Source organism: Helicobacter bilis, from assembly GCF_001999985.1.
In the GTDB taxonomy this organism is placed as follows: Bacteria; Campylobacterota; Campylobacteria; order Campylobacterales; family Helicobacteraceae; genus Helicobacter_A; species Helicobacter_A rappini.
This window is the reverse complement of sequence record NZ_CP019645.1, coordinates 2,535,805-2,593,475: the sequence shown is the minus strand read 5'-3', so window position 1 is coordinate 2,593,475 and position 57,671 is coordinate 2,535,805. Positions and strand designations below refer to the sequence as shown.

Genomic DNA, 57,671 nt, shown 5'->3' with positions numbered 1-57,671 from the left:
CTTGTTAGCTTCTATATCTGTCGGGCGTGTAGAAGTGTTGAAGCGAGGGGTTAATTCTAACTCTACACTATATATTCTATTTTTATTTTTATCTAGGCTTTCTTTTGTCGTTATCAGTGCATTAGATTCTTTAAAAGGTGCGTTTAATCTGTGAATGATTACGCCCGGGTTATTCTCTCTGTGGCTGTGTGCGATTGCTTCTTTAGAGATGCTAAAAAGCCTTTCTATATCCGCCACCGCTTCTAAGTGTTCTTGCTTACTAAATCCGTTTTCTACGCTTTTTGTTATGGCTTTATCGCTTATCATTTTATCGATTGAAGCGTTATTTAAATAGGCTTGTAAGCCCTGCGTATTTCTCAAAGGTTTGTCTAAAATCGGCTTTAAAATTTGCGACAAGTATTCTTTTATCTCGCCTCTTTTTGCTGTATTTAAGTTGATTTTAGGTAACACTTTTATTTTTTCATCTACGCCTTTTTCTATTGTTTCACTAGCTTTCGCAACTTCTGGCTTATACTCTAACAACAATTGCTTCTGTGCTTGTGCTTCTTTTATCTCTGCTATATCTGCATATTGGTCTCTGTATGATTCTAGTGTTGCGTTTTCGTTTTTGTCTCTTTGCATTAACTCATCATAAGTTTTTGGCTGTGCTAGCTGCAATTCTTGTTTTTCTATGGCTGTGATGTTGTTTTTATCTGTTGTTATGAAATAGGTTTCATTATTTGCCTCTGCTTTTATTATGCTTTTATTTGGCGTGTGGATTGGGTTATTGTGTGTGAGTTGTTGGGCTAGTTGTTTTAATAACTCTGTGTTTTGCTTTATCTCTTGTGTGGCAACAACTAGATTATTTAATATATCTTGTTGAATGTTTTCTTTATTTGCTTCAAATTGGCTTATTTTTTGTGTGAGTTCTTCATTATACTTTGCTTGTCTCTCCATGTTTTGAATGAGTGGATTACTTGCAATGGCTTCTATCTCGCTTGTATCTTTTGGGGTTAATATCTGTGTATTACCTCTTATTTGGCTCTGTAATTCTTTATCACTTAAAGGTGTGTTTGCCTTGTATTCAAATCTTGGTTTATTCTCTTTATCTTTTATGGGTTTAAAGCCTTTGTCTAAATCTGCTTTATTTAGCACTTTAAGCGTTTCTAGTGTGATTTCACTTGGGTATTTTAAATCTTTTATAGCACTTTGCAAGGCTTTTGTTATGGCTGCATTATCGCCTATGTAAGGGATAAAGGCAAAAAGCTTTTTAAATAATCTATTGGTTAAAAAGACTTTTATTCTGCCCTCTAGTGTTGTGGCTAATGCACCGCTGCCTACTTGGTTTTCTAATGCTTTTGCTTTGCTTATTTCTTGGGCGAATTGATAGCTTTTAGCATAGCTTTTAAAAGTATCGAGTATAGGATAGATTTCAGGGTGCAGTGTAAGCTTTTCTAGATTCTCAATATCGCTTAAAATCTTAGTAAAATCAATTGGGAATGTATCATCATTTAGCTTTACATTTCTGTCTAATGCCCTAAGTATTGTTAGCATTTGTGTGTGTTTTTGCATTCTTGGATTAAAGTTTTTAAATATTGTGTTCTCTAGCCCTTTTATGCTATCACCCCATTGTGTGTCTAGCACTCTTTGTTTCCATTGCTCTATGGTAAGTCTTGAATCTAAGTCTTTTTTATTCATGCCTTTGGTTAGGGCTTTGGCAAATTTGTCATTTAAAGACTCTTTTATTTGTGCGTAGTTTTTATTTGCTTGTTGAAAGTTTGAAAAAAGTTCGTCTGCTTCTTGACGCGTTAATGTTTTTTGGGTAGGATTGTTTGCTGGAGTTGGCGTATTATCAATAGGACTTTGTGCGGACGAAACCACGCCTGAATCTCGTGCTTCTATAGCTTCCGCATTGTTTATTCTTTTTCTTACTTCTCTTAATTTAGTTGTTGGCATTCCTGTTAAAAGAAAGTTTTCATTATCTCTAGCTGTTATTAATACATAAAATTTATTTCTCTTTTCGGCTTGAAAAACTTTTATAAACTCTTTTGTGGGCTGCCCATCTTTATTGATTGTATCTAGCGTAAAATCTGGTCTTTTTTGTGTTGGTTCGACTAGATTTAGGGCTTCTATTCTTTGTTTTGAATCTGTTGCTTTTTGCAAGTGAGTTACAAAGTTTTCTTTATTTACTATATGACTAAATCCGTTTAAAAACTCATCTGTGCTTAAATGTGCTGGGATTGGTTCGCCTTGAATTTCATCAAGTAGTTTAATGGCTGTTTCTTTATCTAATGCGTTTGCATTGGGTGTATTTTGCTTTAGATATGTTTTTACTTCACTCAACGAGACATCTTTACTTTCAATATTACGCCCTAAATGTACTTCATTCTGTGCGACTTTAGAATCTAAGGCATTTTTAATAGCATTATCGATATTATCTTTTATGTTATCTAGGTGTTTATTTGCCCTAAATTTCTTTAAATCACTGCTGCTTTTTTCATAATTTCGCATGATTTCATTTATATTTTTGCGTAATTCTATCGCTTCGCTTAGACTTATATTTGGTTTAGATTCTAGCTTTTGTGTTTCTCGTATTAAAGTATTTGTGAGTTGATTATCAAGTCCTAAGCTTTCAATTGCGTCATCTGTTACTTGTTTGTAACCTTGCAGTAATGTGGCTTTAAAGTCTGTATCATTTAGGGCGTTTTGCAAGTTATCAATGCTTGTTTTATAATCTTGTTTTGCTTGTTTGTCGATTTCATCTAACATGTGTTTATAGACTTCTGGCAGGTTTTGTGGTATAATGTGGTTATTTGTTAAAGGAGTTTGCATGGATTCTAAAGATTTGTTTCCACTTCCGCCAGAGAGATTATCTTTTTGGCTTAATGTAGAATCTAATCGGTTGTATGCTTTATCGGGTTCTGATAATAGGGGCTTTGAGTTTAAAAAGGATTCTTGGCTTGAGTATGATTCTACTTCTTTTAGTCGTAATACTGATTTTTCAGAATATGAAGATGTTGTTGAGATTGGCTCAAACGAAGCAAAATCATTTATAGAAAACTCGTGAGATTCGCCTAGTCTCTTGCTTTTACGCATTAGATTTTGTCTTTCCTCAAAACTCAGCGTTCCTTTAACTTCCTCTTCCCTCAAAACTTGATAAATCTCATCTTGCTTCTTTTTAATTTCCCAGCCTTGTTTTGTGTGGAGTTGTATCTCGCTTTTAATGCCATTAAATTCAAATTGTAAATGCAAACCTTTATAACCGCTTGTTCTGTGCTTTAGCTCGATATTTGGGCGTATGCCTTGCTTTTCTAGTGCATTGACTAGATTTAATAATTGTGTATCTAAGTCTTTGTTTGTATCCACTAAAATACTAGCCCTTAAGAAGTCTGCCATGTCATCTGTATTTCCATTTTTACGCCTTATTTTACTTTCTATTGATTCTATTGATTTTGTTATATGTGTGTCTATTATGGCGTTATTTTCGGTTTTTAAACCTTGTAAAAAGCCTTTGAAATTACTCTCTTGTTCTTTTGCTTGTGTATGTAAGTGATTTGAAAAATCTTTTACACTATGTGTATTTCCTTGCTTATCTGTGAAAGTTTCGGTAGTTTTGTTTTTGTCTATTAATTCTTGTCTCTCTCTTACACTCTTGCCACTTTGTTTTACTTGTTTAACTATCTCTTGTGTGCTTTTAGATTCTATATTTTTATGCTTTTGTGATTTTGTTGTATCTCTTTTTTGATTGAATGGATAGTCATCAAGCAATTTAGTTTGTATTTTTTCTATTGCTTCAAGTGCTTCATCACAAGCTTTAAAATCATCAATAATGTCTAAAGCAGCACGATTGAGAGAGTTTTTGACTTGTTCTGTTGCAGCTACATAATCATCATATTTGATTGATACATTATCTCTAACTTCATTAAGGTGTTTAAGTGCTGCATAAACTTCTTCTCCATTATCGCTGTATTCAAGTTTTGCATGTTTCATAAACCACAAATCATCATCAGGGTCGTATTTTTTTCGAAAATCAATCATTATGTCATCGTAATAGACACTATAAACACCCCTGTGCATTCTTTCTTTTTTTTCTTTTTCTTGTGTGCTTTTAGATTCTATCTCTTTACTTATTTCTTGTTTTGTGGTAGGATTAGTCTCATTGTTTGGTAGCCCATTCAACGATTTGTCGTTTTTGCTACCTTGTTGGGTGAAAGTTTGGATAATACCAACGCTATCCGCAAATTTATCACTTACCTTTTTTAATCTTATTAAATCTTTCTCTCTTACTTTTGTAGCATGTATAACTTCGCCATCATCTTTTTTAACTCCCATTTTGCCGATTTTATTATCACTTAATCTTTTTACAATTAAAGCGGCATCTAGCCTATTGTTGTTATAAAAGAATTCAGGGTTTTTCTTAATCTCTTTTATAAGCTTAAAAACATCGCTTGGCTTGTCAAACATTTCTCTATGTTTATTCACTAGGTTTTGTAAATCCGCATATATTTCATTGCCTTTAAGCTTTGCTAAGTCTCTTACATAAGGCTCTACTTCCATTGTTACTTGATAATCTGTGATAGGTTTATCATTGTTTGGCTTTGTAGTGAAATTATCCCCCAACACATTCCTAAACCTATCCACTGCTACTACTTCATTTTCACTAGGTTTATTATATGGCAATAGCTTTATCTCTTTTGTAGTGTTTTTAAACTCCTGCATAGAATCTAAAAAGTCATTAGTCTTAGCATTAATATCTCTTAAATGTGCTTTTAGGTTAGCATTAGCTTTATATGGCAGTGCTTTTATCTCATTACTTAAAGGTTTAAAGTCTAGCTGTGCTAAAGGCTTATTTAATGCTTTTGTAGCACTCATAAACTCTTTATAAAGATTATGAAATATAAAATTCTTTATAGCTTGAGAAGTTAAAGGCAGGGCATTACCTTTAGAATCTACAATAATGCTAAAAGGCATACTCATAAAGTCTTTAAAGCTTTTGTCTAGCTTTTGCAGGGCGTGTAGTGTCTCTTTATACTCTAGTAGCTTTGTTTCATTATATGCTAGTAGTTTAGTGTCTTGTGGTGTGTTATAAGGGATTAAGCCTTGTGTATCTTGTTTCATTAAGTTTGTAGCAAAGCTTGGTTTCGTTTGTGTTTGTGTTGGGACTAAAAGATTACTAAAAGCATGGATTTCTTTTTTAGTCTCTGCATGAGTATTTAAAGGTATTAAAGCTTTATTACTTGTGCTTAATTCACTCTCTATATCTTTTATAGCTTCTTTGGTAAAGCTAATATCATCTTGTATTTGATGTAATACCCTTTGTGTTTGTGCTATAAGAGTGCTATTTGTCTTTAAGATATTGTTATCATCAAAGGCTTTAAAGCTTTGCAAGTCTTTCTCTAGCAGTTCTCTTTTTTGTAATAAATGATTATATTGTGAATAGGCATTCTCTAGTGTCTTTTGAGTAGGTTTATCTAGCTGTATTTCCCCACTCTCTATTTTTCTTTGAAACTCTTGCATACCGAGTTTATCAAACTCTACTTCCATTTTATAAGTTGCTTCATTGTCAAAGTCATCTATTTGTCTAGTAGGCATGAAGTTAGGATTAGATTCTATAACTTCTCTTTGTATAGTCTCTATATCTTTTCTAGCTTCACTCAAAGCATTATCTATAACTTCTTTTCTCTCTTGTAATTCTTGTTTATTGGCTGTGATTGCAATTTGAGTTTCTTGTGCGTCTTTTATGGTGTAGAAACTTGCTATATCATCTTTGTCAAATTGTGTTTTCCAGTATTCTAACTCTTTTAATACCTTGCTTGTTTCTTTATCCTCTTTTGGCAAGTTCTTAGAGATAGAATCTATGCTGACATATATAAAGTCTTTTGTATCTCTTTAAATTAAATGCGTTGTCTTGCGGACACTTTTAAGGGAATCTTCGCTCAAGGCTTGGTCATGTATGCTTAATACACTCCCTTCGCCTTTCACTCGATAACCCTTAAAATTGCCTTGCAATACTTCCGCATAGAATCTTTACCTTTCTATAAAGGCTTAGTTGGTCTTCTAAGCTTTGATGTGCTAGATTTTCACTTAAAGCCCCTGCAAATCTAGCCATTATCTTATGCACGAAGTTATAGAATAATAAAAGCGTTCTACCAAATAATCCATTAGCACTGCTTATTAATACATTTGCAGGTTTGCTTCCTACACTTCGCTGTATTGCTTGTAAAAACTCATTATCGCCATTATATAGCCTTTGTGCTTGTTTGAGATTTGAGACTAGATTCTTTAAGCCTTCATCTGTAATGCTATGTTCTATCTTCTCTAAATCTTGTATTAATTCCTGCCATTTAACCGCCCTAAATTGTCCATTCCCATTGGCTATATTTCTTTGTATGAGTTCTTTTATAGCTTGGGCTTGTAAGTTTGTATCAGTATTATTTGCAATGCGATTAAAGACTTTGTTATTAAAGCCTTCTTCTCTTTGTGCTTGTTTGAGTATAGCTTTATTAAAGTTATCTTCGCTTAAGTCTTTTTCTCTCTTTTTAGTCTTTACACTATCTTTATAGAAATCACTCTCTTTAAACTTCGCATAGTCTGCATACTCTTTGTTTATATCTTTATAATTCTTTAAAAGCTTTGCTGTATTAATGCCACTTTGCTGTGCTATATCTTGCAAGGCATTCTCTACTGCTGAATCTATCTCTTTATTAATGGCTTGTAAATGTTTGAAACTTGCATTTTTAAAATCTTTACTTCTTAATATATCATTGTAGTATTTGCGGATATTGAGTAAATCATCAATATTTAGATTTGGCTCTATGAACTCAAGCATATCATCATCAAAGCTTTTAATACCCCTTGCTTGTAGCTTTTGTAGCATTGCATTAATAGTCTGCCCTGCGTTTGTTACATGTGGGATACTCTCTTTTAAATCCATTAAAATATCAGCTATTTTTGTGCCAGTGCTACTAAAATTGATATTATCAAGTGTCCTTTTAATATCATATTCTACCTTACCATATCTATCCTTTAAGCCTTTTGCATAGCTAGAATCCATATCTTTAAACATTCTTTGCGTAAGGGCTTCACTCTCTATGCTTTTTGCTACTTGTGCTGCCCTTTTATCTATAAACTGCCCAAAGTTTAGTGCAAGTGTAGGATTCTTAGCTAATACACCACTTAAAGCAGATTGCAAAGCTTCATTTTGACTTACAAAGCGTAAAAACTTCTCTCTTTCATGTCTTGTAGCCTTGCCCTCAAACATATCTTGCATTAAACTCATAATAGGACGATTAGATTCCATACTTGTAGTTTGAAAGCTTTCAAACTCTTTACTTAAGGCTTCTAGCTTGTCTTTACCTTTTGTCATACTCTCTTTATTGATAAACTTTTCATACTGCCAAGCGTTTTTAAGCCTCTCTAGCTTAGGAATGCTTGAATCACTCTTATAATCAGCAAGACTTTTTCCATTTAAAAACTCTTTTTGTGCGGCTTCTTTTATAGCCTCTCTCTCGTTATTATCAAGTGCATTTTTAGCTAGGAAGTTTGTAACTGCATTTACATTGCCATTTGCTAACTTTTGAGTTTCATTTACAATCTTATTGCCAATTCCACTTAAGCCATCAAGGTTAGCATTTTTAATAGCCTTGTAGCCTTGCTTTATACCAGCTCCAGCACCTACTATAATAATATCCCCTGCTATGCTTAATGTAGCTGCTTCTGCTGCCCTTTTTAATCCGCCATCTTTATTTTTATAACCTGTCGTCCATGAGTTTATTTCTTCATCTGCAATAGCACCAGCCGCAGCACCCACAGCAGCTCCAGCACTAGAATATACTCCAGCCTTTGCAGCAGTCTGCCAATAATTTTTGCTCGGTTTTTTAAGGGCTTTTTTAAGTCCCCACCAAGCCCCACCTAAAGATGAAGTAATTTCTGCGGCACTATCATGTATTCCGTGCAGTATGCTTTCTAAAAAGCCTTGTTCTAACGCTTGATACTGGTCGCCCTTTCTTATAACTACCTGTCCGCTTCTTGTTAGTGCTACTTCATCTACATCTTTAAAGTTATCATCTGTTTTTAAAATATATTCTAAATCATTGATATAGCTTTGTGCTAATTCCATATTTTTTTCAGGCTCTTTAAGAAGATTGAATACAAATCTGCCATAATCATGCTGATTTTTCATCGTCATAGCTTTAGCGATTAAATCACTATCTGCTAAGACTTTAGCAGGGGAGTTATCCCATTCTTGTTTTAGCTTAGTGATTGATTTATCCAAGTTTTCCCATGCTTTTGCTTCTTTAGGGCTGCCTTGTGCTTCTACATATTCTATTAATTTATCTCTTGTTTCCTTATCCCATATCTCTTCTGCCTTTTTACTTGCTACTAGTGAGTTTTGAAGGCTTCCTACAAAGGTTAAAAAATCATCATAATCACTGCCTTCTTTTCTGCTTTTAGCTATATACTCCCCCATACTAGTATCACTCCAATTTGGCAGATTATATTCATCTAAGACTAATTCAGCCTTATTTTTAAAGGCATCTCTTGTCATTCCATGAAAAATAGTATCAGCCGCACCTTCAAGTGTCATAGCTGCCCCATCTAATGCTAATTTAGTCAAACCACCTGCAGCATTTCCTGCCGCAGCGGCATAATTTCCTTTATTGAAATTATCAACTACATTTATATCTTGCCATGTTTCTTGCAAGTAGTTAGGCTTTAAACGCTTTGCTATCTCTTTGTTATATTCTTGTTGTGTAGCGTCTTTTTCATCTTTATGCCTACCTTGTGTTTTATTAACCTTATCTAAGCCTTGCTTTAAGGCTTTATCTATTTCTTCTTTTTTTAATATGCCAAGTTGCCTATCAACACTTAATCCAGCTTTATTTTGTTCTATTGAGTTTTCAACTGAATCACTACTAAACTCGTCTAGCACTTTATCTTTCAATAAATGATTAAACCAACCATTAGCATAGCTTTTATCTTGCTCTCCTTTCATAAAATCTCTTTTTTGTTCTGCAAAGGCTTTAATGCTATCATTGCCTATTGTATTTTTACTCTCTTTATCATCAACAGAATCTAGCCCACTTGCATTGCCCTCACTTCCTTTAAACTCTGTCTTAATCCCTACATTACCGCCCTTATTATAAAACTCTGCCAAACTTGCATAATCTTTAATGCCATTATCTTTTAATATGCCATATTGCATATATTGGTCTAAAATATCTTTATATGCTTTAGAGTTTTCCCCATGTATCTTTTTAGCAGTCTCTAGGGCTGCTACTGCATTATCTATTATGTTATATCTTTGAAAGACTTCATCATCTATATTTGCATTACTATCGAAATTTTCTAATAGCCTTAATTTTGCTGCCATAGCTAGTTTATGATTGCTAAACTCATGCGGTTTGCCTAAGAATGCAGTTGTATTTCTTGTATATGCTGATTGATTAAAGTTTGTTGCATACTTTGTAGATTCTATCTCTCTTTGTAGTCTGCTTTTTTTAGGTGGTGTTTGTATTTGTGGAATCTGTGTTTGTTGTGGCATTTCACTTTGTGGTTTGAAATCTTTATCACTACTTAGGGCTATTTGAGTATTAAAGGGCTTTTGTGTAGTCTGTGTGTTATTTGCGTTAGTCTTTGCTTGTGTAGGTGTGGTGTTTGTATGTGTTTGTGGTGTTGTATTGTTAGCTTGTGGGAGTGTATTTTGGTTTGTTTGCATAGATAAGACATTGCTACCCATACTGATAGCATTACCGATATTTTTTTGTGTGTTGCTATGTTGTGGATTTTGTGTATTTTTTGTGGAATCTGTGTTAATTTGTGGGATTTTTCCTTGTGGCAATTTTGGTGGTAATTGCAATGATTGTGTTGTTTGTGTATTCTGTGTGCTTAGATTAGGATTAATGGTAGTATCTTGTGATTGTTTTAAAAGGTTTGTAGTCTTTAAGCTTTCAAGTGTATTGTTAATGAGTTTATTATCATTTTCTGCTTGTGTTGGTGTGAGTATGTATCCCATGCAATGCCTTTTTTAAGTATTTGCATGAGAATAGCAGATGTTAAGAATTAAATATATGTCGGTTATTATCCACATCAAGTAATACTATGTGTGGCAATATTGCGAGACAATTTTAAGGGTTATTAAGCTTTTTGTGAGGGAGTGTATATATAATACATGACCGAAACAAAAAGTGAAAATTCCCTTAAAAGTGTCCGCCAAGATTGCCACACTAAGTTTTACTTATCGCATACACCTTTTGACATGCCCTAGTAAATAACTCTAGCAAGTCTTCTTTACTTAATTGATAGATACTCTCTTTTAATCTCATCTTATAAGGTGCTACATCATAAGCTTCAAATAGCTCATCTTTCATATCAGTAAAGTAGGCTTTTCTAAATATCTGCCCTATTGCCCCTACTTGAATATTATTTCCTACATTGATAAAATTTTGTCTTTTTTCAGGCGTATTAGATACATTCTTATCCCCAGCATGATTTTTTTGTGTTATCCATGTTTCTTTTACCTTTTGCATATCAAAACCTACTTTAGCTTCATCATATACAATAAACCAAAACAATTCATGTATATAATCAGTCTCTAGTGGGTCTTCCCAAACACAATTAAATCTATCTATCTTTAACTCATCGCTTGTTTCATTCCTTGCAATATAGCTATTTGGATTCTTAGAGAAAACTACATTTAAAGAGTCTAGCCCTTGTGGTGTTTGATTTATAGGGTCTTCAAGCCTTGTCCTTGTTATAACCCCTTGTGCTTCTTTAATCCATACTTCTAAATTATCTGTAAAAGTTTCATTACTCATATTTTTTACTGCTTCGCTAAAAGCATGTGTAAAGGTCATGCCTTGTTCTACACTCTCTTTTTCGATAATAAGGCTTTCTAGTGTTTGCAAATGTGCTTCATCTTTGCTTTGTAAGAATGGATAAGCACTTATATGTGTAGAGAGTATTTGATAGCCAACAGGGGCATAACCTATTAGCGTCTGCTTTTGTGTGTAGTTTATTCTTTGTGTATCATATAAATCTTGCAATTCTTTCTTTCTCTTTTCAGTGATAGTTGTATGCAGCAAAGTCATATTATTATCATTTTGTGCGATTTTAAATAATTCCTGCCATACAAAGCCTATAACATACATAAAGCTTAATTGTTCTGTATTCATTGTTTGCAAGTTAGGTAAAAGACTTGTGAAATTTATGCTTTTAGGTGTGTTTTGTGGTGTGGTAGTTGGTGGTGTAGGATTGATTATTGTTTGTTTTTCAATAACCTTTATTGCTACCGCCCTTCTTATACTCTCATTATCTCTTATGCCCTCAATAGTTAGCATAGTATCACCTTGAAGATTTGCAGTGATTTCTTTTGTAGCTTCATTGAAACTTGCAATAGTATCATCTTGCATATTACTTGTATAACTTGTAGCATTTGTGATAATCTCTATTGTTTGTGTAGTCCCTACTTCTAATTCTAGCTTTTCAGGTTTTATCCCCAAAGTTAAAGGCAAAGGCGGCGGCGGTGTTGGTGTTACTTGTGGTGGAGTAGGTGCAGGTAAAGGAATACCAGCAGTTACATCATTAGGCTGACTTGGTTTAGTAATAGCTTCATCATTGCCATTTCTTAATTCAAAATACACTATATCTACATGCCCTTTTACAAAGCCTTCTCCAACAGATATATTGACTACTTCATTAGGATTAAGTTTAAATACGCCAAACTTTACCTCGCCACTTGTGCCTAACAAATCCCCATCATACGCCCCACTAGAGAGTTTTACATTTTGTGTTTCATTCGCCCAATATGACCTTTTATATCTATCCCCTATTGCCCACCAGCCGTCCCAACCAGTGCAGAGCCATTGTCTATAAATCTGCTTATTTGTTATTGTATTTGCTTCTATACTCAATCCAGCATTAGAGCTAAGATAGCTTCCAAAGATTAAAGTGAAATATCTCTATTGCTGTATTTATATATCATTGTTTGCGTTGTGATTGCATTCGCAAGCCTTATTGTGCTATACTAACTATAGAGCCCCTACATTTATTTTCATGCATTACACTTTAACCACAATACAGCATTTAAAAAGTTTAGTTATAATCCAAAGAAGCTTTAAGCTGTATTTTTTGTGTCATTGTGTGCCATGTGTATGTTATTTGCCAAAAAGTGCATAAAGCTACAACGGACTCAAAGGACATAGAATAATGCTTGTAGATTCCAAAACAAATTTAAATAAAGATAGTCTGCCTTTTTCAAAAGATCAACACAACAAGTCCTTAGAATCTAAACAGGATGTACTTCTATGCCCTGCATATACCCAAATGATTGAGAGGCTAGATTTTAGAAATGGTGTAGATAAAACACAGCAAGAAAAAGATTCTAAAACAACTTGTCATGTTGGACATCGCGAAGCATCTAACATGGAATTTAAACGAGGTTTTGTTTCAAAGACTCAAAATAACAATGAGTTGGAATCTACAAAAAACACAGATAAGACACCACAAGAAGAAAACTCCAAAGAAAGAGATTCTCAAAACGCAGATTCTAAAGATGGTAAGATAAAGACTCTAACTCGCAGTGCCAATGACCTATCACTTGGAATCTCAATGATTGTAGCAGTGCTTTTAGGGCTTGGGATAGGCTATCTATTATATAAATGGCTTGGGTATTATTGGCTTATATGGGTGGGGCTTGGCTATGGTGTGGCAGCAGCTATCCTTAATGTAGTAAAAGCATATAAAAGGCTTTATAAAGACTTAGATTCACTCAAACATGAAGAAAAGTATAAATACATGCAGGATAGAATCCTAGAAAAAAGAGAGAGAGAAGCTATGCAGAGAAAAGAAAAGAAGGATACATAAAATTAACATTAAATTTTATAAACATTTACTATATATATATATATATTACTATCTACATTTAATTTTATTTTTAGGAGATTTTTATGGCAATAAGTAGTGAAAAAGAGTTAGCAGCAGCTATTGAAAGAGGTGATGATTATATTGAAATTGAGTTGGGTTTAGGTGGCAAGGTAATAAAAATTAAAGCAGCAGGTAAAGTGGCTTGGGCAATAGCGATAGGTGCAATTGGTTTTGCTGTTGTAGCGATTGTTGCAGCTCCAGCAACAGGTGGTGTTAGCTCCGCTGCAGTAGCAGCAGCGGCTCCAGCGGCAGTTGGGGTATTGGGAGTGGGGGCAACTACTACAGCGGTTGCTATTGCCGTAGCTGCAGGTGGTGTTGGTGTTTTAAATAAGTTGAGAGGTTATGATGTAGAAAAAGTGGGAGATAAAGTCATACTAAGGAAAAAATAAGCTATATCTACATTCTTAGTATTTTATTATTGCTTAACACATTAGGATTATGTATCAAATCATAATCTTAACACTATCACAACGACTCTAGATTCTCACATTCCACAAAAAGCATATAAGACCAAATAATTCTTAAATTTTTGTTATAATTTCATCTTTTTATAAAGGAATATCATGCTAACACTTAAACAAGCTATGGCATTACATGCTAATGAGATAGAATCTCTTAAAGAACAAATGATACAAGATATTAAAGCTAAACAAGAACTAAACGCCTATATAGAGACGCCTGAATTAAACGAAAATGATAAAGGCAAGATTCCCATTCTAATAAAAGATAATATTTGCGTAAAAGATTCTAAACTCACTTGTGCGAGTAGGATTTTGCATGGTTATGTATCCCCATATAGTGCAACAGCGGTTACTAAACTACAAGATTCTAATATGTGTGCGTTTGGTAGGGCAAATATGGACGAGTTTGGCATGGGTAGCACGACTGAGAAAAGCTGCTATGGTCGCACGAAAAATCCAATTGACACAAGTCGTGTGCCGGGTGGGTCTAGCGGTGGGAGTGCCGCAGCAGTCGCCGCTAAGATTGCCATAGCTAGTCTAGGCAGTGATACAGGTGGAAGCATTAGGCAGCCTGCTAGCTATTGCGGTGTGGTGGGCTTAAAGCCAACTTATGGTAGAGTGTCTCGCTATGGACTTGTGGCATATAGCTCAAGTTTAGAGCAGATTGGACCGATTACGCAAAATGTAGAAGATGCAAGCATTTTGCTTGATATTATTAGCGGAGTTTGCAAGAGAGATTCGACAAGTGCAAACCTTGCACCTACAAAGACTTTTGATAAGCTTAATCCCAAAAGGATTCTAAAGATTGCTATACTAGAAGACTTTGTAAAAGATGCAGATGAAGCGGTGCAAAAAGCCTATTATGACACGATTAAGATTCTAGAAGATATGGGGCATAGCATCATAAAAGCACAAATGCTTGATACCACGCACCATATAAGTGCGTATTATATTATCGCTATGGCAGAGGCAAGTGCCAATCTTGCGCGTTTTGATGGTGTGAGATATGGCAGTCGTATAGAGGGGCAGAATTTGCAGGATTTATATTTCAAAACACGCGCGCAATTTGGCGATGAAGTGCAAAAACGCATTTTGCTAGGCTCTTTTGTGCTAAGTAGTGGCTATTATGATGCTTACTATCTTAAAGCTCAAAAAGTGCGAGAACTCATTAGACAGCAATATGCAAGTATCTTTAGCGAATGTGATACAATCTTGCTTCCAGTAGCCCCCAATGTCGCCCCAACATTTAATGCTACAAAAAGCTCCCTTGAAATGTATCTAAGCGATATTTACACTATCGGTGTGAATCTTGCAGGACTTCCAGCTATAAGCCTTCCAGTTGTAAAATCGCCTTTACCCATAGGAATGCAATTTATAGGCAGTGCCTTTAGTGAGCAAACAATACTTGATGCTGCCTTTGGACTAGAACAGAATCTAGGGATATAGCGTTACTTTTATATAGATTCTAATATTTGCAAGGCATGAAAACTAGTATTAGAATCTTTGTGATTAAGAGATAAAACCATAATATTTTGTTAATAAAACACTACTAAAATTCACACATTTTTAAAATAATAACCCCATAATTTTTAAGGAATATCATGCCTATCATCACAAATAAAACTAGATTCTATAATCTCATGCTTTTATGCTTTCTATGCCTTTATATATTTAGCTTCATAGCATGCAGTGATAAAGAGAAAAAGCAGCAAGAGATAAAAAAAGATTCTAAAGTTATAGAATCTAAGATAAATAATGAACTCACACTTATAATGGGTGGTGATGCACTTTTGCATACCGCAGTATATAATGACGCAAAATACACATTGTCACAAGAAAAAGATTCTAAAGCAAAGCCCATAATTAGCTATGATTTTAGTAAAATGTTTATACACACAGCCACGCTTATCTCACAATATGACCTAGCTTTTTATAATCAAGAGACAATTCTAGGTGGAAAAGAGCTAGGGCTAAGTAGCTATCCTGCATTTAACTCACCGCAGGAATTTGGCGACTGCATGATTAATCTAGGATTTAATCTCATCTCACTTGCAAATAATCACACACTAGATCGTGGCGAAAAAGCGATTATAAACTCACGAGAGTATTGGAGTAAAAAGCCTGTGATTGCCGCTGGAAGCTATATAAGTGAAAATGAAAGAAACACAGCAAAAATCTATGAAAAAAATGGTATAACCTACACGCTACTTGCCTACACTTATGGCACAAATGGCATACCTATCCCAAAGAATAAAGAATATTTAGTCAATGTGTATAATAAGGAAATGCTAAAAAAAGACATAGAAAATGTGCGTAATAAAGTGGATTTACTCATGGTTTCAATGCACTGGGGCAATGAGTATGATTTTAAGCCAAATAAAGAGCAAGAAGAATTCGCACACTATCTCTCAACACTTGGTGTGGATATAATAATCGGTCATCATCCCCATGTCGTGCAGCCTATTGAGTGGATTAATAACACGCTTGTAATCTATTCGCTTGGCAATATGATTTCTGCACAAAAAGGCTTGGAAAAACGCGTTGGAATGTTTGCTGGGGTAACAATCAAAAAAGATTCTAAAAGCAAGAAGATAACCCTGCATGACCTGCATACACATCTCATCTATACTTATTATGATAAAAATAGAAAGAATTTTAGCATTTATCCCTTTACAAAGCTAAATGAAAAGATTTTGCCAAACTATAAGCAAATCTATAATGACTATCTAAAGATAGTTACACAAAGAGATATGACAGATTCTATACGCACGACAAGGCTTTAAATATTGCGTGTGAAATACATGTAACATAATCTCTATTTATCATATTACCACAATGAAATTGTATTGTAACAGCTATCATTACTAACACAAAGCAAAGGAAACACATGCAAGAGCTAGAAAGCAAGATTGAAAGGGTTGTGCTATCTGCGATTCTTTTTAGTCCAGATAAGTTTGATGAGATATGTGATAGTCTAGTTGCACAAGATTTTTCACTGCCCTTGCATGTTGAAATGTTTAAGGCATGTGAGAATCTGCATAGAAATGAGACGCCCATTACCCCCGAATTCCTTTGTATAGAAATGCAAAAAAGCATGAAAGTAAGCCTTGATGATATTGCATTAATTGCTGCTGAATCTCCCATTGCCGACATAGATACCTATGTCAAAATGATTAAAAATAGTTCTATTAAAAGAAATCTTTTTTCTCTAGCAAGCTTTATGCGAGATGAGAGTATGAAGCCAGATTCTATCGCACAAAATATCCTTGCAGATATAGAGCAAAAAGTCTATGCCCTAAGCATACAAGATACAAATAATGCGTTTAAAAATGCCTATGAAGTTGTAGAATCTACCATGCGTCTTATTAAAGAGAATCAAGCAAAGCATGGTGCTTTAAAAGGTATAGATACAGGCTTTAGTAAGCTAAATAACGCTACCACAGGCTTTAATGCAGGTGAGCTAATAGTCATTGGTGCAAGACCTGCGATGGGTAAAACTGCCCTAATCCTTAGCATGACCTTAAAGATTCTAAGCAGTCAAAAAGGTGTAGCAATCTTTAGCCTTGAAATGCCAGCGGAACAACTTATGACAAGAATGCTTTCGGCAAAAAGCATGGTGCCACTGCAAAATGTGCGTTCAGGTAGTATGGATGATAATGAATTTACAAAGCTTTCAAAATCCGCTCAAGAACTCTGTGAAACACATATCTATATTGATGATAACCCACATTTAAGCCTTGCAGGACTCCGCACAAAGCTAAGGAAGCTAAAGATTAAAGACCCTAGTGTAAGCATTGTTATGATTGATTATCTCCAGCTTATGTCTGGCATGTCAAATGCGAATGCAGCGGCTAGACATGAGATTATCGCTGAGATTAGTCGCGGATTAAAGAATCTTGCCCGTGAGTTAAAAATCCCTATTGTTGCATTATCACAACTTAATCGTGCCTTAGAGCTAAGAGATGATAAACGACCGATTATGTCGGATTTACGCGAGAGTGGGTCTATCGAGCAAGATGCTGATGTGATTTTATTTTTATATCGCGATGAGGTGTATAAAGAAAGGGAGTCGAGAAATCGAATCGCAAAGCAGAAAAAGAGTAAAAGCGAAGATTCTAGTGTTGAAATAGAGGAGCAATACAAAGCCCCAGAGGTGCATGAAGCAGAACTCATTCTAGCAAAAAATCGCAATGGCGAAACACGCACAATAAAGATTGAATACAATAGCAAATACACGCTTTTTGTAGATAGAAACGAAGAGAGAGAAATCAAAATGGCAGCACAATCTAGCACCGCCCTTATAGGTGATGTGCAAACTATTAATCTTAATGATGGAGTATTGCCTAAATTTTAGGTGTATTTCTGGGACGAATAGCTTTTAATCATTGCATGAAATCTAAACTAAGTGAGTCTAATGGTGCCACAATATGCTTTTTCTTATTGTTACCTTGCGGTAATTAGTCGTTAGAAAATGCCAGTTACTATTAGAAACTAAAGTTGATATTTTCGCTATTTATATGATAGTTATCACAATTACATGGGACATATATTTCACTTTTACATTGAATGAAACTCAAGACGCTGTTAGGTTGATGGAGATTTGGTTACATTATTATAGCCTAGAACCTGGTTTCTAAATTATTAGGCAGTCCATTAAATTAAATATTCACGTTATAAAACTCTACTATGTGTTGTATTTGCAATTTTCGCAATACAAGCAAAATAACTTAACATAAACTTATGGAAATATAAGCAAAAAGTCTGTATTGCTTTGAATTTTAAATTCTTGCTATCTCGCACCCTAAACCCTGCGCTCACCTATAAGGGCAGAAATTCTAAAACTCTAATCCCTATAATGAAAGCCCTTTTGGTTGTATCAAAATATCATAAAGGGCTTTCATTTTATTACATGTTTCAATATATTCATTCGTAGGGATAGAATCCATGACAATGCCTGCTCCAGCTTGTAAATAATAGATCCCATCTTGCAATACCGCAGAACGCAAAGTAATCGCAGAATCTAAATCGCCATTTCTAGTAAAATACAAAATCGCACCAGAATAAATAGATCGTTTATGTGTCTCATATTGTGCGAGTTTTGTGATCGCTTCAATCTTTGGTGCTCCACTCACCGTTCCAGCAGGGAAACATGCCTTAAAACAATCATTATTATCCCGCCCTTCCATAATCTCACCGCATATCTCTGATACAATATGCATAACGCTTGAGTATCGCTCAATAACCTTAAACGCATTTACTTTCACGCTTCCAATCTTAGCATTTCGCCCAATATCATTTCGCCCTAAATCAACAAGCATTAAATGTTCTGCATTCTCTTTCTCATCTTCTAGCAATTCTTGCTCTAAGATTCTATCCTCTTGTGCGTTTGCCCCCCTTTTTCTAGTCCCAGCGATAGGTCGCAAAGTCTGTATATTATCCTTGCATTGCAGCATGACTTCAGGGCTAGCCCCAATAACGCTAAATGTCCCAAAATCTAAATAATACATATATGGGCTTGGATTATTATGTCTTAATGTCTCATAGAAATACAGCGGATTCATATTGCTTTTAATGGCGATAGCTCGACTAAGCACACATTGTAAAAATGTGCCCTTATAAATCTCATCTTTAATCCTTGCTACATTCGCTTCATACCATTCTTTAGAATCTTCATACACAACGCTAGATTCTAAAACCTTATGCCCGTTTAAAAGCTCATTTGTCTGTGTATTTTGTAGTGATAGAATCTCTTGCTGCAATGCTTCCAGCTTTGCCTTAGCCCCATTATCTAGTGAATTTATCACAATATACATAGAATCATAAAAATGATCAAATACAACGCATTCTTGCGGGAATACAAGCAAGGCTTCAGGTGCATTATATAGGCTTTCTTGCTGAAATACCACATTTTCACATTCACTAAAAAATTCATAGCCAACATAGCCTAGCCCACCAAGTGGCAAGGGCAGAGATTCTAAAATCTTTGGGATTTTAGGCAAAGCATTTCTAAACACCTTTGCAAGCTCTAAAAAATCAAAACTAGGCTTATCTTTTATGCGGTTATTTTGTATAGAAAGAATAGAATCTTTTAGCTGCATTAAAAAAGGGGGTAACTCTTCATAATCTGTAAGATTTGACAAAGAAAAACTATTTGCCCCATTTTTTGGAGAATCTTTTATATAGGTTTCAAATGTATAGTCTTTATCTCTTTTTTGTAAGCCAAAATTTACATTACGAACGATTATAGAATATCGCCCCTTACCACTTTCAAGTGAAGCAGATTCTAATAAAAAATGTGCGTTAATGCCCTTATATACTGCAAGTGGTGTATGCATATTCGCATTCATATAAGTATAGGCAAACTGCGTATCTTCTTGTTTTACCATAAATCCCCTTTATTGACTACTTGTGTTTCTTTTTTGGAATCTAAACTCTATTTGGATTTTATACTAAAAATTTTACTTAACACAATATTTACTTTATAGAGATTCCAAATATCAAAAATCATAAATTATAGCAAAATATTATGAAGTGTTTAGCCCTATCCCCTATATAAAACACTCTAAAAATATCATCAAACAAAACTATCACATAGTTTTCTAGTTTAAGTTTTATTGTATAATACACAAAGTTTTTAACCAAAATCTTTAACACAAAATATTAGGAAATAAAATGTCTTCACTCGCCATTCTTACTCAATGTATTGCTTGTGATGCGTGTCGCGATGTATGTCCTACACAAGCCATTAGCATTGGAGAGCCCATTTATATCATCGCACAAGACAAATGTATTCTTTGTGCGGGTTATGCAGAAAGCCCAAATTGCATAGAAGTCTGCCCTGTTGATGCGATTATTGATACAAAAGATATGGGGCATTGACCTTACTTATAAAGGATAACTATGGCAAAAATTACAACGATTATAGATATTGGATCAAACTCGGCAAGAATGGCGATCTTTCAAAAAACAAGTCGCTACGGATTCCACCTTATCCATGAGTTAAAGTCAAAAGTGCGTATTTCTGAAGGAAGTTACGAGCATGATTCTTACTTGCAACCACAAGCAATGGCAAGGGCTTTAAACGCATTAAAAGAGTTTAAAAAAGTAAGTGATTCACTAAAGAGTAGAAAGCTTATCTGTGTGGCGACTTCAGCCCTGCGAGATGCACCAAATAAAGCCGAGTTTATAGCACAAGTGAAAAAGGAATGTGGCATTGCTATAAAGGTTATAGACGGCACGAAAGAAGCCTATTATGGAGCATTAGCTTGTGCGAATCTATTGCATGAAAAAAGTGGTGTTACCATTGATATTGGCGGTGGTAGCACAGAGCTTGCCTGTATTGAAAATGGCGTGATACAAACGATGGTATCACTCAATCTAGGGAGTATCCGCTTAAAAGAGCTATTTTTTGATCACAATAACATGCAAGAAGCATATAGGTATGTAAGAAAGTATGTAAAAGAACATATCAAGGATATTAAAGCCTTTTGTGCGAGTTCATCTTTTATGAACAATCTTAATGTTTTTGGGATAGGTGGCAGCATTCGCGCGTATGCAAAATATGAAATGGATTTAGAATCTTATGCGTTTAATTTTCTGCATGGCTATGAGCTTTGTGTGGAGAATATCTTAGAGCATTTAGAGACCATTACACATGCAAGTAATGAATGGCTTTTAGAGAGTGGCTTTGAAGAGGGGCGTATAGATTCTATACGACCGGGCTTACTTATTTTACAAGTGATTTTAGAGGAATTGAGTGCGAAAAAGCTTATTATAAGTGGTGTTGGTGTGCGTGAGGGGGCGTTTTTAAACGATATGCTTCGTTATCATCATGGAAAGCTTCCAAATGATATTAACCCAAGTGTAAGATCCTTGCAAGATATTTTTCTCACAAGCCTTGATGATTCTAAAACAATCAGCAAACACACAAAAACACTTTTTAATCTTTTAAAAGAGCCTTATGACTTAGAAGATTCTCACCTGCAAGCCTTGCAGGTTGCTAGCAAACTCTATAATATTGGTGCAAACTTTAACTTCTATCAAGCACATAAACATAGTGCCTATATTGCATTGCATTCCCTGCATTATGGCTTTGGACATAAAGAGCGTTATACGATTGCCACACTTTTAGAATCCTCACATAAAAAGCGACCAAAAATCATCACACAAACACTTGAGAATCTTTTGCCAGAACACGATGCCCTGCAGATTCTAAGCTTTATTTTTGCTTTAAGTGTCGCCCTTGCCAAAGAGAAAAAGATAACACTAGAATTTAGAGATTATACCCTTTCTATCGGCATACACGCCCTGCCACTGCAGCAAGCATTAAAAGAGATTGTATTGCCACGATTAGAAGAGTATCCGCGACTAGGTTTTATTGTCAATGAGATATGATTGTGAAATCTTATTGCCTTGATAAATTTATGTTATAATAAGCATTTTTATTTTAATAAAAACATAATGCAAATGGTTCTAAATAGGGGAAATCATGAAACTAAAACCACAACACGCACAATTCTTAGCAGAACGCATTATCCTTGAGTTAAGTCGCTCAAATCTAGTCCAAATTAATGCCGCTTTACCGAATCTAAACCGCCTTACCACAACACTCATAAAAGAAGATATGCAGCAAGAATACGCTATAGAATCTAAAGCAAGGGAATTGCTAGAAGCACACCAAGATACAATTGAAGAAGATGAGGTCAATGAAAAGCAACTCTTTGCAATGATAAAAAAGCAGCTTGCAAAAGAAAAGGGCTTTCTACTTTCATATAAAGAGCGTTACAGCCAATTAGCACACGACATTCTAGACGCACTTTTTGAAGAAAGCTATATTGATTTTAATGTGCCAGAAAATGTTGTGAAAAACTTTGTTATAGAATCTATTGATTCCTATTTTGATTTCCACGAGCATGCTTATGATAATGCGGTTGAAAAAATCAAAAATTATAAACGAAAGTTAATTCCGGGTAGTGAAGAGTATGAGTTAATTTTTGCAAAACTCTATGAAGAAGAACTCAATAAAAGGGCTTAAGCAATGAAACTACATGATATATGGCTCTATTTTGCGAATGGGCTTTTATTACAGGCAAAAGGCTTTGGCAAGGAAGGCACAGCTATTGGTGAAGCAGTCTTTAATACCTCTATGACAGGCTATCAAGAGATTATTAGTGATCCAAGCTATGCGGGGCAGTTTATTGTTTTTTGTATGCCAGAGATTGGCATTGTCGGGTGTAATCCGCAGGATATGGAGAGTAGAAAGCCCTTTGCAAAAGGTGTGCTTATTAGAAATCTAAGTAGCATTAGCTCGAATTTTCGCTCTACGCAGGATTTGCAGTCATTTTTCATTGAGAATAATCTTATAGGGATTTGTAATGTCGATACGCGGGGCATTGTGAAAATGTTGCGTGATAATGGGGCTATGATGATGATCGCATCAAGTGAATTAAAAGATAGAGAATCTTTGCAGAAAGCCTTATTATCGGCTAAAAGGATAGAAGAGATAAATTATGTCGCAGAAGTTAGCACAGAAAAACCCTATATACATGATGAAAGCACTTTTGATTTTACTAACTTTTCATATCCAAAAATTGATATTAACGATAAAAATAAGAAAAAAATTATAGCCATCGATTATGGTATAAAGCGAAATATTCTAAATGAACTTAGCCAAGTAGGACTAATCGTAGAAGTCGTGCCGCATACCTTTGATGCAAAAACTTTAATAGAGAGATACAAGCAAAAAGAGATTAGCGGTATTTTTTTAAGTAATGGTCCGGGAGATCCTGTGTTATTGCAAGACCAGATTGAAAAGATCAAACTATTTATTAAAGAAAAGATTCCAATCTTTGGAATCTGTCTAGGACACCAGCTTTTAAGTAACGCGCATGGATATACTACCTATAAGCTTAAGTTTGGACAGCATGGTGGCAACCACCCAGTGAAAAACATGCAGACAAACACACTTGAAATCACCGCACAAAATCACAACTACAATGTGCCAGAATCTATAATAGAAGTCGCTACTATCACGCATAGAAATCTCTTTGATAATACGATTGAAGGGGTCTATTATAAAGATTCACCAATCTTTTCAGTCCAGCACCACCCAGAATCAAGCCCGGGACCACGCGAAGCAAGTAAGCTTTTTGCTGAATTTAGGGATTTAGTGGATAGGGTGTAGATTTATTAGAATCCTTGGTGCTATTCATATTTTCTATGACTTTAAAAAATATGAGAGTTTCACAAGTCTTACACGCACACAAAAAATATAAATCCATATCGCTTCTCTTTTAAACCTTTTTGAATAAGATTCTAAAAAATATAGATCTCATCACTAGGAACAAAACATTATGGACTTTTCTTTAATTGAAACAATGCTGCTACACAAAGATTCTGTATTTCTTTTGCATTCTCATTTATATAGGCTTTATAGTAGTGCAAAAGCATTGGGCTTTAACTATGCAGCCATAGAATCTGCTTTGAAACACTTAGATATAAATACACCGCATACCCATAAAGATTTAAATATATTAGAATCTTTAGAGATTTTAGCTAAATCTAGTTTGCCAAACAGAGACATGCAATATCATATTATGAGATTAGAATCTTTTAGTTATTACACTCAATATAATAAAACAAACATGCTAGATTCTACACTTTATAACGATAATACAAACGCCACTCTGTGTTTATGGGATTCTATACATACGCTACAAAAGTTACTGCAAACAGGAAATAATGATTTTATCGCAAACGACTTCTCATTTTGCCGCCTACTCTTAACAAAAGAAGGGAATCTTACATATAGCATTCAAGCATTACAACCCATAAACAACACTAAAGTAAGATTAGCCACACTTGATACTATAACGCCACTAAGCTATCATAAAACTACAAAAAGAGAGCATTTCAAAGACGCTACGACAAGCATTGCTAAAAATGAATGCTTTGATTATATCTACATAGATAAAAATGGCAAGATACTTGAAGGCTCAAGAAGCAATATTATAATTGCTAAAAATGGTAAATACTACACACCACCACAAAGTTTAGGAATCCTTGCTGGGACACTGCGTAATACTCTTATAAAATGTGGTATATGCACTGAAAAGATTCTATATAAAAAGGATTTATATGAAGCAAGTGAGATTTATTGTATCAATTCCATTCGGGGTATTATCCCTGTAAATCTTGCATAATTTACACGCCATTGACGCACAAAGCGATGAAATCTACAAAAATAGGCTATAATCCTTAGCTAGATTCTACATAAAGGCATTTTAATGGATACAAATCCAAATATTTTATTATATATATGTGCGTATTTAATCGGTAGCATTCCTTTTGGTGCATTGCTTGTAAAGATTTTTGCGAAACAAAATATTTTAGAGATAGGCTCAAAAAGCACAGGGGCTACAAATGTATATCGTGCTTTTGCTGCGATTTCTCCGCAAAAAGCAAAGTTTTTCTCGCTGCTTACCTTATTGCTTGATGCGTTTAAGGGGCTGTTTGTCGTGCTTGTTGCAAAGATTATGGGTTTAAGCTTTGAGACACAATATGCCATTGCTATTCTTGCGATACTAGGGCATTGTTATAGTCCATTTTTAGGCTTTAATGGTGGAAAGGGTGTCGCCACTGCTATTGGTAGCGTTTTGCTTTTAATCCCAGTTGAGGGGGTTTGTGGGCTTATTGTATGGGGGATTGTTGGCAAGGTGTTTAAAATCTCTTCGCTTTCATCATTACTTGGGGTTTTAAGCGGTATTGTTTTAACCTTTGTTATACCAAATATATTTAGTCTGCCAGAATCTATTAATATCAACGCACAAATTGGCACACATGTCCCCGTTGTCTTAATTGGAATTATCATTATAAATACACATTGGGAGAATATCAAGCGTTTAGCATTAAAGCAAGAACAACAATTTACAGATAGTACTAAGACTGCATAGTATTATGTGTTTTAACCATGCTAGATTCTAATAAAGGTATTACAAGTAGCAATTCTCAATATAGCTTAAAGATTTAAGGATTTGGAGTTTATATGCCAGAGATTCCACAAAATAGACTTGAACAGAAATTATACACCATTACACATCGTCCAACTTTTATGTTTGCTCTCTTTTCAAGCACATCTATGACGGTGCTTGGTGGGACTATTATTGCTACTTCAATACCTGCTATTGAGAATCACTTCGCACATATTCCACATATTGAGACACTTTCAAAACTTGTGCTTACTTTGCCTGCTTTGTTTATCATGCTATTTTCGCCTTTAAGTGGAGTTTTAATCGATAAGTTTGGCAGGTTAAAATTCCTTATTGCTTCTATGTTTTTATGGAGTGTGAGTGGTGTCATTGGTGCATTTTGGGATAATATCTATTGGATTTTATTTACAAGGGCGCTTTTTGGCATTTCAACCGCATTTGTTATGACAGCTGCAAGTGCTTTAGTAGCAGATTATTATGTAGGGGAAGAGCGGCAAAAAGCCCTTGGATTGCAAGGCTTTGCTACTGCTTGTGGGAGTGCGTTATTTATGTCGCTTGGGGGGATTTTAGCCCATTTTGATTGGCATTATCCTTTTTATGTATATGGACTTGGAATCTTTTTAATGCTTTTTGTTGCTACCACACTTTTTGAGCCTCGCCCTCTTAAGAAAGTCGCACATGTAGAGACTTCTAGCAAGGAATTTAAAATTATATCTATACTGCCTTGCTATTTCTTTGGCTTTGTTATTATGATTGCTTACTACACTTCACCAACGCAGATTCCCTATCTCATCACACAGAATCTAGGACATAGTGAAATGCTTGTGGGATTCTGTATCTCTGCATCTGCCTTTGCGTATGGCACTTCATCGCTTCTCTATCCACGCATACGCAACTTTTTATCTGTTAAAGGGATTTATATCGTTGGATTCTTATGTATGGGGAGTGGTTTTTTGCTCATTTATGTATTGCATAATATTTATGCGGTGGTGCTGGGACTACTTTTAGTTGGCATTGGCGGCGGGGCAATCATTGTTAATAACTCTTCATTTCTGCTTTCAATAGTCCCAAAAGAACACATTGGTAAAGCCATTGGAATCTTGAGTGCTACGGCTTGTTTTGGGCAGTTTGTATCGCCATTTTTCTCACAGCCTATCGTGCAGCGTTATGGTATTATAGATTTATTTTTATATGTTGCATTATTGCTATATGCTATGTCAATGTTATCTCTTATAAAGCCAAAATAAAAAGATTCTATAAAATATTATGCAAAACTTGTAAAAAAAGTAAAAAATGTGAAATTTTACATTACAATTCATACTTATTTTATTGTAAAGGATTTGATATGCGTAAATTTATCTGCGTTATGGCAATGTTAGGATTTTGTGCTACTTCTATGTTTGCAGCAACTCTTGATGAAGCAAATAAGGCATATAATGATGGCGACTATGCAAAGGCTATAGAATCATATAAAAAGCTATGTGATGAAAAAGAAGCAAAAGCATGCACGGCTTTAGGCTATATGTATCGCAACGCAAAAGGTGTGAGTGAGAATACAACACTAGCCCAAGAATATTACAAGAAAGCGTGTGATTTAGGTGATAAAGAATCTTGCACAAATGCAAACTGGTAATCTTTAATAATTTGATTATGTTGTAGTTTGTATAGAATCTTTCAAGCATTTTACACTAAGCCTACTCTCTAACTATAAATCCACACTAAGCCCTATTGCTTAGTGTTGTCTATTAGCTTATTATAAAGGCAAGATGATTTATATAATGCGTTTAGAATCTATTGTCTCTATGCTAAGCTATACTACTATTTTCACTTATGTAAGTTATAGGTTTTATCAAGGAATATTATGGATCTAGAAATTTCGCCAATACAGCAAGAAATACGAGCAGACTTAGACATTTTAGCAAGTGATAAATCCCTATCGCATCGTGTTTGCATGTTTAGTCTCTTTGCAGATTCTACATGTAGAGTAAAGCACTTTTTACGCGCAGAAGATACACAAAGAAGCCTTACTATCGCACAGAATCTAGGACTTAAGGCAAAATTTGAAAAAAATGGGGACTTGCTACTTACCCCACCAAAAAAGGGGCTACAAACCCCAAATGACATTTTATATTGTGGTAATTCTGGGACTTCTATGCGACTTTTCACAGGCTTATTAGCAGGGGCAAATCTCTATGCAGTGCTATGTGGAGACATATATTTACATGCTCGTCCAATGGGGAGAATCCTTAAGCCACTTCGCTCAATCGGGGCAAATATTACTTCACGCATAATTAAGACTAAAGATAGCGTAAAAGAAGTTGCCCCACTCTGTGTTATCCCAAGCAAAAACAAATTGCAAGGATTCACATATCATTCACAAATCGCTTCAGCTCAAGTAAAAAGCGCATTGATACTAGCCGCATTACAAGGCAGTGAAAAATCAATCTTTAGTGAATGTGAGTTAAGTAGAGATCATACAGAAAATATGCTATATGCCCTGCAGAAAAATCCCTATTTACAACAAAAAGATGATAAATTACATATCACACCCTTTGGTGCTTTTGATATGAAAAATAAGCCGCTAAAAGCCTTTGATATATCAATCCCAAATGATCCTTCATCAGCATTTTTCTTTGCTGTGCTTGCTTGTATTATGCCAGAGACTTCAATCACGCTAAGGCGTGTAATGATGAATAAAACACGCATTGAAGCATTTAAGATTCTAGAAAAAATGGGCGCAAAAATACGCTATGAAAATGAAAGAAATGATTTTGAAAAAATAGCAGATATTACAATCTCTAGCACGGAACTAAAGGCAGTTGATATTACAGAAAATATCGCATGGTTAATTGATGAGATACCCGCCCTAAGCATTGCTTGTAGTGTTGCAAAAGGGACTTCAAGGATACGCAACGCCGCAGAATTACGCGTAAAAGAGAGTGATAGAATCTCTGTTGTCGCACAAGGCTTAAAAAGCTTTGGGATACAATGCGTAGAATATGATGATGGCTTTGATATTATAGGCGGCACACTTCAAAAAGGCGTGGTAGATTCTAAAGGTGATCATCGCATTGCTATGAGTTTTGCTATCGCTGCTTGTATGTGCGGCGGTAAGATACTAGATACTGAATGTATCCAAACTTCTTTTCCAAACTTTCTAGACTTACTTTCATACTTTGCTAAGATACAATAAGATACAACATGTCTAAAACATGCCCCATAAATCTTATGCCTTTAAGCCTAGATTCAATACATAATGCAGTAATACTTGCCCAGACAGATACCACCATAGGACTATTATCAAAAGATTCTAGAATCATTAATCAAAAAAAGGGTGCAAATCTCAACAAACCGCTTTTAAAAGAGATAGCAAAGCTAGATTCTATCCCACACCGCACACCCACTTCTATGCGAAATATGATAAGAAGGGCTAAAAAAACTTCATTTATACTGCCAAATGGAAGTAGCTTTAGAATGATAAAGAATAACTTACATAATGACTTTTTACAAGGCTTTAAATGGCTTTATTCATCATCAGCAAACCCCACAAATGGTGATTTTTCCATGGAGTTTGCAGGGAGTGTAAGTGATATTATCGTACTTGATAAACGCGGCATTTTTGCCACAAAAAGCAGCATGATTCTAAAAATAGGGCATAATAGGATAAAAAAGATTCGATAACACATAAAATATTAATATCTTTTATACAAAACAATAATAAATCGTTGCATTAACGAAATATGTTTAATCTAATCCTGATAAAACATTTGCTTTTGTGTCCGGGAATATCATAATTTTTGAAAATCATTGATAATACACCACAAGGACTTGAGTTTATTATCTATTAATTACTGCGTATTTGTAAGCATAGATCCCAATTTATTATCATCTTGGGCAGGCAAGATATCTAAAATTTCAACATCCCTTAGTGTTTAAATAATATGCAAATCATGTTAATGATTAAAAAATATTAGATTTTTGTTATAATCACACTTTTATATGTGTGATGTGTTTGGATTAAAGGCTGATTTAAGATGGGCGTTCTCAATAAACAAGATTCACACAAGTGGTAAGATAATATAAGGATAAAGATATGCAAACGATTTTACATAGTATCAATGCGTTTAATGAGGCAAAGCAGGTTATACCCGGTGGGGTGAATTCCCCTGTGCGTGCGTTTGGCAGTGTGGGTGGCACACCGCGATTTATTAAGGAAGGAAAAGGGGCATATATCATTGATGAGGATAATAACAGCTACATTGACTTTGTGCAAAGCTATGGACCGCTTATCTTAGGACATAGTGATAGTTTCGTGGTAAAAGCTGTGCAAGAAGCGGTAGCAAAGGGCTTAAGCTATGGCGCACCAACGGAGTTAGAGACAAATCTTGCTAAAGAGATCATAAGTATATGTGAGGGTGTAGAAAAGATTCGCTTTGTAAATAGTGGGACAGAAGCGACTATGAGTGCCTTGCGACTTGCTAGGGCATTTAGCGGGAGAGATGATATTATTAAGTTTGAGGGCTGCTATCATGGGCATAGTGATAGTCTGTTGGTAAAAAGTGGGAGTGGGCTTGCAACCTTTGGCGAGACTAGCTCAAAAGGCGTTATACAAGATATTGCAAGGCATACGCTTGTAGCAAAATATAATGATTTAGATTCTGTAAAAGAGTGCATAAAGCTAAGTGGCAATGTGGGCTGTATTATCATAGAGCCTATTGCTGGTAATATGGGACTTGTGCCATCACACAAGGAATTTTTACAAGGTTTGCGAAAGCTTTGTGATAAAGAGAATATTGTGCTAATCATCGATGAAGTGATGAGTGGATTTAGGGCTAGTTTGCAGGGGTCTTATGCGTTTTATGGCGTGAGGGGAGATTTAAGCACTTATGGTAAGGTTATAGGTGGTGGTATGCCGCTTGCTGCATTTGGTGGTAGGGCTGATATTATGGATATGCTTTCACCAATTGGTGGTGTGTATCAAGCAGGCACACTAAGTGGGAATCCAATCGCTGTTAGTGCTGGACTTGCTACACTAGCCATCATTAAACAAGATAAAGGGCTTTATGAGGGATTAGAATCTCTAGCAAATAGACTGGCAAAAGGCTTAGAATCTGCTGCAAAAAAATATGATATTGCCCTGCAAACTTGTGTTAGAGGCAGTATGATGGGCTTCTTTTTTGCAGAAAATGAAGTGAGAGATTGGGATAGTGCGGCAAAGTCTAATACAGAATTTTACGCAAGATTCCACGCAAAAATGCTTGAAAAAGGTGTGAATTTCGCACCATCTCAATTTGAGACAAGCTTTATGTGTAAGCCTTTTAATGAAGCAATCATTGATGAAGTGATTGAAAAAGCAAATGAGAGTTTTAAAGAGCTAAAAGCTTAATTGTTTGATTTGGTGTGTTTTTAGCTATAATAACGACTTTATTTAGAATCTAAAGAGAGGTAAAAATATGAATTACATTCCTTATGTTATTGAAAAGACAGGTAGAGGGGAGAGAAGCTATGATATTTATTCTAGGCTGCTAAAGGATAGAATCATTATGTTAGGCGGTGAAATTGATGATTCTGTATCAAGCTCGATTGTAGCCCAGCTGCTTTTTTTGGAGGCAGAAGATCCGCAAAAAGATGTGTTTTTGTATATTAACTCACCCGGTGGTAGCGTTACAAGTGGGTTTAGCATTTATGATACGATGAATTATATCAAGCCAGATATTTGCACTATATGCGTTGGACAGGCAGCATCTATGGGTGCATTTCTGTTAAGCTGTGGCACGAAAGGAAAACGCTACGCCCTGCCGCACGCAAGGATTATGATACACCAGCCTTTGGGTGGGGCTAGAGGACAGGCAACAGATATTGAGATACAAGCAAAAGAGATTCTAAGACTAAAAACTATCATTAATGATATTCTAGCTGCAAACACAGGTCAAAGTGTGAAAAAAATCACACAAGATTGTGAAAGAGATTTTTATATGAGTGCAGATGAAGCACAAAAATATGGCTTAATTGATAGCGTTATGACTCGCTCTAGTAAGAGTTAATGTAGGGTCAAAATATAAAAGTTTATTGTAAAAAAGTATGGAATCTTACAGCAAGAATGTCTAGCGAAGAAGTAAATAGCGTATAGTCTTGCTTGATACATAAGGGTTTGAATCTTAGAGTATTTATTTTAAAATGTGTGTTTTAGTCTTGTGGTAAATGAATTTTGCAACTATTTGCTTTACAATGTTTGCTAGATCAGATTCTATATTTTACTTACCAACTCTAACTGAAAGCTATTTAGAATCTCTGAAGCATTGGGGATAATTTTACAATTCATTATATATTACAATCACTCTATTTCTTCAACATTCCTAAAAGTTCTTTTAGTTTTGTTTTAATCGTATTTAAAATATCATCATCATCTTTTGTTGGGGATTGAAGTGTGATTCTAGTGTCATCGTGCCCTATAAGGCTTATATTATATCCTGCGTTGCTAATAGCCTTAATGCCAAGTTGCAAAGCTAGTGTTTTAATAATAATAATCTCTAAAAATTGCAAACTATATATATCAAGCTTGCCAAATCTCTGCTCTATCTCGCCCTCAATCTCACGCACTTCAAATTCACTCTTCACCTGTGATAAACGGCGATATAAATCAAGTCGCATACGCTCACTTGAGACTAAACTCTCATTTAAAAATGCTGAAACTGATAGCTTAATATCTACCTTTTGTTCTTGCTGCTCGTTTTGCAAAAGGCTTTGCAAGGTATCTTCTAACATACGCACATACATGCCAAAGCCTACTTGTTTAATATGTCCGCTTTGTGCCTCGCCAAGCAGATTCCCACCGCCTCTAATCTCTAAGTCATGATATGCAAGGGCTGCTCCACTTCCAAGATATGAGTTTTTCTCTAAAGAAAGTAGTCTTTTTGCTGCATCTTGCGTGATATTCTCGCTTGTTAAAAGATAGCAAAAGCCGACATGTTTGCCCCTGCCTACTCTGCCTCTTAGCTGGTGTAAATCTGCTATGCCAAAGTTATGTGCATCATCGATTATAATCGTATTTGCATTTGGGAGATGAATGCCAGATTCTACAATGGAGGTGCAAAGCAGTAAATCATACTCTTTTTTTAAGAATGCAAGCATGCCTTTTTCTGTGTCTTTTGGATTTATTTGAGAATGTAATATTAAGATTCTAAGCTGTGGTAATAAATCATGCAAATAGCTTTGTATTGTGGTAATCTTTGCTATGTTGTTAAAGATATAAAAGATTTGTCCGCCTCTTCTTAACTCTCTTAGAATCACTTCCTTAATGAGAGAATCTTGCTTGACTTTCACAAAAGTTTTACTCTCTTGTTTAAAAAATGGTGGTGTTTTTAGCTCACTGATTGATTTTAGTTTAGAATAAGCCATGTTAAGTGTGCGAGGGATTGGGGTTGCAGACATGGATAGAATATGTGTTGTAAGGCTTTTTTGCTTTAAAAGCTCTTTTTGTTTCACGCCAAATTTATGCTCTTCATCAATCACCATTAGCCCAAGATTCTCTATCTCAAGGTTAAAGAGTGAATGTGTGCCGATTATAATTTGTATATTGTCTTTAAAGTTTTCTTGTATAGCCCTTTTTTGTGTTGCGGTTGTGAATCTATCTATTTTTGCAATATAGAGAATCTTACCATTAGGCAATTTTGTATTATGCAGTCTTTCTTTAAAGCTTTCAAAATGCTGATTACAAAGCAGGGTTGTAGGCACTAGCACAATGCTATTAAAATCATTTAATGCACTAGCAAAGCAAAGACTCATCGCAACCTCTGTTTTCCCAAAGCCTACATCGCCATTTAACAATCTATCCATAATCATGCCACTTTTTAAGTCTTTAAGGCTTTCTTGTATCGCATGGGTTTGGTCTTGTGTGAGTGTAAAGCCCCTGCTAGATTCAAAAGCGTTAAATGCGGTGATTTGGTCTGGTGTCTCAAGCTCTATTTTTACGCCTTTAGCTAGAGTTCTTTGAGCTTGTAATCTAATAATTTCATTAGCAATAGCAAATAGCTTTTCTTTTATAGAATCTTTTAGTTTCAAAAAGCTTGATTTCCCAAGCTTATCTATCCTTACAACTGAATCATAAGCACTATATTGCTCTATCATATTGAGATTTTCAACAGGTAAAAGCAGTCTATCATCATTTGCATAAATAATGCTTATGAAGTCTTTCAAGCCACCCATAATGCTTACTTGCTTTATAGCTTCAAAGATTCCAATGCCATATTCACTATGCACGACATAAGCGCCGACTTTTAGCGCGTCTAGCTCTAGCTTTACCTTTCTTTTACGCACTATTTGTGGTTTTTGTAGGCTTAAAAATAGCTTTTCATTAGAAGTGATATTAAGATAAAAGGGGGTGATTATTTGCTTTGTTTTTATCGATAAAGATTCTAGATTATAGCTTTTTAGCATGGCATTTGTAGGGCTAAATATTGTTATATCTTTATTGCTATTTAGCTTTAATGTGTTGTGTATTTGTGATAGCTTTAGCGGCTCAAGGTCTCTAAAATTTATAGAATCTTGTAAGATATAAAACTCTGTATTAGTTTCTGGCAATACTTCTGGCATAACAAACTCAAGGTTTAAAAGATACTCGCTTAATGCCTTTGGTGTGAAAATATGGCTATAAGTTTTTAGAAAATCAAGTCCGCCAATGTCCTTTAAAAACCAGAATCCAAGTGAGTTTATACTACACTCTAGCGTATTATCTAACTCTTTTATACGAGATTCTAAGAGTGTGTGCTGGGATTCATCGAGGCTAAAGATAGCGGGGTATATCTTTAAATTCTCTATCATTTCATTTTGACTTAATTGTGTCTCATGATTGAAAAAATTAATCTCTTCAATCTCTGTGTCAAATAGGCTTATTCGTACAGGAAACTCAAAGCTAGGGATAAAAATATCAATTATGTCTCCGCGATGTGAAAACTCGCCCTGCATCTCAACAATCTCTACATGCTCGTAACCATAATGAATGAGTTTTGCTATAAAATCTTTCACAACGATATTTTCACTCTTTCGCACACAAAAGCTGTGTAATAACTCTTTGCTTGGCATAAATGCCATGAGTGTATGTGGTGGGCTTATTAGAATCTGTTTGCAATCATTCTCATACCATAGGGCAAGCTTTGCAAAAAGCTCATGAAACTCTTCATAAAAACTTTGCGTGCTATCAAATGGGCTAAGTCTAATATCTGGCAGGACAATTGGAAGTGTGCTTTCTTTTACTTCCTTTTTTGTTTTCTGCATGGAAGTTAGATTTAAGGTAGCACATAGGGCTTCTTTTGCTAATAGAATCTCTTCGCTAGAGCAGATTAAAATTTGTGGGGTATTTTTATTTTTCGTGTGATTTGTGAGAGTTTGATTGAGTGATGAAATCTTTACATGAGTTAGGATTTCTGTTAAATGTTTTGGAGACTTACTAGATTCTAGATTCTCTACCAAATCTGGGTGGGTGCAGGGTTTAGGATGCGTTATTTTAGAATCTAGAATCTTGCCATATTGAGACAAAGTCGAAAAATCTTTTTTAGAATCTTTTGTGGATTCTAGATTTTTAGATACTTCGCCTAAAGACTCAGTATGACAAATATTAGAATCTTTTGAAAGATTAAGTAGCAATTGGATATAGCTATTATCTTGGTTTGTGTGATTTGTGCTTATAGCTGATTTGATTTGCGTTTGCAAAATATCACAAGCGATTAAATCCTGCAAACTGCATTGTATATACTCGGGGGCTTCTTTTATAAAAGTCTCATAAATAGCACTTTGAATCTTAAACATATAATAACCAAATAGTGATATAAAAAGTTTGAATTATACTGAAAAATTAAAGATTTGTAGTATTACCTAAAATATTAGTATTCACAACAAGCTAAAAGCCATATAGAAATATTATCAACACAAATCAAAAATACCATGCAATTCCTGTGTTATATTGTAAAATCTCTGTTGCCTCGTATGGAATCTTACTTGTTTGCAGTAAGGTATGATAATATTTAGATTCTATAAAAATGTCAATATTTTTTAGCACCGACATGCCAAAATACGCATAAAGCATACCATCATATCCACGATTATTACCCATAAAATCATAAAAATATGTGTAATTAAAAATTCCTTTAAAATCATAATCATGCCATCTAAAACTTGTAATAACACCACTCTCAAATCCCATATACACATTATGTATAACTTCATAGCGATAGCCTATCCTTGGCAGTATATACCATCTTGTATGCTTTGTGTATTTGCCAATGCCAAGCCCAAACTCAATAGTAGGCATAATGTGTGAACTCGTGTTTGCTGCTGTAAGAAAGCCGCCATTATTATCTGGCTGATAGAGATTACTCTCAAAAGAGATATTCATAAGCTTTGAAAAACTGCGAGTTTGTGCTATATCAAGCACAGATTTCAAACGCAATAATTCAAGCTTATTAATATAAGGTTGTAATGTTATAGAATCTAATCCAACACTAAATGCTGCTAGTTTTGCCTCCATAAATTCCTTATAAGCAGTATCTGCGTTGCGACCATCAATATATATGGGATTAAACTCAATTTGTAAATGATGATTTGTAGGTGTTACAAATGGCGTAAAACCAGCATAGGAAAATGATAGGCGAGAGTTTTTCTTTGTATCAAGCACATTATTTTCTCCATGTCTCTTAACAAATTCTTGCTTTTTTTCTGGCAGGGTAATATCTTGCTGTGTGATTAATCCTTGTTTATGCAGTAGTGAGAGATATTCTGTAGGTGTTTGCAATATCTTTTTACTGCGAATATCAAACGCTCTATTTGCTACCCCAAGAATCTTACGCATAGCAGTATTGCAATTATAAGTGATAAATTTATAATGTATTTCTTTATCTTTTAGCTCCCATAAATGCTGCTGCAACAACCGCTTTTGATATGTATTGAGTAGCAATTTAAATCTATATAATGTGCGTTTTTCATCATCTAAATATTTACTTCTTGCACTTTTTGCAGGCATAAGCACGACATGACCCCTTACACCACCGATAAATACGCGTATGTAGTTAATGGGATTAAAACCTAAATTTGTAGTGGCAAAAAAGCTAATTGTATATGCCCTGTCTGCATGAAAAGATTCTTGTGTGCTAAGATAGATATGCCCCATTGCACTATTTGGATTAATATCACTCTCACCTGCAAACTCTAATGATATAAAATCAAAACTTGCACGATTATAAAATGTCTGCAAACCAATACATTTCTTTGTGTCAATATAATCTAATAGCCGCTTTCTCTCTATCCCTTGAAGTTGCGTAGCAATAAAATTTAGTCTAGCTGGATATTGACAGATAAGGCTTTTATCATCATTATAGCTTTGATTTTTTACTTGTTTTAGTGCGTGTAATTCCTCAAGCAATATGCTATAAATAAAGGCATTGTATTCTGCTAGTGGGTTAATGTAGCCTTTTGGACTTATAAAAAAGCGTGACTTTTTATTAATAAGTGATTTATTATTTTCATAATGTAGTAGTGAATGCCATTGCTTTGTATTTGCAATATCTTTGTGCTTTGCAAGTGAAGTATAGATAGTATAAATTTGTCGTGCTTTATTTTGTGAATCTAAAAATGATACAGATTCTATATGTTTAGATATATTAGATTCTGTCGTTAAAGTATCCGCATAACAAATCATAGAAGATATTAGGGATATTAAAAACATAAAGCATATAGACAGGGAAAATTGCAATGCTAATAATCCTATAACTTCATGGTTTTAAAACTCTAAAACTTGTAACTACACATAATCTCATAACTTTATAAACATGCTAAAATCTTAACTACACGCTAAACTTATTTTTTAGACTTTTGCTTTTTAGTATCTGTTGTCTTAGCTTTATCTTGTGCTTTATCGTCTTTTTGCTTAGCTTCTTGCTTGTTTTCTTCTTTAGCTTTTTTGTCTTGCTTAGATTCTGTGCTTTCTTTAGATTCTGTAACTTTTGGTTTAGCAGGTGGTGTGCAGTTTGGCTTTTTTGTTACTGGGACAACGAAGTTTGGATCATTAAACTGCCACATACCACCAGAAATCGCATCTGTTGTAGAGCCAAAAAAGCCACCAGAAAAGATATTAATCCAAAATACGCCACTAACCTTACCTTTTCCAGAAATAGAATAATTTGTAGTTTCAAAGCAAGGATTATCTTCTTCTAAAACCCTAATATCAGCACCCTTTTTACGACTAACCGCTATATCTTTGGCAGGAATTGTTACCTTTTTCCCATCAACTCTAGCAACAACTTGCTGTCCCGTGCTAGTGCTTATTGAAACCTTTTGCTTTGTGCCATTTGTAATTGTGCCACAACCAGTAATTAATAATAAACTAAGGGCGAGACCCCCCCCCCCCCATAACTGAATATTCTTTAACATGGAAAGCTCCTTAAAAAAATGATAATAAATCCGCGTTATATCGTTATGAAAATGTAAATGGTAAGATAACAAAACTAAAATCGCATATTTTATTTTTTATGTTACAAAAATATACACATTATATTATCTAACATTAAGACATATTTTTACCCACTACAAGCAGTGAGCCACCAAATGGGGCGCTAAGATTTTGTGGGAGATAGTGCTGAATCTTATTTTCTAGCCGACAAATTCCTAGTAATACTTTATTGATAAGTGCGGGCGGTGGCGTATCGCGTAGTTCTTCTTTGTGAGATTCTGCCACAGATTCTGTGTTTGTGCTAGATTTTTCGCTAGATTCTGTATGAGAATCTAATGTGTTATTTTGCTGACTTACTTGAGATTTTGCAATGCGAGGATCTTGCGTTGGATATGGTGCAGAATGCAGCAATGCCCTAACCCAAAGCAATGGCGTAATAGAAATGAAAAAATACTTCGCACATACAATCTCAAAGCCACTTTGTTTCATAAGGCTGACAAGCTCGTTTTTAGTATATCGCCGCTTATGATGCACACTCACATCGTGGGCATTCCATAACCATTTATGTGCAGGGACACTTAGAGCTAAAAGGCTTTTTGTATTATTTTTTAGCATACTTTTCATATTTTTTAACGCTACTAAATCATCATCAATGTGTTCTAACACATCAAAGGCAAAAATGCAGTCAAACTCATTCACAAAAGGCACATCAAGCAAGTCCATACAATATAAATCCTTTATGCCATAGGTTTTAGCGTATTCTAAGCCTTGCGGGTGGATTTCACCCAATGCGATATTATTAAAACCTTGCGATAAAAAATGCCTTGTAACACTCCCTGTGCCAGCACCCAAATCTAAAATCTTTGTGCTTTTGCCATTATCTTGCGGATATAAAGAAGCTAAAATGCGACTTATCTCTTGATAGATAAACTCTCGCCTTGCAATATGCCAAAAATGCTTATTTTCAGCCAAATATAGCATATCCATACCTTCACTTGGGAAGTGAAAGTTTGCATTAGATTCTGTATTTAAGCTAGATTTAGAAGTGTCGCTAGTGTCTGTGTCTAGCGTGTTTGATACAATGGGGGGGGGGGGGTAAAGTATGTGATACCATTTATAGTATGAGAATCTTTTATCTGCATAATCACTCCGTATTAAAACTCAAAAATATCTTGCATACTATAAAGCCCATTTTGCTGTCTAACAAGCCAAAGGGCTGCATGCAAAGCACCTTTTGCAAAGGTAGCCCTTGAAGTTGCATTATGCGTTAGCTCGATATACTCACCATCTGCATAGAATCCAACGACATGCCGACCGACAACATCGCCACCACGAAGACTTAGCACGCCGATTTCATCTTTATTACGCAATGCTATGCCCTCCCTGCCAAACTTAAGGGCATTTTCATCTAGGTTTCTAGCACTTGCTGCAGTTTGTGCGAGAGTTAGGGCTGTGCCTGATGGCGCGTCCTTTTTATAGCGATGATGAATCTCTGTGATTTCAATATCATAGTTGCGAAGTTGCACACTCAGCAGGGCAACAAGCTTATTTAGCATAGCCACACCCTCACTCATATTTGTCGCATAAAGAATAGGCATAGCTTTGCTACATTCATTTAAAAGCTCAATGTGCGATGGTTGTAAGCCTGTTGTGCCGATTACAAGTGGTGTGGGGTGTGTCTTTGCATACTCTAGCAGATTCTTAGTTGCCTCTGCGCTTGAAAAATCAATGATGGCTTGACTTGATTCTAAAAAATCAGCCATGCTACTTGTAACAAGCGTATTTGATGGAATGTTATATTGCAATTCATTCCGCACATACACACTTGCCAGACTAGCTTTTTTAGATTCTAGAATCTCATCAATTAATAATTTACCTACTCTACCTGTCGCCCCAAAGATACCAATTTCTAGCATAGCCTACCTTTTTAAATATTTTTGCCTTTTAATATTTCGCTTTAATGTTTTTGCTCTAAATATGCAATAGCTTCAAGCGCAGCTTGTGCGCCATCTCCAGCAGCACATACAACCTGCTTTGGTGCATCTATGCGTATATCACCTGCGGCAAATAGACCCGCCACATTTGTGTGCATTTTTAGATCCACTATCACAGAACCATAGGAATCTACTTTGCAAAGAAATGAGCCATCTTTCTGTTGTAATATTTGATTATTCACTTCATAGCCAACAAACTCAAATATAACCGGCACTTCTAGCCTCTCTTCTTTGTTTGTATTAAGATTCTTAATCGTTAGACCGCTTACACCATTTTCATCGCCACAAATTTCTGTAACGACATAGGGGGTTAGGAAATTTATTAACTCATTGCTTTTTGCGTGTTGAACCGTTACCGGTGCGGCTCTAAAGCCATCTCTTCTATGGATAAGATGCACTTTTGAAGCAAACTTTGTAAGATATATCGCTTCTTCTAATGCGGTATCCCCACCACCAAGCACAGCAACTTCTCGTTTCTTATAAAAAAACGCATCGCAAGTAGCACATGTGCTAACGCCCTTACCCCAAAACTCTTGCTCGCCTTTAATATTTGACTTTTTGGGGCGACCACCTGTTGTGATAATCACACTTCTTGCTTCCTGTGTCTCTTCACCTTTACCTTGATTATGGATAATATGAAAAATATCGCCATGCTTCTCAACGCGTATGACTTCTGACATCGCATGTTTCAAACCGAAACGAAAGCATTGCTCCTGCCATGGCTCCATAAAGTCAAGCCCCGACTTTATCTCTCTCACACCCGGATAGTTTTCAATCTCACTGCTACCCGTAATCTGTCCGCCCGGCATTCCCTTTTCATATAGCACCACATCTTTTATACCACCTCGTGTAGCGTATAGACCTGCGGATAGTCCCGCAGGACCGCCACCAATGATTGCTAAATCTATCATGGAATCTTCCTGTATGTTACGATATTACAACAAAGCGTTAAGTTTATCCGCAAGGACTGCCTTTGTAGTAGCACCAATGACTTGATCTACTATCTCACCATTTTTCATAAATATAATGGTTGGAATACTGCGGATTCCAAATTGTGCGCTCAACGCTTCTTCTTCATCTGTATTGACTTTACAAATATTTGCACGACCAGCAAAATCTGCTGCTAATTCATCAATGACTGGTGCTAACATGCGGCATGGACCACACCAAGGCGCCCAAAAATCCACAAGAGAAATGCCATTTTGTGTTACTTCTGCAAAATTACTTTGATTTAACTCAATATATTGTCCCATAATATGCTCCTTAAATTAACATAAATTACAACCGCATATTTACTCAAAATAAAGCGGTGTTACATTGTAGCGTTTTAATATAAATATTGTATATTTCATGGATATTTATTTTATCTCTCTTAGTCCTATCAATATAAAAGGTAAAGATTCTCATTTAAGCTCTATTATAAACTCACTTTCAAGGCTTCCGCCATAATCTTTGCTATATGTTTAAATTGCATGTCTTGTATCTCCATATCATGAAAATACATTAGAGCTAGAGCACCTTGATACACAAGCATTGCTTTACCATCTAGGGCTTGTGTATAATGCTTTGCTAAAGCACAAAATAGCGTATCGCCAGCTTGATACATTAAATCATAGGCAAGCCTGCTTTGCTGCAATAAGGGAATTAGAATCTCTTCTTGCATTGGCAACACACCCTTAACACTAGCACTTGTTGCATTCACTATAATATCATAGCACTCTGTCTTGCCCCCTAAATCAGCAAAACTTAGAGTTTCGCCAAATTGGCTAAAATATGCGAGTTTCTCTGTGCTGCGATTAGCAATTGTAAGATTGATATTTTTTCTAAATAAAATGGTCGCAATACTTCTTGCACTGCCACCTGCACCAAGCAATAAAACATGCTTTGGATTATGACTTTTTATCGCATGGTAAAATCCCTCTGCATCAGTGTTGTATCCTATTAACTTATCATTTTTACGCACAATTGTATTGACTGCACAAATCTCATTTGCAATACCTTGAATGCTATCTAATGCCCTAAAACATGTCTCTTTAAAAGGCAGAGTAACATTCACACCTGCTAAATCACTCGATAGAATAAAATCAGCCAAATGGCTAGAATCTATATCTTGTGGAAGACAAAAGCGCGTATAAAATGAGTTTAGCCCTAACTTTTGCAAGGCATAATTATGCATAAGTGGTGATAATGAATGCTTGATAGGATTGCCAATAACAGCTAGAAGTTTTAGTTGTTGTGTGTTTTGCATAAAAGATTCCTTAGCTAAAAACATTAAAATAAAATATTTTTATAAATTAAACATCAAAATATTACACAAGAAATTGAAAAATATCAACACACTATTTTATTGAAGATACATCGATAATTAGCATATTGAGCCTAATTTTACTGAAACATATTTTAGCTTACACATTCTTAAAAATAATCAAAACTATAATACAAAGAGTTTCTTATGTAGTTTTACATTATTAAATCCTTCAATCATTACAAGAATAATTAAATCACACCAAAAAATCTATGGAAACAAAGGCAATTGCCCCAAAGCTTTATGTTCTGTAAATCCAAAGCGGATATTAAGATTCTGTATGGCTTGTCCTGCTGCGCCTTTTACAAGATTATCAAGGGCTCCCATCATAATTAATCGCTTATTTCGTTTATCAAGGCATACACTCACATCGACAAAATTACTCCCTTTAACCCAGCGAGTCTGCGGTGCTACGCCATATTCTAGCACTCTAATAAAATAGCTATTGGCATAGAAATTTGTAAGAATCTCTTGTATCTCTTTCTCTGTAATGTTCTCATATTTATTTTCTAATTGTGCGTAAGCAGTGATTAAAATGCCGCGATTCATGGGGATTAAATGCGGTGTGAAACTAAGTATGATTTCACTATTTGAAATGATAGAAAGATTTTGCTCAATCTCTGCTGTGTGCCTATGATTTATAAGCCCATAGGCTTTCACATTTTCATGCACTTCGCAAAAGAGATTATCTAGCTTTGTGCTGCGACCAGCCCCTGATACCCCACTTTTTGCATCGATTATAATGCTTTTTTTATCAATGATTCCATGCTTTAAAAATGGAGCGATACACAATGTGCTACAAGTAGGATAGCAGCCCGGATTTGCTATGAGATTTGCTTCTTTAATGCTATCTCTATAAAGCTCACTTAGCCCATATACAGAATCTTGTAGTAAAGAAATATTTGGGTGAGTGAAGTTATAATACTCTTCATATTTCTTAGCATTTTTCAAGCGAAAGTCTGCGGATAAGTCAATAATTACGCATTTTTTTAGCATATCTTTTGTAAGTATTTTTGCTAAAAAATCATGCGGGGTTGCCGCTAGAATGCAGTCATTTTCTTCACACACAGATTCTAAATCTTTATTATCCATGATAGAATCAAAGTGTTTATAAAAATGCCCTAAGCTTTTATCTATCCTTTGTCCAGATTGTGTATTTGCCCCAAAATAATTGAGTTTTACCTCATCATGTGCGTTTAAGATTCTAAGAATCTCTGCACCACCATAGCCACTTGTCCCAAGAACCGCAACTTTTAACATATCATTTCCTTATTTTTATCTACAAATTCATGCTCATACACACGCAATAAAGCGATAAAAAGCGCTGTAATCGCAGGTCCAATAATAATGCCCCAAAAGCCAAACGCCCCAATACCCGCTAAAATCGCAAAGAATATCACAAACTCATTAATCTGTAAAGGCGTGCGTAAAATCCGCTTATTCACAATGCCTATAAGCCATGGCTTTACAATATTATCGATTATAAAGCCGATAAATACCGCACTATAAAGCCCTACAATTACCGCACCTTTAAAATCGCCCTGATACACAAGTATAGCACATATTGGCAGCCATACAATCACCCCGCCAACAATTGGAATCATAGAGCAGATTCCATACAAAATACCAAGCAAAACCCCATCAAAGCCAAAAAAATACGCAATAATCCCAAATGCAGTCCCCTGCATAACAACATTAAAAAAAGTAGAGAGAAATACAAGCCGCAAAGTCCCGCTAACTTCCATTGCCACTTCATTAATCTGTGCTTCTTCAAAAGGCAATATGCGTTTCATATACGCATAAAGCCGCTCTCCAAAGTAAAAAAACACAAATAAAAATACAATAATAACAAAGCCATCGATAATAAATTTTAAGCCATTCTCTCCCACTATGCTAGATAATTTTAAGACTATGCCAGAGATTTTAGCAAATGAGATTTCATTCAATAATGAAGGCAAATAATCGTGTATAAAAGGTAGTTTTTCAGCAAGATTCTGTAATGCTAGTTTTGATTGGTCAAACATGCTTTGCAAACTCAACCAATTGATCATTTTCACACCTAAAAACGCACGATAACACACAAATAATACGGGTATAAATACTAGTCCTATCATAAGCAAAAGTGCAAATAGAGATGCTAAGAGTGCATTTTTTACATAGTTTTGCAACCAATGTTTTAACCAAATCGTAGCAACACAAAGCAAAAATGCAATCAATATATTAAATAAATAGGCTTGATACAGCATAAGTGTCGCCACACATACACCACCAAACAATAAACCAAAAACTATTTTGCTTTGCATTTTTTTGTCTCATATCTTAGAATCTAAAGCTGACATTATAGCTTAGATACATATAAGATAAAACAATCTAGCTAAAAAACAATACTAAATTTATCACATAAAATATAGACGCACAAATAAGACTTGCAACATACGCCCATAAAAATCGCATAGCAAATAGACATAATAAAAGATAAAAGAGCAAAAACCATAAAGGTGTATAAAGCATGGATAAAGAAAACTCATGTGATATAACCCATAAAATTACAGAATCAAATATATCTCCAAAGCCAAAAATATGTGCGATGATAACAAATGGAAAGATTAGGGCAAAAAGAATGCTAAGCGGTATTGAGATGATTTGATAAGGTGAGAATTGCGGGAAAAAGTAATGCGTAATAGGAATCATTTGCAAAAAAATAATGCAATTAAATAGCACAACGCCAAATACAAACTTTTTTAGCCCCTTATAGTTTGCACTCATACTAGCAAAATGCCGCATAAATAAAAAGATACAAAACACCCCCGCCACAGAGAGCAAAAAGCCAATATGAAACAAAAGGCTAACATTCCATGCAAGTCCAAATAAAACGCATAAGAAAAGATTCAAAAAATTTGTAATTTGCAATCCAAAAAGAAGTATCATGTATGCAAAACATGCCATGATAAATGCCCGTAAGAAACTTGGCTGAAAATCAATCAATACAAGATAAAAGAATACAAAAATAAGCCCCAACAAACCTAAATCATACACCGCATTACGATAGCAAAAATAGCGATGAAATATAAAATAGATAGGGCAAATAAGAGCATAAAATATAAAGCTTAGGATAGCAAGATGAAAGCCACTAATAGCAATCAAATGGGCTAATCCAAAGACAATAGCCCCTTGCCTTAAGGGCTTTTCTAAATGGTCTGCAAAAAATAGGGCATTATATAGATTTGCTGCTAGTTTATCTTCATGTTGAGCGTTGATAAAATGTCGCAAAAATTGCTTTTTATCAATGCTTGGGAGAAGTGAAAGGCTTGAGTTATAGATATTACAACTACGCAAAAATTGCAAAAAACTGCATTTATAAATCTTGCCATACACAAGAGCCTTTTTGCCTGCTATTTGCTTAAACTTCCCCTTATATGTCGCATAGAATATGTTGCCTTGTGAATCTTGTAGCTTAAATCTCTCGCTATTTTCCTTTTTTGTGTAGTGCAAAAGTATTGTCGCCTCAAAGACATGCCCTTGCTTTAGGGCTAGAAAAGTTTGATATTTTGTAAAAAGATTGTAAGAACAAAGCACAAGTAATATGAAAATAAGAATAATGTAATGCTTTAATGGAATCTCTATGGCAAAAAAGTTTGTCTTATTCTGTCTTGTGTTTATAAAATAGATTTGTCGCAACTTGTGCTGGATTGTTTGTGAGATGGTTTGTAAAAGACTTTGCAAAGACTTCATTGCTTTATCCTATTTGGATTCTAGTTGATTAAGATTCTAAATCATAGTAGAAGCATAGAATCCATATCTTTCAAATAGTATTGCTAAATCTACTTTCATAAAGAATACTTAAGAAAGACTTTAAAGTGTTAATTTTAAAACAAAACTACTTTCTAATCTTAGCTAACTTTGCTTGATAGTCATTATCACTAATTCTTTTAACTTTCTCTTTTGTTGATGGTTTAGGGTAGCGTCTAATATAAAGCATATAAAATCCATCTAAATCCATTGATAGTTCATAAGAGTGCTTTGTCTGCAAGTCATAGAAAGTATAACCGATAAGATTCTTAGAGAGTGAGCCAACTATTGGCTCACCGCCTTCAATGACAATTGTTTTTCCATTGCTTTTACTTGTTTGATTATAGGTAACACTCGTGCAAGTTGTGCTTTGCTCTGGACACCTTGAGCTAATCCAAATCAAATAGCTATCACTCTCAAATGCAGCCCCACCATAAGAAAATACCATACTCACGCATAATGCAAATAACATTTTAAAACGCATATAAACCTCCAGAATCTAAAGCCTTTCCATTAAGCATAAAATATACCCTTTCATATTACCCACTTGATACTATCGTTTAGGGCGTTTTTTTGCACTCTCTAGTGTGTTTTGTAATAGAGAAGCGATAGTCATAGGTCCTACACCGCCCGGCACAGGTGTAATGTAGGAACAATGTGAGCGAAGATTCTCTAAATCTACATCGCCTACAATCTTTCCATTCTCTAAGCGATTGATACCTATATCTACTACGATAGCCCCCTCTTTTATCATATCTTTTGTAATGAGATTTGGCTTACCAACACCAACGCATACAATATCTGCATTTTTTGTATAAAAACTCAAATCTTTTGTGAGAATATGACACACGCTAATTGTTGCCCCTGCATTCAGCATTAAGGCTGAAAGTGGCTTACCCACGATGTTACTAGCACCCACAATACACACATCTTTACCTTTAATATCAATATTATAATGCCTAAGTAGCGTCATAACCCCAAGTGGTGTAGCGGGCACAAAGCCCTTTAAACCACTATGCAATTTACCGCTATTTTGTGTATGGAATCCATCTACATCTTTATGCGGTGCTATCATATCAAGAATCTCTGAAGCATTAATATGCTCTGGCAGGGGTAGCTGGACTAAGATTCCATCAATTTGATCATTTTTATTTAGGCTATCAATTGTTTGAAGTAGGTCTTGCTCACTTGTATTTGTAGGCATTTCATAAAGAATAGAGGTAATGCCAACCCTTTTACACGCCTTTGCTTTCATTGTAACATAGGTTTGACTAGCACTATCATTGCCTACTAGAATCACCGCAAGACTCGGGACAATGCCCTTTATGGCTAATTCTTTTGTTTCCTTTATAATGTCTTCTTCGATCTTACTTGCAAGCTTTTTGCCATCCATTAAAACCCCATCTGCTAAAACCATAGATTTCCTTATAGTGTAAAATAAAGCAAGATTCTAGCACATTTTCATTTGATTTAAAAAAATGAAAAACTAATCATTATTTTTTATAAAGTAAAATATTTGCATTCATTCCACATTACAAGAGAGGCACATTATGAATCTAATCACAAAGGCATTAACATTCGAAGATATTCTACTCATTCCCGCATATTCTGAAGTGATACCAAAGGAAGTTTGCACGCAATCCATGCTTACACGCAATATAAGTCTTAACATTCCATTTGTAAGTGCTGCGATGGATACCGTTACCGAGCATAAAAGTGCCATTGCTATGGCAAGGCTTGGCGGCATAGGCATCATACATAAAAACATGGATATAGAATCTCAAGTAAAAGAAATCCGCAAGGTAAAAAAGAGTGAAAGCGGCATTATCAATGACCCTGTGTTTATCACTGCTGATAAGACTTTAAATGATGCGGAACTCATTATGCAAACCTATAGTATCTCTGGTGTGCCTGTGGTAGATTCTAATAAATGTCTTATTGGAATCTTGACAAATAGAGATACTCGATTTGAAACAGATTTTAATAAACTTGTGGGCGATGTGATGACAAAATCCCCTCTTATTACCGCACATGTAGGCATTAGCCTTGAAAAAGCAAAGGACATTATGCATAAAAATCGTATTGAAAAATTACCGCTTGTTGATGAAAATAATGTGCTTCATGGCTTAATCACGATAAAAGACATTCAAAAATGTATTGAATATCCAAATGCAAATAAAGATTCTCTAGGTAGATTAAGAGTTGGGGCTGCTGTTGGTGTGAATCAAATTGATAGGGCTAGTGCGTTGGTTGAAGCTGGAGTTGATGTTTTAGTGCTTGACTCAGCACACGGACATTCTAAAAATGTGATTAATACGCTAAAAGAGATTAAGTCAAAGCTTGATGTTGATGTGATAGTTGGCAATGTCGTTACAGGTGAAGCGACTAAGGATTTAATCCTAGCAGGGGCTGATGCAATAAAGGTTGGCATAGGACCGGGTAGTATTTGTACCACAAGGATTGTAGCGGGTGTTGGTATGCCTCAAGTCTCTGCTATTGATGGTTGTGCTAGAGTAGCAAAAGAATATCAGATTCCAATCATTGCAGATGGTGGGATTAAGTATAGTGGCGATGTAGCAAAAGCCCTAGCAGTTGGTGCATCAAGCGTTATGATAGGCTCACTGCTTGCAGGCACAGAAGAAAGCCCGGGTGATTTAGTCATATTTCAAGGACGACAATATAAAAGTTATCGTGGTATGGGAAGCATTGGAGCAATGCAAAGGGGCAGCAGCGATAGATATTTTCAAGAGGGAACAGCCCAAGAAAAGCTTGTGCCAGAAGGGATTGAAGGCAGAGTGCCTTATCGTGGTAAAATCGCTAGTGTATTACACCAGCTTGTTGGTGGATTGCGTTCATGTATGGGTTATCTCGGTGCAAAAGATATTCCTGCGTTGTGGGAGAATGCACGCATTGTTGAGATTACTTCAGCAGGTTTAAGAGAAAGCCATGTGCATGATGTAGTGATTACGAAGGAAGCTCCAAATTATCATGGATAGAATCATTGTTTTGAGAGTATGAAAGAAGTATTCATGGGGGAGATTTATACTTATATTTCCTTGCTGTTTTGATTTGATAGCAGCATCTATTGTAGTCAAGGTATATGAAAACAATCGTTATGTTCCAAAGGATATGAGATATGATAATGGAAGACTATAATCTACTTACTAAACCAAGTGATAAGGTTATCTACATTGTCTTAATGAGTATTGCGAGTGTAGTATATGCGATATTCTTTGTTGTGTTGTTTCTTTACATAATTCAAATTGTAGATTCTTATACACGAAAGGATTTTATATTTTTTTCTATATCAATAAATTTAACGGCCGTTATGAGTATATTTTTTCTTATGTGCTGTATGTATATGATACCCATTCTTGGCGGTGCAAAGATTATAAAAGTTGCCATAAATGCCTTATGTGTTAGTGGTTTTCTTTTAAGTTTGCCTTTACTAGATTTTATATTTAAATTTCAGTTTGGTTTGCTTGTAGTATTGTTTGGTCCCTTTGTTCTTATATTACCTAATATATTGCTATTACTTAATAAGATTCCAATTAGAATATTTTTGGGATTCTTTTTTGCAGTAAATATTCTTACTTTTGGTTTAAACTTTTTATAACCTAGTGGAGCTTGGGTATAACTATGATTATTTTGTATTTTCTCTACAAGAAACATATCAATACATTGGCAGAATCTACAAGGCAAGTTTTTTATTTTGCTTACAGATTTTTGGTGGTTATTTGCTTATAGTCTTGCTGATGGCGATTTCAGCAAATAGCTAAGGATTCTCATGCAATACGATGAAATATCCCAAACCAGAATATCATGTATCCCAAGAATAATAAAAAATAGAATCTAAATCAAAGCTTCATTTTGCATAAACACTATGTTTTTCGCTTATGTAGTGCAGAAAAATAATCAATTTAAAAATATTTTGTGTTACAATTAGCCAAAAATTTTCACTTTTTAGGGTTGCCACATGGATAATGAAAAACAACTACAAACTTATGAGAATCTAAATATCGACAAAATAATGCAAGTTTTACCGCATCGCTACCCCATGTTGCTTGTAGATAGGGTGCTTTCTCTTAATCCACATAAAGAGATTAAAGCCTATAAAAATGTAACAATTAATGAAGAGGTATTTTTAGGGCATTTTCCAAAAGAGCCAATATATCCGGGCGTTATGATTATTGAGGGAATGGCACAAGCTGGTGGAATCTTAGCTTTTGTTAGCACTTGGGGGCTTGACTTTGACGCGAGTAAAGATAAGATTGTGTATTTTATGACAATTGATAATGTGAAATTTCGTGTGCCTGTGCGACCCGGAGATCGCTTGACTTATCATATGGAAGTGATGAAGCAAAGAAGTAATGTATGGCAGCTGCAAGGCAGGGCTTATGTTGATGATTCTCTTGTGAGTGAGGCGGAATTAAAGGCTATGGTAACAGATTCACATAATAAATAAGTTTAAGATTTTAAAAGGTTTTATATGACTAATAATGTCGTTATACACCCAACTGCTGTAATCGCAAAGACAGCGGTTATAGAGGGGAATGTTAAGATTGGAGCAAACGCAATAATAGGGGATTATAGTGTAATTAAGGGTAATGTAAGCATTGGTGAAAAAAGCTATCTTTATAATCATGTAACAATTATGGGAAATACAACTATTGGTAAAAATAACAAGATATTTCCTAATGCTGTGATTGGCACACCACCGCAAGATTTAAAATATAAGGGCGAAGAGAGTGTGCTAGAGATTGGAGATAATAATACGATTCGAGAATCTTGCATGTTTAATCCGGGCACAGAAGGCGGTGGCAATATCACAAAAATAGGCAATGATAATCTTTTCATGGCATATGTGCATATAGCCCATGATTGCATTGTAGGTAGTCATAATATTTTGGCAAATAATGCAACACTTGGCGGACATATCCATGTCGCAGACCATGTGAATATAGGCGGTATGACACCTGTGCATCAGTTTGTAAAGATTGGCGAGGGGGCAATGGTAGCTGGGGCTTCTGCCCTGTCGCAAGATATCCCGCCTTATTGTATGGCGGAGGGCAATAGAGCGCGTATTATCGGGCTTAATAGATTCCGTATGCGAAAGATTATGGAAAGAGATGAAATTGATATGATTGATGCACTCTATAAGCGTTTATTTTCTGGAAATAAAAGTTTGCGTGATTTAGCCGCTATGGAACTTGAAGTAGCAAAAGGTATGGAAAATAATACGCATATTATTAAAATCTGTGAGTTTATATTAGCATCTGAGAGAGGCATACCCTATAAAAGAGGTGAGTTAAATGAGTGAAACATGTAGCTTTTGTGGCAAAAAGAAATCTAAACCAAATCCTATAGTATCAAGTAATGAAAAAATTACTGGAACAAAAGCTTATATATGTAAGGCATGTGCGGTTTTTATCTATACAACGCTATTTAGTAGTGAAAATAGCATTACAAATTCAGAATCTTGGGGCTTAGATGATGTGCCATCACCAAAAGAGCTAAAAGCACATTTAGATGAATATGTAGTGGGGCAGGAACAAGCTAAAAAGGTCTTTAGTGTAGCAATCTATAATCATTACAAAAGGTTATTGCACCAACAAAGAGTAGCCGCTAAAACAGATGAAAATATCGTCAATGTAACAGATTTAGAAGAAAATGTAGAGTTATCAAAGTCAAATATTTTACTCATAGGTCCAACAGGTAGCGGTAAAACTCTTATGGCTCAAACCTTAGCAAGATTCCTTGATATTCCTATCGCAATCTCTGATGCGACTTCTCTTACAGAAGCTGGATATGTTGGCGAAGATGTGGAGAATATCTTAACGCGTCTTTTACAAGCCGCAGACTATGATTTAAAACGCGCTGAAATGGGCATTGTTTTCATCGATGAGATTGATAAAATCTCTAGACTTTCTGAAAATAGATCTATTACGCGTGATGTATCAGGCGAGGGAGTGCAACAAGCTTTATTAAAGATTATTGAAGGAAGTGTTGTAAATATCCCTCCAAAAGGTGGGAGAAAGCACCCAAATCAAGAGTTTATCAAAATGGATACAAGCAATATTCTTTTTATTTGCGGTGGTGCATTTGATGGGGTAGAAGATATTATTAAACGAAAGCTAGGCAATAATGTCTTAGGTTTTGATTCTAATCCTAAACAACAAGCGGACGAAGATAATATCCTGCATAAGATTGAAACTGATGATTTAGTGAGTTTTGGTTTAATACCAGAACTTATAGGGCGACTACATGTCATTGCAACGCTAGATTCTATAAGTAAGGAAGCTATGATTTCAATCTTAACACAGCCAAAAAATGCGATTATAAAGCAGTATCAAAAGCTATTTGAGCTTGATGGGGCAAAGCTTGTATTTGAAGATGAGGCGATAGAGCGTATCGCAGAGCTTGCTATGGAGAGAAAGACGGGTGCTAGAGGTTTGCGTGCTATTGTTGAAGACTTTAGCCTTGATATTATGTTTGATTTACCTAATCTTAGCGGGTATGAAGTCATCATTACACGCAAATGCGTAGATAAGCTTGAACAGCCTATTTTAATCAAAAAGAAAAAGACAAAAGCTATATAGTCATTAATAAGGAGATTACAAAGTGTTTTTAAATAAATTAGTCGGTTGGTTTTCACATGATATTGCGATTGATTTGGGGACTGCAAATACGATTGTGATGATAAAAGGACATGAGATTCTAATCAATGAGCCTTCCATCGTAGCAGTGAAAGTTGATAAATATCGCGATGGAGAGATTCTAGCAGTTGGTAAAGAAGCAAAGGAAATGATAGGAAAGACGCCTGATAATATCCGTGCTATACGACCTTTGCGTGATGGTGTTATCGCAGATTTTGAGATTACTGAAAAGATGATACGATACTTCATAGAAAGGGCGCATAAAAGAAAGTCATTTGTTAGACCTAGAATTATGGTATGTGTGCCTTATGGGCTTACCTCTGTTGAGAGAAAAGCGGTTAAAGAATCTGCTATGAGTGCTGGGGCTAGAGAAGTATTTCTTATAGAAGAGCCACTTGCAGCAGCCATTGGTGCGGGATTACCTATACAAGAGCCACAAGGCAGCCTTGTGGTTGATATTGGCGGTGGGACGACTGAAATTGGTGTGCTTTCACTTGGTGGGATTGTTATCTCAAAATCGATTAGAATCGCCGGCGATAAACTCGATACAGCGATTATGGAATATGTCCGTAAAAAGTTTAACCTGCTTATTGGTGATAGAACCGCAGAAGAGATTAAGATAGAGATTGGTTGTGCCGCACCACTTGATACACCACTAGTAAAATTAGTAAAGGGTAGAGATCAAGTAAGCGGGCTTTTAAACTCTATTGAATTAACAAGTGAAGATATAAGAGAAGCGATCAAAGACCCTATTAAAGAAATGGGAAATGCCCTAAGGGGCGTGCTAGAGGAAGTCCCACCAGATTTAGCAGGGGATATTGTAGAAAATGGCATTGTGCTAACTGGTGGTGGTGCTTTAATACGCAATCTTGATAAATATTTTTCAGATATCGTAAAGCTTCCTGTATATGTCGGTGATGAGCCTTTACTCGCTGTGGCAAAAGGCACGGGTGAGGCAATGGGAAATTTAGATATGCTTGAAAAGATTGCAGCAAGAAGTTAGATTCTAAAATAGGCATGTAGTGTGAGAAGATTCTATGTTATTATTGCTACACTATGCCTTATTATAGCCATAGCATTTGGATATGTGCCATTTTTACAGCAATACACCCTTAACATTTCACTACAAATCAAAAAATACTACAATGATAAAAAAGAGGGCATAACACTCTTTATTAATGATTATATGAATCAAGCCGCACAAATAAAAGATATGCGAGCAAAAATCACACAATTAGAAACAGATTCTATAAAATACAAAGCCTTGCAAGCAGAGTTTGATAATCTCTATTACGCCCTTGAGAGTGAGAGACATTATCTAGACCCTGATGTGCATTTAGTAAAAGTGCTATCCTACAAGACACTTGGGACATATACAAAGATTTGGATGGATTATACACATGTAAGCGATGAGCCAAAGATATTTGGACTTGTAAAAGATGGCTATGCAATCGGCATTGCTAAAATGGTGGATAATCACATGCTTGGAATCTTAAATGGCGATGAAGATTGCAGTTATAGCGTATATATTGGGGAAAATCGAGTCCCCGGGACCTTACGCACAATGGAGAATGGCGAGATTGTCATTGATTATATCCCTGCATGGCAGAGCATTAAAAGTGGGGATAGTGTGGTAACAAGTGGGCTAGATGGAATCTTTTTTGAAGATGTGCAAGTTGGCACAATCGGCAGTATTAAACCAGAAAATGGCTACTTACACGCCGAGTTAAAACCACATAGATTTAGCAATCGCTTGAGTTATGTATGGCTTATTGATACAAAAATCCCGCAAACAACAAATTTAAATACAAATATATTGAAACCAGAAGATAACGACTAAAATCGCTTGACTTGTTTTTTTTTTTTGTAAAATCGCTGCTTTAATATTTTAACACAAGGATTAAAGCATGGAAAATACGGAAACGCTAAACTCAAATCAAGCATTTGATTTAGATAATTTTGTCTCTAAAAAGTATGGCATATCTTTTATTGCATATGTAAAAGTTGGTCTTATACATGCCTTTTTGTTTCTCATTTTATCGTCTATATTGCAGAAAAACATGGTTGCTGTTATTGGTGTGCTAGTTGTTCAAATTATTATCGTTGCTTTATGTTTTATATCATATCGTGTGCAGTATGTCTATTTTGACACAAGGGGTGTGTGGTATTATAGTGGCTTTTTACCATGGACTAAGGGCATTCGTGGTATTACTTGGAGTGATTTTGGCGGTGCTTCATTTTATCAAGGATTTTTTGCTTATATATTCCATGCTTACAAGATTTCAATAAATAATAAATACACAGAATCTAGCAGAATTTTCATCAGCAATATACACAATGGCAATGAATTTGTATCAGCAGTAAATGAATGCCGAGATATATTAATACAAAATGGAAAAATCTAAGATTCTAAATATGCACCCACTTTAGATTGTGTAAGCTTATATATACAATTCCTAGCCTATTTTCTAAACTCATTTAAATTTAAGGATTTTATCCTAAAATCCTGCCAAAATACACAGGAAGCCCCATGCCACCTATAAAGGCGTAGAATCTAAAACCCTTACTCACAAAAAAGTATGTTTCTAACACAGAACTTAAATATTCTCTATTTCAAAGTGCCTTCAACTTGCGTGCAAACTTGATTACATTCTGTGTTGCTACATACCATATCGCATTTTGTGCTGACAAACACGCCAGAAGGCTTTTGCTTTTTTGCAGCACAACCAGAGAGTGCTATAACACTTGCAATACAACCAATAATAAAAAGTAGTCTCATCACATATCCTTGTTTATAAAATCTCACTCATACAAGCAAAAAATAATCCAAACTTATCACATAAAGAAGAAAACTAAAAAATAGAATCTATGCAATACAATAACTCGTATAAAGAGACAGCACAGCTTGAATATATACGCAAAGCTATCAAACAAACCCTATTCGAACTACACTTTAGCATAACTTTTACATTCTAAAATTTAAAATCTATCGCAAATTTTTGTATATAATAACACTTTCAAAGACATAAATAGAATGAAAGTAGATTCTATACATAAGGAATAGTATGCGGTTATTTATCACATTTTTTGTAAGCATGCAGATCATGCTTGGAGCAGAGGTTTATGGGGTGTTTAATGTGGCAGCAGTAAGAGATTCTAATCTCATGATGGATACAAGTGGCATTGTGTCAAATATTTATGTCGATGTGGGGACAGAAGTCAAAAAAGATGATGCACTTCTCTCACTCTCAAATGAAGATAAAATACAAAATGTCAATATGCAAAAAGCACAGCTAGAGGGCGCAAAGGCACAATACATTTTTGCAAAAAAACAATATGAAAGATTCAAAAAGAGTGGAAATGCTATCGATAAAAATACGCTAGATCAAAACTACTCAAACTACAAGAATCTTGAAAGCACCTATAACAACCTGCAATATAGCCTTAAATATCAAAGTGAGCTTTTACGGCGGACAACACTTATCGCACCATTTGATGGGGTGATCGCTAGTCGTAATATCGAGCTAGGCGATGGTGTGGGGGCAAATCAAACGAAGCTTTTTCGCCTGATTAGCAATGAAAAAAAGATGATTATCCAGTTTGATTCTAAATATTTACCAGATGTAAAAGTCGGTGATATTTATCGCTATAGAATCGATGGCAAAGGCGTGGAGAGAGAAGCAAAGATTTATAAGATATACCCAGCTGTTGATGTGAATACAAGAAAAGTGAGTGCTGAAGCTATTGTGCCAGATTCTATGCAGCCCGGTCTCTTTGGAGATGGATATATTATTACAAAAAAGTAGAATGAGCAAAAAACATATTTGAATCTTAGGAAATATTTTAGAATCTGTTTAGATTTGATAGATTGTCATTAGGCATAGCTAAATATCTAATATAGAATCTAAAGGAGATTTTTCAACCATAGCTTAAAATAACAAAAACTTAAATCCACAATTTTATAAGTGTGTGGTGTAAAGATGAATTTTAGAATCTTTCATTATAGTTTAATCCGTTTAATATAAAGGAATTTACAATGCAACACATAATTCTAAAGGCTTTTTATATACTTTTGTTTTTACAAAGCCCAAGCGCATGGGAATATCAAAACTTAAACGAATACCAACAAGAATACCACAGCTTAAAAGAATGTCAAAGCTATAACGACAAGCAAATAGGCTGTGTTGAGCGAAAATTTTATGAAAATGGTGTGATTGAGGAAGAGTTGCCATTTAAAAACAATGAAATAAATGGCATTTTTAAAGCATATTATAAAAATGGGAAGTTGGCAGATATGATACCCTATCGCAATGGCAAAATACATGGTGAAGCAATATTTTATCATGAAAATGGGAATATCGAATGCAAGGCTACTTATCATCATGATATGCTTGATGGTGTAGTGACATGCTATTATGAAAATGGTAATATTGCTAGTGAAACAAGATATAAAAATAATAATAAAGAAGGTATTGAAACTCTCTATTATGAAAATGGAGAGATACAAGAAACAACTATATATAAGAATGATAAGGCAGAAGGTGTGAGAAGAAGTTACTATAAAAATGGAATCTTACAAGAGAGTGCAACATTTTCTAATGATAAACTACATGGGCTTACAATAACCTATGATGAAAACGCAAAGATGATAATAGAACAAACTTTTAAAGACGGAAAACTAAACGGCGTTACAAAATCTTATGATGAGAATGAAAAACTTAACATTGAGATTCTATACAAAAATGATGAGATAATACAAGCAGTATGTGGTAATGGCAAACTAGTCTCAAGCAAAGATTTTCATAAGATAAAACAGGCAGATTATAGCATGTGTTTGGAATAGCCAATGTGAGAGTTTGCTTGTAAATATTGCAATTTTTATAAGACATAATAACTACATAGAATCTAAACATAAACCCTAACGCTTTCTTCTGTTTCTTTTGTGTATTAACACATTCCTTTTTGCTTTGGATATAATTACAAGTCTTAAATACCCAAAAAGTATTCAAAGGAAATAAAGGAAAAATATGTATGAATCTATTGATTTTTCAGCATTAGCAAAGCACTCAAAGCCCGGACCAAGATATACAAGCTATCCTACTGCAAATGAGTTTCATAAAGACTTTAATGCAACCAC

46 protein-coding genes (2 of these 46 only partly in view) are annotated in these 57,671 nt (G+C 35.1%); 28 read left to right on the top strand and 18 right to left on the bottom strand.

Annotation, left to right across the window (positions count from 1 at the left end; all coding sequences use genetic code 11):
* The 3 genes from XJ32_RS12375 to XJ32_RS11450 form a co-directional block, all read right to left on the bottom strand.
* Positions 1 to 5,817: the 5' portion of a putative barnase/colicin E5 family endoribonuclease gene (locus XJ32_RS12375; protein WP_167620003.1), read on the bottom strand. It extends 1,515 nt beyond the left edge of the window; only the first 5,817 of its 7,332 coding nucleotides appear in the window; its start codon is at positions 5,815 to 5,817; its stop codon lies off the left edge, out of view.
* 154 nt (positions 5,818 to 5,971) lie between these two features.
* Complete coding sequence (locus XJ32_RS11455) at positions 5,972 to 9,994, bottom strand: hypothetical protein (RefSeq protein ID WP_077389946.1); 4,023 nt, start codon at positions 9,992 to 9,994, stop codon at positions 5,972 to 5,974.
* Between the two features lie 211 nt (positions 9,995 to 10,205).
* Positions 10,206 to 11,891, bottom strand: a complete 1,686-nt coding sequence (locus tag XJ32_RS11450; RefSeq protein ID WP_254422390.1) for a hypothetical protein — start codon at positions 11,889 to 11,891, stop codon at positions 10,206 to 10,208.
* 295 nt (positions 11,892 to 12,186) lie between these two features.
* On the opposite strand from XJ32_RS11450, the gene XJ32_RS11445 reads away from it, so the two are divergent.
* From XJ32_RS11445 to dnaB, 5 genes are all read left to right on the top strand, one after another.
* Positions 12,187 to 12,843 (top strand): AtpZ/AtpI family protein, encoded by a 657-nt coding sequence (locus XJ32_RS11445; protein ID WP_254422389.1) that lies wholly within the window; start codon positions 12,187 to 12,189, stop codon positions 12,841 to 12,843.
* A gap of 83 nt (positions 12,844 to 12,926) precedes the next feature.
* Positions 12,927 to 13,292: a PM1101 family membrane protein gene (locus XJ32_RS11440; RefSeq protein ID WP_077389943.1), complete on the top strand. Its 366-nt coding sequence runs from the start codon at positions 12,927 to 12,929 to the stop codon at positions 13,290 to 13,292.
* A gap of 174 nt (positions 13,293 to 13,466) precedes the next feature.
* On the top strand, positions 13,467 to 14,810 hold the full coding sequence (gatA, locus tag XJ32_RS11435) for an Asp-tRNA(Asn)/Glu-tRNA(Gln) amidotransferase subunit GatA (protein ID WP_077389940.1): 1,344 nt from the start codon (positions 13,467 to 13,469) through the stop codon (positions 14,808 to 14,810).
* 155 nt (positions 14,811 to 14,965) lie between these two features.
* A complete protein-coding gene (locus XJ32_RS11430) occupies positions 14,966 to 16,147 on the top strand; it encodes a CapA family protein (protein WP_174566024.1) in 1,182 nt (393 codons plus the stop codon).
* Between the two features lie 104 nt (positions 16,148 to 16,251).
* The gene (gene dnaB, locus XJ32_RS11425; protein ID WP_077389937.1) at positions 16,252 to 17,718 is read left to right on the top strand and encodes a replicative DNA helicase; all 1,467 of its coding nucleotides are present in this window, start codon (positions 16,252 to 16,254) and stop codon (positions 17,716 to 17,718) included.
* 496 nt (positions 17,719 to 18,214) lie between these two features.
* Here dnaB and XJ32_RS11420 read toward each other — a convergent pair whose 3' ends face one another.
* Positions 18,215 to 19,750 (bottom strand): anthranilate synthase component I family protein, encoded by a 1,536-nt coding sequence (locus tag XJ32_RS11420; protein WP_077389934.1) that lies wholly within the window; start codon positions 19,748 to 19,750, stop codon positions 18,215 to 18,217.
* A 286-nt stretch (positions 19,751 to 20,036) separates the two neighbouring features.
* Here XJ32_RS11420 and XJ32_RS11415 point away from each other — a divergent pair, with 286 nt between their 5' ends.
* From XJ32_RS11415 to clpP, 12 genes are all read left to right on the top strand, one after another.
* Entirely contained in the window at positions 20,037 to 20,243 is a 207-nt protein-coding gene (locus tag XJ32_RS11415) for a DUF362 domain-containing protein (protein ID WP_077389931.1), read from the top strand.
* Positions 20,244 to 20,264: 21 nt separating this feature from the next.
* On the top strand, positions 20,265 to 21,758 hold the full coding sequence (locus XJ32_RS11410) for a Ppx/GppA phosphatase family protein (protein ID WP_077389928.1): 1,494 nt from the start codon (positions 20,265 to 20,267) through the stop codon (positions 21,756 to 21,758).
* Between the two features lie 94 nt (positions 21,759 to 21,852).
* Positions 21,853 to 22,398 carry a DUF507 family protein gene (locus tag XJ32_RS11405; protein WP_004086899.1) on the top strand — a complete coding sequence of 182 codons (546 nt, stop codon included), beginning with the start codon at positions 21,853 to 21,855 and terminating at the stop codon, positions 22,396 to 22,398.
* 3 nt (positions 22,399 to 22,401) lie between these two features.
* Entirely contained in the window at positions 22,402 to 23,547 is a 1,146-nt protein-coding gene (gene carA, locus XJ32_RS11400; protein WP_077389925.1) for a glutamine-hydrolyzing carbamoyl-phosphate synthase small subunit, read from the top strand.
* 169 nt (positions 23,548 to 23,716) lie between these two features.
* Positions 23,717 to 24,565 (top strand): aminotransferase class IV, encoded by an 849-nt coding sequence (locus XJ32_RS11395; protein WP_077389922.1) that lies wholly within the window; start codon positions 23,717 to 23,719, stop codon positions 24,563 to 24,565.
* Between the two features lie 84 nt (positions 24,566 to 24,649).
* Positions 24,650 to 25,315: a glycerol-3-phosphate 1-O-acyltransferase PlsY gene (plsY, locus tag XJ32_RS11390; protein WP_077389919.1), complete on the top strand. Its 666-nt coding sequence runs from the start codon at positions 24,650 to 24,652 to the stop codon at positions 25,313 to 25,315.
* 92 nt (positions 25,316 to 25,407) lie between these two features.
* Entirely contained in the window at positions 25,408 to 26,598 is a 1,191-nt protein-coding gene (locus XJ32_RS11385; RefSeq protein ID WP_077389916.1) for an MFS transporter, read from the top strand.
* Positions 26,599 to 26,696: 98 nt separating this feature from the next.
* Positions 26,697 to 26,984 carry an SEL1-like repeat protein gene (locus tag XJ32_RS11380; protein WP_005219764.1) on the top strand — a complete coding sequence of 96 codons (288 nt, stop codon included), beginning with the start codon at positions 26,697 to 26,699 and terminating at the stop codon, positions 26,982 to 26,984.
* 228 nt (positions 26,985 to 27,212) lie between these two features.
* Positions 27,213 to 28,544 (top strand): 3-phosphoshikimate 1-carboxyvinyltransferase, encoded by a 1,332-nt coding sequence (gene aroA, locus XJ32_RS11375; protein ID WP_077389913.1) that lies wholly within the window; start codon positions 27,213 to 27,215, stop codon positions 28,542 to 28,544.
* 8 nt (positions 28,545 to 28,552) lie between these two features.
* Positions 28,553 to 29,032, top strand: a complete 480-nt coding sequence (locus XJ32_RS11370; protein ID WP_254422388.1) for a hypothetical protein — start codon at positions 28,553 to 28,555, stop codon at positions 29,030 to 29,032.
* Positions 29,033 to 29,444: 412 nt separating this feature from the next.
* Positions 29,445 to 30,737: a glutamate-1-semialdehyde 2,1-aminomutase gene (gene hemL / locus XJ32_RS11365; protein WP_077389910.1), complete on the top strand. Its 1,293-nt coding sequence runs from the start codon at positions 29,445 to 29,447 to the stop codon at positions 30,735 to 30,737.
* A gap of 67 nt (positions 30,738 to 30,804) precedes the next feature.
* Entirely contained in the window at positions 30,805 to 31,395 is a 591-nt protein-coding gene (gene clpP / locus XJ32_RS11360; RefSeq protein ID WP_077389907.1) for an ATP-dependent Clp endopeptidase proteolytic subunit ClpP, read from the top strand.
* Between the two features lie 295 nt (positions 31,396 to 31,690).
* On the opposite strand, the gene mfd is transcribed toward clpP, so the two are convergent.
* The 13 genes from mfd to folD all read right to left on the bottom strand — a co-directional run bounded on the left by mfd (position 31,691) and on the right by folD (position 47,295).
* On the bottom strand, positions 31,691 to 35,155 hold the full coding sequence (gene mfd / locus XJ32_RS11355) for a transcription-repair coupling factor (protein ID WP_254422387.1): 3,465 nt from the start codon (positions 35,153 to 35,155) through the stop codon (positions 31,691 to 31,693).
* A gap of 124 nt (positions 35,156 to 35,279) precedes the next feature.
* On the bottom strand, positions 35,280 to 37,040 hold the full coding sequence (locus XJ32_RS11350; protein WP_167620002.1) for a lipoprotein N-acyltransferase Lnb domain-containing protein: 1,761 nt from the start codon (positions 37,038 to 37,040) through the stop codon (positions 35,280 to 35,282).
* 158 nt (positions 37,041 to 37,198) lie between these two features.
* Positions 37,199 to 37,771 carry a hypothetical protein gene (locus XJ32_RS11345; protein WP_077389901.1) on the bottom strand — a complete coding sequence of 191 codons (573 nt, stop codon included), beginning with the start codon at positions 37,769 to 37,771 and terminating at the stop codon, positions 37,199 to 37,201.
* A gap of 133 nt (positions 37,772 to 37,904) precedes the next feature.
* On the bottom strand, positions 37,905 to 38,777 hold the full coding sequence (locus XJ32_RS11340; protein WP_077389898.1) for a class I SAM-dependent methyltransferase: 873 nt from the start codon (positions 38,775 to 38,777) through the stop codon (positions 37,905 to 37,907).
* 167 nt (positions 38,778 to 38,944) lie between these two features.
* Positions 38,945 to 39,706 carry a 4-hydroxy-tetrahydrodipicolinate reductase gene (gene dapB / locus XJ32_RS11335; RefSeq protein WP_077389895.1) on the bottom strand — a complete coding sequence of 254 codons (762 nt, stop codon included), beginning with the start codon at positions 39,704 to 39,706 and terminating at the stop codon, positions 38,945 to 38,947.
* Between the two features lie 41 nt (positions 39,707 to 39,747).
* Positions 39,748 to 40,695, bottom strand: coding sequence for a thioredoxin-disulfide reductase (trxB, locus tag XJ32_RS11330; RefSeq protein WP_077389892.1), 948 nt, complete (start codon positions 40,693 to 40,695; stop codon positions 39,748 to 39,750).
* 24 nt (positions 40,696 to 40,719) lie between these two features.
* Positions 40,720 to 41,037 (bottom strand): thioredoxin, encoded by a 318-nt coding sequence (trxA, locus tag XJ32_RS11325; RefSeq protein WP_004088886.1) that lies wholly within the window; start codon positions 41,035 to 41,037, stop codon positions 40,720 to 40,722.
* 164 nt (positions 41,038 to 41,201) lie between these two features.
* Positions 41,202 to 42,032: a shikimate dehydrogenase gene (locus XJ32_RS11320; protein ID WP_077389889.1), complete on the bottom strand. Its 831-nt coding sequence runs from the start codon at positions 42,030 to 42,032 to the stop codon at positions 41,202 to 41,204.
* A gap of 267 nt (positions 42,033 to 42,299) precedes the next feature.
* On the bottom strand, positions 42,300 to 43,349 hold the full coding sequence (argC, locus tag XJ32_RS11315) for an N-acetyl-gamma-glutamyl-phosphate reductase (protein ID WP_077389886.1): 1,050 nt from the start codon (positions 43,347 to 43,349) through the stop codon (positions 42,300 to 42,302).
* Positions 43,343 to 44,392 (bottom strand): AI-2E family transporter, encoded by a 1,050-nt coding sequence (locus tag XJ32_RS11310; protein ID WP_005219010.1) that lies wholly within the window; start codon positions 44,390 to 44,392, stop codon positions 43,343 to 43,345. The genes argC and XJ32_RS11310 overlap by 7 nt, the downstream gene beginning before the upstream one ends.
* Positions 44,393 to 44,459: 67 nt before the next feature.
* Positions 44,460 to 45,821 (bottom strand): ComEC/Rec2 family competence protein, encoded by a 1,362-nt coding sequence (locus XJ32_RS11305; RefSeq protein WP_077389883.1) that lies wholly within the window; start codon positions 45,819 to 45,821, stop codon positions 44,460 to 44,462.
* A gap of 145 nt (positions 45,822 to 45,966) precedes the next feature.
* Positions 45,967 to 46,362, bottom strand: coding sequence for a hypothetical protein (locus tag XJ32_RS11300; RefSeq protein WP_005219014.1), 396 nt, complete (start codon positions 46,360 to 46,362; stop codon positions 45,967 to 45,969).
* A 69-nt stretch (positions 46,363 to 46,431) separates the two neighbouring features.
* Positions 46,432 to 47,295 carry a bifunctional methylenetetrahydrofolate dehydrogenase/methenyltetrahydrofolate cyclohydrolase FolD gene (folD, locus tag XJ32_RS11295; protein WP_077389880.1) on the bottom strand — a complete coding sequence of 288 codons (864 nt, stop codon included), beginning with the start codon at positions 47,293 to 47,295 and terminating at the stop codon, positions 46,432 to 46,434.
* Positions 47,296 to 47,428: 133 nt separating this feature from the next.
* Between folD and guaB the strand changes: the two genes are divergently transcribed.
* The 8 genes from guaB to XJ32_RS11255 all read left to right on the top strand — a co-directional run bounded on the left by guaB (position 47,429) and on the right by XJ32_RS11255 (position 54,939).
* Positions 47,429 to 48,874: an IMP dehydrogenase gene (gene guaB / locus XJ32_RS11290; RefSeq protein WP_077389877.1), complete on the top strand. Its 1,446-nt coding sequence runs from the start codon at positions 47,429 to 47,431 to the stop codon at positions 48,872 to 48,874.
* 140 nt (positions 48,875 to 49,014) lie between these two features.
* The gene (locus XJ32_RS11285; RefSeq protein WP_077389874.1) at positions 49,015 to 49,494 is read left to right on the top strand and encodes a hypothetical protein; all 480 of its coding nucleotides are present in this window, start codon (positions 49,015 to 49,017) and stop codon (positions 49,492 to 49,494) included.
* A gap of 360 nt (positions 49,495 to 49,854) precedes the next feature.
* Positions 49,855 to 50,343 (top strand): 3-hydroxyacyl-ACP dehydratase FabZ, encoded by a 489-nt coding sequence (fabZ, locus tag XJ32_RS11280; RefSeq protein WP_005219018.1) that lies wholly within the window; start codon positions 49,855 to 49,857, stop codon positions 50,341 to 50,343.
* 24 nt (positions 50,344 to 50,367) lie between these two features.
* A complete protein-coding gene (lpxA, locus tag XJ32_RS11275; RefSeq protein WP_077389871.1) occupies positions 50,368 to 51,198 on the top strand; it encodes an acyl-ACP--UDP-N-acetylglucosamine O-acyltransferase in 831 nt (276 codons plus the stop codon).
* Positions 51,191 to 52,477, top strand: a complete 1,287-nt coding sequence (gene clpX, locus XJ32_RS11270; RefSeq protein ID WP_077389868.1) for an ATP-dependent protease ATP-binding subunit ClpX — start codon at positions 51,191 to 51,193, stop codon at positions 52,475 to 52,477. Before lpxA ends, clpX begins: the two co-directional genes overlap by 8 nt.
* Before the next feature lie 22 nt (positions 52,478 to 52,499).
* The gene (locus tag XJ32_RS11265) at positions 52,500 to 53,537 is read left to right on the top strand and encodes a rod shape-determining protein (RefSeq protein WP_077389865.1); all 1,038 of its coding nucleotides are present in this window, start codon (positions 52,500 to 52,502) and stop codon (positions 53,535 to 53,537) included.
* Positions 53,538 to 53,558: 21 nt separating this feature from the next.
* The gene (mreC, locus tag XJ32_RS11260; RefSeq protein WP_077389862.1) at positions 53,559 to 54,374 is read left to right on the top strand and encodes a rod shape-determining protein MreC; all 816 of its coding nucleotides are present in this window, start codon (positions 53,559 to 53,561) and stop codon (positions 54,372 to 54,374) included.
* Positions 54,375 to 54,441: 67 nt separating this feature from the next.
* Positions 54,442 to 54,939: a hypothetical protein gene (locus tag XJ32_RS11255; RefSeq protein ID WP_077389859.1), complete on the top strand. Its 498-nt coding sequence runs from the start codon at positions 54,442 to 54,444 to the stop codon at positions 54,937 to 54,939.
* Positions 54,940 to 55,142: 203 nt separating this feature from the next.
* Here XJ32_RS11255 and XJ32_RS12115 read toward each other — a convergent pair whose 3' ends face one another.
* On the bottom strand, positions 55,143 to 55,313 hold the full coding sequence (locus XJ32_RS12115) for a hypothetical protein (RefSeq protein ID WP_004088155.1): 171 nt from the start codon (positions 55,311 to 55,313) through the stop codon (positions 55,143 to 55,145).
* 286 nt (positions 55,314 to 55,599) lie between these two features.
* Between XJ32_RS12115 and XJ32_RS11250 the strand changes: the two genes are divergently transcribed.
* The 3 genes from XJ32_RS11250 to hemN form a co-directional block, all read left to right on the top strand.
* Positions 55,600 to 56,340, top strand: coding sequence for an efflux RND transporter periplasmic adaptor subunit (locus XJ32_RS11250; RefSeq protein ID WP_077389856.1), 741 nt, complete (start codon positions 55,600 to 55,602; stop codon positions 56,338 to 56,340).
* A 230-nt stretch (positions 56,341 to 56,570) separates the two neighbouring features.
* The gene (locus tag XJ32_RS11245; protein ID WP_077389853.1) at positions 56,571 to 57,377 is read left to right on the top strand and encodes a toxin-antitoxin system YwqK family antitoxin; all 807 of its coding nucleotides are present in this window, start codon (positions 56,571 to 56,573) and stop codon (positions 57,375 to 57,377) included.
* Between the two features lie 184 nt (positions 57,378 to 57,561).
* A protein-coding gene (gene hemN / locus XJ32_RS11240; protein WP_077389850.1) for an oxygen-independent coproporphyrinogen III oxidase crosses the window boundary here: on the top strand, positions 57,562 to 57,671 show its beginning. 1,270 nt of this gene lie beyond the right edge of the window; only the first 110 of its 1,380 coding nucleotides appear in the window; it begins with the start codon at positions 57,562 to 57,564; its stop codon lies beyond the right edge, outside the window.

Coding starts and splice junctions, on each gene's coding strand:
- XJ32_RS11455 (WP_077389946.1), bottom strand. CDS start 9,994: ATGGGATACATACTCACACCAACACAAGCAGAAAATGATAATAAACTC.
- XJ32_RS11445 (WP_254422389.1), top strand. CDS start 12,187: ATGCTTGTAGATTCCAAAACAAATTTAAATAAAGATAGTCTGCCTTTT.
- XJ32_RS11440 (WP_077389943.1), top strand. CDS start 12,927: ATGGCAATAAGTAGTGAAAAAGAGTTAGCAGCAGCTATTGAAAGAGGT.
- gatA (WP_077389940.1), top strand. CDS start 13,467: ATGCTAACACTTAAACAAGCTATGGCATTACATGCTAATGAGATAGAA.
- XJ32_RS11430 (WP_174566024.1), top strand. CDS start 14,966: ATGCCTATCATCACAAATAAAACTAGATTCTATAATCTCATGCTTTTA.
- dnaB (WP_077389937.1), top strand. CDS start 16,252: ATGCAAGAGCTAGAAAGCAAGATTGAAAGGGTTGTGCTATCTGCGATT.
- XJ32_RS11420 (WP_077389934.1), bottom strand. CDS start 19,750: ATGGTAAAACAAGAAGATACGCAGTTTGCCTATACTTATATGAATGCG.
- XJ32_RS11415 (WP_077389931.1), top strand. CDS start 20,037: ATGTCTTCACTCGCCATTCTTACTCAATGTATTGCTTGTGATGCGTGT.
- XJ32_RS11410 (WP_077389928.1), top strand. CDS start 20,265: ATGGCAAAAATTACAACGATTATAGATATTGGATCAAACTCGGCAAGA.
- XJ32_RS11405 (WP_004086899.1), top strand. CDS start 21,853: ATGAAACTAAAACCACAACACGCACAATTCTTAGCAGAACGCATTATC.
- carA (WP_077389925.1), top strand. CDS start 22,402: ATGAAACTACATGATATATGGCTCTATTTTGCGAATGGGCTTTTATTA.
- XJ32_RS11395 (WP_077389922.1), top strand. CDS start 23,717: ATGGACTTTTCTTTAATTGAAACAATGCTGCTACACAAAGATTCTGTA.
- plsY (WP_077389919.1), top strand. CDS start 24,650: ATGGATACAAATCCAAATATTTTATTATATATATGTGCGTATTTAATC.
- XJ32_RS11385 (WP_077389916.1), top strand. CDS start 25,408: ATGCCAGAGATTCCACAAAATAGACTTGAACAGAAATTATACACCATT.
- XJ32_RS11380 (WP_005219764.1), top strand. CDS start 26,697: ATGCGTAAATTTATCTGCGTTATGGCAATGTTAGGATTTTGTGCTACT.
- aroA (WP_077389913.1), top strand. CDS start 27,213: ATGGATCTAGAAATTTCGCCAATACAGCAAGAAATACGAGCAGACTTA.
- XJ32_RS11370 (WP_254422388.1), top strand. CDS start 28,553: ATGTCTAAAACATGCCCCATAAATCTTATGCCTTTAAGCCTAGATTCA.
- hemL (WP_077389910.1), top strand. CDS start 29,445: ATGCAAACGATTTTACATAGTATCAATGCGTTTAATGAGGCAAAGCAG.
- clpP (WP_077389907.1), top strand. CDS start 30,805: ATGAATTACATTCCTTATGTTATTGAAAAGACAGGTAGAGGGGAGAGA.
- mfd (WP_254422387.1), bottom strand. CDS start 35,155: ATGTTTAAGATTCAAAGTGCTATTTATGAGACTTTTATAAAAGAAGCC.
- XJ32_RS11350 (WP_167620002.1), bottom strand. CDS start 37,040: ATGATTTGTTATGCGGATACTTTAACGACAGAATCTAATATATCTAAA.
- XJ32_RS11345 (WP_077389901.1), bottom strand. CDS start 37,771: ATGTTAAAGAATATTCAGTTATGGGGGGGGGGGGGTCTCGCCCTTAGT.
- XJ32_RS11340 (WP_077389898.1), bottom strand. CDS start 38,777: ATGGATATGCTATATTTGGCTGAAAATAAGCATTTTTGGCATATTGCA.
- dapB (WP_077389895.1), bottom strand. CDS start 39,706: ATGCTAGAAATTGGTATCTTTGGGGCGACAGGTAGAGTAGGTAAATTA.
- trxB (WP_077389892.1), bottom strand. CDS start 40,695: ATGATAGATTTAGCAATCATTGGTGGCGGTCCTGCGGGACTATCCGCA.
- trxA (WP_004088886.1), bottom strand. CDS start 41,037: ATGGGACAATATATTGAGTTAAATCAAAGTAATTTTGCAGAAGTAACA.
- XJ32_RS11320 (WP_077389889.1), bottom strand. CDS start 42,032: ATGCAAAACACACAACAACTAAAACTTCTAGCTGTTATTGGCAATCCT.
- argC (WP_077389886.1), bottom strand. CDS start 43,349: ATGTTAAAAGTTGCGGTTCTTGGGACAAGTGGCTATGGTGGTGCAGAG.
- XJ32_RS11310 (WP_005219010.1), bottom strand. CDS start 44,392: ATGCAAAGCAAAATAGTTTTTGGTTTATTGTTTGGTGGTGTATGTGTG.
- XJ32_RS11305 (WP_077389883.1), bottom strand. CDS start 45,821: ATGAAGTCTTTGCAAAGTCTTTTACAAACCATCTCACAAACAATCCAG.
- XJ32_RS11300 (WP_005219014.1), bottom strand. CDS start 46,362: ATGCGTTTTAAAATGTTATTTGCATTATGCGTGAGTATGGTATTTTCT.
- folD (WP_077389880.1), bottom strand. CDS start 47,295: ATGGTTTTAGCAGATGGGGTTTTAATGGATGGCAAAAAGCTTGCAAGT.
- guaB (WP_077389877.1), top strand. CDS start 47,429: ATGAATCTAATCACAAAGGCATTAACATTCGAAGATATTCTACTCATT.
- XJ32_RS11285 (WP_077389874.1), top strand. CDS start 49,015: ATGATAATGGAAGACTATAATCTACTTACTAAACCAAGTGATAAGGTT.
- fabZ (WP_005219018.1), top strand. CDS start 49,855: ATGGATAATGAAAAACAACTACAAACTTATGAGAATCTAAATATCGAC.
- lpxA (WP_077389871.1), top strand. CDS start 50,368: ATGACTAATAATGTCGTTATACACCCAACTGCTGTAATCGCAAAGACA.
- clpX (WP_077389868.1), top strand. CDS start 51,191: ATGAGTGAAACATGTAGCTTTTGTGGCAAAAAGAAATCTAAACCAAAT.
- XJ32_RS11255 (WP_077389859.1), top strand. CDS start 54,442: ATGGAAAATACGGAAACGCTAAACTCAAATCAAGCATTTGATTTAGAT.
- XJ32_RS12115 (WP_004088155.1), bottom strand. CDS start 55,313: ATGAGACTACTTTTTATTATTGGTTGTATTGCAAGTGTTATAGCACTC.
- XJ32_RS11250 (WP_077389856.1), top strand. CDS start 55,600: ATGCGGTTATTTATCACATTTTTTGTAAGCATGCAGATCATGCTTGGA.
- XJ32_RS11245 (WP_077389853.1), top strand. CDS start 56,571: ATGCAACACATAATTCTAAAGGCTTTTTATATACTTTTGTTTTTACAA.